Source organism: Caballeronia sp. EK (assembly GCF_014384845.1).
In the GTDB taxonomy this organism is placed as follows: Bacteria; Pseudomonadota; Gammaproteobacteria; order Burkholderiales; family Burkholderiaceae; genus Caballeronia; species Caballeronia jiangsuensis.
Genome location: NZ_JACSUE010000015.1, coordinates 109,473 through 152,375 on the forward strand (window position 1 = coordinate 109,473; position 42,903 = coordinate 152,375).

41 protein-coding genes are annotated in these 42,903 nt (G+C 59.3%); 8 read left to right on the forward strand and 33 right to left on the reverse strand.

The features are described from left to right. The first annotated feature begins 14 nt into the window (after nucleotides 1-14). The 3 genes from IAG25_RS33065 (at nucleotide 15) to IAG25_RS33075 (ending at nucleotide 3,297) form a co-directional block, all read left to right on the forward strand. Nucleotides 15-1,043, forward strand: a complete 1,029-nt coding sequence (locus IAG25_RS33065; RefSeq protein WP_187608630.1) for a hypothetical protein — start codon at nucleotides 15-17, stop codon at nucleotides 1,041-1,043. 2 nt (nucleotides 1,044-1,045) lie between these two features. Continuing rightward, on the forward strand, nucleotides 1,046-2,263 hold the full coding sequence (locus tag IAG25_RS33070; protein WP_187608631.1) for a tyrosine-type recombinase/integrase: 1,218 nt from the start codon (nucleotides 1,046-1,048) through the stop codon (nucleotides 2,261-2,263). 701 nt (nucleotides 2,264-2,964) lie between these two features. After that, nucleotides 2,965-3,297, forward strand: a complete 333-nt coding sequence (locus tag IAG25_RS33075) for a hypothetical protein (protein ID WP_187608632.1) — start codon at nucleotides 2,965-2,967, stop codon at nucleotides 3,295-3,297. Between the two features lie 56 nt (nucleotides 3,298-3,353). On the opposite strand, the gene IAG25_RS33080 is transcribed toward IAG25_RS33075, so the two are convergent. Beyond that, nucleotides 3,354-3,545 carry a hypothetical protein gene (locus IAG25_RS33080; protein WP_187608633.1) on the reverse strand — a complete coding sequence of 64 codons (192 nt, stop codon included), beginning with the start codon at nucleotides 3,543-3,545 and terminating at the stop codon, nucleotides 3,354-3,356. A gap of 27 nt (nucleotides 3,546-3,572) precedes the next feature. Beyond that, a complete protein-coding gene (locus IAG25_RS33085; protein ID WP_187608634.1) occupies nucleotides 3,573-4,493 on the reverse strand; it encodes a hypothetical protein in 921 nt (306 codons plus the stop codon). An 824-nt stretch (nucleotides 4,494-5,317) separates the two neighbouring features. Here IAG25_RS33085 and IAG25_RS33090 point away from each other — a divergent pair. Genes IAG25_RS33090 through IAG25_RS33105 form a run of 4 tightly spaced genes read left to right on the forward strand, consistent with a single transcriptional unit; the run spans nucleotide 5,318 to nucleotide 7,372 of the window. Beyond that, nucleotides 5,318-5,992, forward strand: coding sequence for a single-stranded DNA-binding protein (locus IAG25_RS33090; RefSeq protein WP_187608635.1), 675 nt, complete (start codon nucleotides 5,318-5,320; stop codon nucleotides 5,990-5,992). A gap of 2 nt (nucleotides 5,993-5,994) precedes the next feature. Continuing rightward, nucleotides 5,995-6,336, forward strand: a complete 342-nt coding sequence (locus IAG25_RS33095; protein ID WP_187608636.1) for a hypothetical protein — start codon at nucleotides 5,995-5,997, stop codon at nucleotides 6,334-6,336. A 21-nt stretch (nucleotides 6,337-6,357) separates the two neighbouring features. Then, entirely contained in the window at nucleotides 6,358-6,651 is a 294-nt protein-coding gene (locus tag IAG25_RS33100) for a hypothetical protein (RefSeq protein WP_187608637.1), read from the forward strand. Between the two features lies 1 nt (nucleotide 6,652). After that, a complete protein-coding gene (locus IAG25_RS33105; RefSeq protein WP_187608638.1) occupies nucleotides 6,653-7,372 on the forward strand; it encodes a hypothetical protein in 720 nt (239 codons plus the stop codon). Between the two features lie 332 nt (nucleotides 7,373-7,704). On the opposite strand, the gene IAG25_RS33110 is transcribed toward IAG25_RS33105, so the two are convergent. The 15 genes from IAG25_RS33110 to IAG25_RS33180 all read right to left on the reverse strand — a co-directional run bounded on the left by IAG25_RS33110 (nucleotide 7,705) and on the right by IAG25_RS33180 (nucleotide 26,281). Then, complete coding sequence (locus IAG25_RS33110; protein WP_187608639.1) at nucleotides 7,705-8,790, reverse strand: IS630 family transposase; 1,086 nt, start codon at nucleotides 8,788-8,790, stop codon at nucleotides 7,705-7,707. A gap of 202 nt (nucleotides 8,791-8,992) precedes the next feature. Beyond that, complete coding sequence (locus tag IAG25_RS33115) at nucleotides 8,993-9,907, reverse strand: zeta toxin family protein (RefSeq protein WP_187608640.1); 915 nt, start codon at nucleotides 9,905-9,907, stop codon at nucleotides 8,993-8,995. After that, nucleotides 9,904-10,125 carry a hypothetical protein gene (locus IAG25_RS33120; protein WP_187608641.1) on the reverse strand — a complete coding sequence of 74 codons (222 nt, stop codon included), beginning with the start codon at nucleotides 10,123-10,125 and terminating at the stop codon, nucleotides 9,904-9,906. The genes IAG25_RS33115 and IAG25_RS33120 overlap by 4 nt, the downstream gene beginning before the upstream one ends. A gap of 122 nt (nucleotides 10,126-10,247) precedes the next feature. Continuing rightward, on the reverse strand, nucleotides 10,248-10,607 hold the full coding sequence (locus tag IAG25_RS33125; protein WP_187608642.1) for a hypothetical protein: 360 nt from the start codon (nucleotides 10,605-10,607) through the stop codon (nucleotides 10,248-10,250). Further along, on the reverse strand, nucleotides 10,576-11,550 hold the full coding sequence (locus IAG25_RS33130; protein WP_187608643.1) for a hypothetical protein: 975 nt from the start codon (nucleotides 11,548-11,550) through the stop codon (nucleotides 10,576-10,578). Before IAG25_RS33130 ends, IAG25_RS33125 begins: the two co-directional genes overlap by 32 nt. A 15-nt stretch (nucleotides 11,551-11,565) precedes the next feature. After that, a complete protein-coding gene (locus IAG25_RS33135) occupies nucleotides 11,566-12,999 on the reverse strand; it encodes a DNA topoisomerase (protein ID WP_187608644.1) in 1,434 nt (477 codons plus the stop codon). A gap of 11 nt (nucleotides 13,000-13,010) precedes the next feature. Beyond that, a complete protein-coding gene (locus IAG25_RS33140; protein WP_187608645.1) occupies nucleotides 13,011-14,825 on the reverse strand; it encodes a DNA cytosine methyltransferase in 1,815 nt (604 codons plus the stop codon). Nucleotides 14,826-14,922: 97 nt separating this feature from the next. Continuing rightward, nucleotides 14,923-15,393: a hypothetical protein gene (locus tag IAG25_RS33145; RefSeq protein WP_187608646.1), complete on the reverse strand. Its 471-nt coding sequence runs from the start codon at nucleotides 15,391-15,393 to the stop codon at nucleotides 14,923-14,925. 20 nt (nucleotides 15,394-15,413) lie between these two features. Then, nucleotides 15,414-16,352, reverse strand: coding sequence for a hypothetical protein (locus IAG25_RS33150; RefSeq protein WP_187608647.1), 939 nt, complete (start codon nucleotides 16,350-16,352; stop codon nucleotides 15,414-15,416). 8 nt (nucleotides 16,353-16,360) lie between these two features. Further along, nucleotides 16,361-16,603, reverse strand: coding sequence for a hypothetical protein (locus tag IAG25_RS33155; RefSeq protein ID WP_187608648.1), 243 nt, complete (start codon nucleotides 16,601-16,603; stop codon nucleotides 16,361-16,363). Between the two features lie 63 nt (nucleotides 16,604-16,666). After that, nucleotides 16,667-17,626, reverse strand: coding sequence for a hypothetical protein (locus tag IAG25_RS33160; protein WP_187608649.1), 960 nt, complete (start codon nucleotides 17,624-17,626; stop codon nucleotides 16,667-16,669). Further along, the gene (locus tag IAG25_RS33165; protein WP_187608650.1) at nucleotides 17,623-17,946 is read right to left on the reverse strand and encodes a hypothetical protein; all 324 of its coding nucleotides are present in this window, start codon (nucleotides 17,944-17,946) and stop codon (nucleotides 17,623-17,625) included. The genes IAG25_RS33160 and IAG25_RS33165 overlap by 4 nt, the downstream gene beginning before the upstream one ends. A gap of 65 nt (nucleotides 17,947-18,011) precedes the next feature. Further along, nucleotides 18,012-18,764, reverse strand: coding sequence for a ParB N-terminal domain-containing protein (locus IAG25_RS33170; RefSeq protein ID WP_187608651.1), 753 nt, complete (start codon nucleotides 18,762-18,764; stop codon nucleotides 18,012-18,014). Nucleotides 18,765-18,778: 14 nt separating this feature from the next. Continuing rightward, nucleotides 18,779-24,988: a strawberry notch C-terminal domain-containing protein gene (locus IAG25_RS33175; RefSeq protein WP_187608652.1), complete on the reverse strand. Its 6,210-nt coding sequence runs from the start codon at nucleotides 24,986-24,988 to the stop codon at nucleotides 18,779-18,781. A gap of 72 nt (nucleotides 24,989-25,060) precedes the next feature. After that, nucleotides 25,061-26,281: a hypothetical protein gene (locus IAG25_RS33180; RefSeq protein ID WP_187608653.1), complete on the reverse strand. Its 1,221-nt coding sequence runs from the start codon at nucleotides 26,279-26,281 to the stop codon at nucleotides 25,061-25,063. A gap of 340 nt (nucleotides 26,282-26,621) precedes the next feature. Here IAG25_RS33180 and IAG25_RS33185 point away from each other — a divergent pair, with 340 nt between their 5' ends. After that, nucleotides 26,622-26,903 (forward strand): helix-turn-helix domain-containing protein, encoded by a 282-nt coding sequence (locus IAG25_RS33185; RefSeq protein ID WP_187608654.1) that lies wholly within the window; start codon nucleotides 26,622-26,624, stop codon nucleotides 26,901-26,903. A 53-nt stretch (nucleotides 26,904-26,956) separates the two neighbouring features. Here IAG25_RS33185 and IAG25_RS33190 read toward each other — a convergent pair whose 3' ends face one another. From IAG25_RS33190 to IAG25_RS33265, 16 genes are all read right to left on the reverse strand, one after another. After that, entirely contained in the window at nucleotides 26,957-27,247 is a 291-nt protein-coding gene (locus IAG25_RS33190; protein ID WP_187608655.1) for a hypothetical protein, read from the reverse strand. A gap of 9 nt (nucleotides 27,248-27,256) precedes the next feature. Beyond that, on the reverse strand, nucleotides 27,257-27,481 hold the full coding sequence (locus IAG25_RS33195) for a hypothetical protein (RefSeq protein WP_187608656.1): 225 nt from the start codon (nucleotides 27,479-27,481) through the stop codon (nucleotides 27,257-27,259). 259 nt (nucleotides 27,482-27,740) lie between these two features. After that, nucleotides 27,741-28,007 (reverse strand): hypothetical protein, encoded by a 267-nt coding sequence (locus IAG25_RS33200; protein ID WP_187608657.1) that lies wholly within the window; start codon nucleotides 28,005-28,007, stop codon nucleotides 27,741-27,743. Nucleotides 28,008-28,766: 759 nt separating this feature from the next. Beyond that, nucleotides 28,767-30,332: a hypothetical protein gene (locus tag IAG25_RS33205; RefSeq protein ID WP_187608658.1), complete on the reverse strand. Its 1,566-nt coding sequence runs from the start codon at nucleotides 30,330-30,332 to the stop codon at nucleotides 28,767-28,769. Nucleotides 30,333-30,446: 114 nt separating this feature from the next. After that, on the reverse strand, nucleotides 30,447-31,457 hold the full coding sequence (locus IAG25_RS33210; protein ID WP_187608659.1) for an ATPase, T2SS/T4P/T4SS family: 1,011 nt from the start codon (nucleotides 31,455-31,457) through the stop codon (nucleotides 30,447-30,449). A 12-nt stretch (nucleotides 31,458-31,469) separates the two neighbouring features. Beyond that, nucleotides 31,470-32,024: a type 4 pilus major pilin gene (locus IAG25_RS33215; RefSeq protein WP_187608677.1), complete on the reverse strand. Its 555-nt coding sequence runs from the start codon at nucleotides 32,022-32,024 to the stop codon at nucleotides 31,470-31,472. Nucleotides 32,025-32,146: 122 nt separating this feature from the next. After that, a complete protein-coding gene (locus tag IAG25_RS33220) occupies nucleotides 32,147-33,295 on the reverse strand; it encodes a type II secretion system F family protein (RefSeq protein ID WP_187608660.1) in 1,149 nt (382 codons plus the stop codon). A gap of 3 nt (nucleotides 33,296-33,298) precedes the next feature. Continuing rightward, nucleotides 33,299-35,095, reverse strand: a complete 1,797-nt coding sequence (locus tag IAG25_RS33225; RefSeq protein ID WP_187608661.1) for an ATPase, T2SS/T4P/T4SS family — start codon at nucleotides 35,093-35,095, stop codon at nucleotides 33,299-33,301. A gap of 24 nt (nucleotides 35,096-35,119) precedes the next feature. Continuing rightward, the gene (locus IAG25_RS33230; RefSeq protein ID WP_187608662.1) at nucleotides 35,120-35,758 is read right to left on the reverse strand and encodes a hypothetical protein; all 639 of its coding nucleotides are present in this window, start codon (nucleotides 35,756-35,758) and stop codon (nucleotides 35,120-35,122) included. Beyond that, nucleotides 35,745-36,995 carry a type 4b pilus protein PilO2 gene (locus IAG25_RS33235; RefSeq protein WP_187608663.1) on the reverse strand — a complete coding sequence of 417 codons (1,251 nt, stop codon included), beginning with the start codon at nucleotides 36,993-36,995 and terminating at the stop codon, nucleotides 35,745-35,747. The genes IAG25_RS33230 and IAG25_RS33235 overlap by 14 nt, the downstream gene beginning before the upstream one ends. Nucleotides 36,996-37,010: 15 nt before the next feature. Continuing rightward, nucleotides 37,011-38,774, reverse strand: a complete 1,764-nt coding sequence (gene pilN, locus IAG25_RS33240; RefSeq protein WP_187608664.1) for a PilN family type IVB pilus formation outer membrane protein — start codon at nucleotides 38,772-38,774, stop codon at nucleotides 37,011-37,013. Further along, nucleotides 38,762-39,619 (reverse strand): toxin co-regulated pilus biosynthesis Q family protein, encoded by an 858-nt coding sequence (locus tag IAG25_RS33245; RefSeq protein ID WP_187608665.1) that lies wholly within the window; start codon nucleotides 39,617-39,619, stop codon nucleotides 38,762-38,764. Before IAG25_RS33245 ends, pilN begins: the two co-directional genes overlap by 13 nt. Continuing rightward, entirely contained in the window at nucleotides 39,616-39,885 is a 270-nt protein-coding gene (gene icmT, locus IAG25_RS33250; RefSeq protein WP_255504126.1) for an IcmT/TraK family protein, read from the reverse strand. Before icmT ends, IAG25_RS33245 begins: the two co-directional genes overlap by 4 nt. After that, nucleotides 39,882-41,003: a type IV pilus twitching motility protein PilT gene (locus IAG25_RS33255; protein WP_187608667.1), complete on the reverse strand. Its 1,122-nt coding sequence runs from the start codon at nucleotides 41,001-41,003 to the stop codon at nucleotides 39,882-39,884. Before IAG25_RS33255 ends, icmT begins: the two co-directional genes overlap by 4 nt. Next, a complete protein-coding gene (locus IAG25_RS33260) occupies nucleotides 41,000-41,851 on the reverse strand; it encodes a type IV secretory system conjugative DNA transfer family protein (RefSeq protein ID WP_222946760.1) in 852 nt (283 codons plus the stop codon). Before IAG25_RS33260 ends, IAG25_RS33255 begins: the two co-directional genes overlap by 4 nt. Further along, the gene (locus IAG25_RS33265; RefSeq protein ID WP_222946761.1) at nucleotides 41,820-42,173 is read right to left on the reverse strand and encodes a DotD/TraH family lipoprotein; all 354 of its coding nucleotides are present in this window, start codon (nucleotides 42,171-42,173) and stop codon (nucleotides 41,820-41,822) included. The genes IAG25_RS33260 and IAG25_RS33265 overlap by 32 nt, the downstream gene beginning before the upstream one ends. Between the last annotated feature and the right edge of the window lie 730 nt (nucleotides 42,174-42,903).

Sequence of the window (42,903 nt, forward strand, 5' to 3'; positions counted from 1 at the left end):
CTTAGGGGCTAAGCATGGCGATGGCATTGAACTCGCTCCGCGCGATCGCGGACCAGAAGACGCTCGGCGTCGGCAAGGACAACATCTTCAAAATCGATCCGCGCGTCATCAAGATCGAGCAAGGGTTCAACATTCGCTTCGAGACACCCCGCCGACGTGCGTACATCGACGATATGAAAGTGGCTTTCCGCGCCGGAGCGACCTTCCCTCCGCTGCGCGTGCGCGCTGAGGACGGCGAGGTCATCCTGGTGGACGGTCACAACCGACTCCAGATGTATCAGGAACTGATCGAGGAAGGCGCAGAGATCCTTTTCGTGCTGTGCTTGGAATTCCGCGGCAACGAGGCGGAACGTGTTTCGCACATGACGGCGACGGGCAAGCAAGGTCTTCAGATCCTCGCGCTGGAAGCTGGTCACGGCTATCGCCGCCTGACGAATTGGGGCTGGCCGGTCCAGCAGATCGCGACGCGGGACGGCGTTTCCGACACTTACGTCGAGCAGTGCATCATGCTTGCCGAAGCGCCGATCGCCATCCAACAGATGATCGTCCGCGAGGAAGTCGCGTGCCACGTGGTCGTTGACGTCTTGCGAAAGCACGGCAAGCGGGCACATGAAGTTCTCGTCGCTGGCCTCGAACGCGCCAAAGCGACGGGCGGGAAAAAGGTCACGACCAAGACGCTGAACGGGCCGGCGATTCCGCGTCTGGTGGTCGATAAGGTCGTATCGTCTCTCGACACCTTCTACTCGCGGCTGTCGGAGACGGATCGCGAACAGCTTCAAACAGTGTTGGACGGCAACGACTCGGAACTGGAAGGCCGATCGATTACGCTGTCGGCGGCAAGCCTGAAGGCGCTATTGGACGCACGTGCGGAAGTCCAGAACGTCTACGCAAAGGCCGACCAGCGCAACCAGAAGCGGGCGGCTCGCGCGGCGAAGGAAGCGGCGGGCGCCGACGGTGCCACGGAGTCTGACGACTCGAACGAGCCCGACGAGGAATTCAGTATCGACAGCGCTGTCGCGGATCACTTCACTCAAGCCGCGTGACAATGCGGGATCTCACGACCACACCCAATCAGGCGTTTGCGCTCGCTCGCAGCGCGACCCTGCCGCCGTCGCTCGACGGTAGCCAGGGTGACAACCGTGGCACCGGCCGACAGCAAATCGCGGCCGGCACCGATTGGGATGCCATACGCGTCTGGCTCGGACAGTACCGCGATCAGGAAAAGACCTACGCGGCATACGAAAAGGAAGTCGTGCGCTTCTACGTATGGGTCATCGCGACATTGAGCAAACCTCTGTCATCCGTGGTCTTCGAGGATTGGGAGTTGTACACGGCTTTTCTCGGCGACCCACAACCGGCGTCACTCTGGATCGGGACAAAACGCGGGCGGCTGACGAAAGACGGATCGCTCTCAAAGGAATATCGCCCGTTCGCCGGGCCGCTCTCGGCGAACAGCATCCGGTATGCGCAAGGCGTGATTTGGTCGATGTTCGAGTGGCTGCGAAGTGTCGGATATCTAGCGGGCAACCCGATCATCATCGCTCGCGGCCGTCGCAAGCGCGCTGCGCGATCGCCATCGCGCTTCCTCACCGAGGATCAGTGGCGCGCGGTCCTCGAGGCGATCGAAGAGTTGCCGCGTGGGACGGTCGCGGAGCAACGCGTATATGCGCGTTGGCGATGGATCGCGACGCTGTTCTACATAACGGGCGTTCGTACGGCCGAGGCAATCGACGCGACTATGGGCGGCTTCTCTGCCGTTCGGGACCGCGAGCAAGGTAGGAACCGCTATTTCCTTACTGTCATCGGCAAGGGTGACAAGGAGCGGTCGATCCCCTTACCGGATTCCTTTTTGCCCGAGATCACGCGGTACAGGCGTGCATTCGGCATGTCGGACTGGCCTGCGGCGGGGGAAGCCACGCCGCTCGTGTTTTCACTGCGTACGAAGTCGGGCTTTCGGCGACTGACGCGCCAGTCGATGTGGGCGTTGTTCAAAGAGCTTTTCGAGCACGCCCACGCGGTATTGTCGCGGCGCGACCCGGAAGGCGCGGCCAACCTTCTCGCTGCATCGACGCACTGGATGCGCCATACAGCGGCCACCGACATGCTGAACAGCGGAGCGGACTTGCGCACCGTTCAAGCGATTCTTGGACACGAAAGCATCGCGACGACGTCGATCTACTCCCACGCCGAGGACATCAAGCTCCACCGAGATATTGATGGCAAACATGGCATCGACTGGTCGGGCAAGTCAGACGGCATGTGAGCGACCCTCGCCACGTGTTGCTTGTTTTTGTCTAACAGGCGGCCTACAACCGATGGAAAGCATCTGCGTGGCGAGAGGGGATCATGGCGCTCACGGCGGTACGTCTGACGAAACTGCGAAACTTGTTTGCCGTGGCGTTCGTGCTCTTCGCGTTAATCACGGCTCTCCTGCTTGGGACCGAATCGCTAACGGAGAGATCTAATCCTCCAAGCAAAAACAATGAAGTCGTACCCAAGGCGAAGCCCGACGCTACGCAAAGTGAGACGCCCCTCAAGACCATTGCGCCACTATGTCTTCAACTAGTGCAAAAGTTGGAAGCAAGCAGCCCGGCCAGTGTCCAATTGGAAACTTATCAGCAGTGCATCGACCTAGCAGTTGGAAACGTGCCCCCCTCATCAAATACCGCCGAGAGTCCGTCTACGCCTCCTGTCGGTCCCGTGATTTCAGGTGCGTCCGCACTCATCGCCGCCCTTTGCACCGGGGTGACGACGTTAATGGCGTGGCGCAAAGGGCGGCATGAACTCGAAACAATGCGGTTAGAAAACGAAAAGCTTCGACGCAAACTAAATGCAGACGCGTCGGCCGAAGAATCTAAAGTGACACCGCTTATCAGGCGACGCAATCGACGCGGCTAACCGACAAGCGGTTACCGCGGTATCGCGCTAAAGAAGGGTTATCGATAGCCGACCGGAGGGCCAAAAATGTCGACACTTAGACGCCGCATCGAAGTCGCTCGCCAAACGCTACTTTGGCTTGCCGTAGCAACGGCGATCTTCGGCAGCGGCCTGCGAAGTGTCACATTATCCAACAACCTCGGTGCTATTGATCCCGGAACTGTGGCGCTCGTCACATCGGCAACGACGTTTCTAGGATTCGTCATAACCACGGTGATTGCCCTTCGTAAAGAAAGGCGCGAGTCCGCGCGCGCAGACGCCGAACTGGAGAAAGTACGGCTGGAAAACGAGAAGCTACGCGCAGAGCTTGAGTCAAGAAAAGACGAGCCCGCGCGCCGACGCGTCAAGCGCCCTTTGTGAGTCAGGCTGCGAGGGGTGGCCCAAGCCACGACAGCGCCGTCTCAAGCTCCTCGATCTCACGCTTGAAGAATCGCGAGCCGGATATCTTGCGACGCAAGAAGCGCGTATTGAGCGTGAACAGCACGAGCCGGACCGTTCCGGTAGGCCGGTCCCATAAGGGCATCGGACAGGCCGAGCGCCAGGCGCGAGCGAGCATCAATTCGAGATCGTGTATCCGCAGGCTTGCGCGTTGCGCGAATTTTTTTCATAGTTTGGTCGTTAATACTTTCGATTCGTCAATGTGGCTCAGTGGATTCAAGCACTTCCCTCGGTAGAACTTGGCCCCTAGGAACGGTGATGTCCATCTGAGTATCAGTGTGAATTTTAGAAGAAAAACCCAAGGCGCTGCAAACCTCGTTGATTGCATTAAACGCGCTATCGTCAGCACTTTCAAAGGTGGTCGAGTTGAAGGATTCACTCGGCCGAAGGGCTCTGATAATCTCTTTTCCGCATTCTCTTGTTCTATGGATTAGATCTTGTATTTTAGTGTGATTCCATTCAACATATTCGGAACGGATAGTGTCATTCCCGGTGTGTATTACGGCAGTAACATCAGAAGCGTACGGCGACTGGCATGGACCATTATTCTTTTTCGAATGGGTTTTAAAGATCAAATACATGGATCTAAGACAACCGTTTGTCTCAGCAACCGAAGAATTGAAACGCACCATACCGGTGAACGAGATCACGAGAAAATTTACCGTTCGTTCTTTTGCCCTGTCGTTGATTGGCCTGCCATACTGGCTAAGGGCTCGACTCAACTGTTCGGTCGACGCGTAGATTGTAATATAGGCTTTAATGTATTCGTCCATGGCCTTCTCAATCTGCTCGGATGAAAGGCCGTTTGATATGACGTCGTCAATATTCGAAGCACGGACTTCCCAGGAAGATAAGTTTGCTTCATAAAGATCCAGTGAAGCTCTGAAATGCTCCGCGATCCCGGCCCGGTGCGCCGCCGCCTCATCACTGCTTTGTTTAATGTACGAGATCCCACTACCAACAACGCCTGTCAAAAGGAAACCGATGACAAGGAGCGTCAGTGGGTGGCGAGTGAGAGCGTTAATCCGTGCGAAGCGGGAGGTTTGCGATCGTTGGAAGCGCCGCATGTTCAGCTTTCGCTTAACGATCTTGTTTTCTCGGCCAAAAAGTAATCTCATAGGGCAGTCTCCAAGATCAACGGTCGCCGTCGCGGATGTGCAGCGATATCATGGAGCGCCTGCTCCATTTTTCGAGATCTAGCGCTACTGCAATATCACTTGCAGTGGGAAAACAAAACAATCCGACATAGAACGTAGTCGTGAACGCAGGTGCACATTTTGTTGACAATGCGCGGCGTGTCTAGCAACCAGGGTGTCTTCCAGATTAGATGCCGGAGCGCTATTCTGCGACTGCTGTGAAGTCGCAGTCGCTTCGATCATGAATCTTTCGCCTAACGGCAAAATGAATAGCAAGCTGCGGCTCTCCGCGTCTGTCGCGAACAGCGTTTGTGTCAAGGAGCATCTATGCGCCCCATTGATCTGGACGCCACTATCGGCACTTGGGCGATCGGCGCTTTACGCTGAAGTCTTCGTCGCCGGCTTGGCCGCCGCTACAAACGCCTGGGCGGGAGCGACAGGCTCACCAGCTCGCGAAGTCTTGAACACGTCCATAGCGCCGCGCAACTGCGCGGCCTGCTCTGAGCAAGCGGCGGCGGCGGCTGCATCGGACGAGCGCCGCATTTGTTAAGCGTTGTCGCCCGACTGCGCAAATAGCAGGCGCTGACCGGCCCACGTGAGCGGTATTTGGCATAACAGAGGGCGACCGGTGACTGTGCGATGGGTCGCGCGCTCGCAAGGCGACTCGTCGCAACACGGATACCCCAACATTCTTCGCAACGCGACATTCACATGAAACTAAAATCCTGCCCCAATGTCGTTGGCCTAAGCCATCGTTTGGCTTCGAGTGCCGAGGCATCGAACAGGTGAATAAGGCTATCGGCCAAATGGACGAGGTGACGCAGACTTGCCGCGAAGCGCTGATGCCCAGCACGCTGCGCGACTGCGTCAGCCAACCGACAGGGTCGATTTGTTCACTTCATATGCGCCCTTGGTCTCTCGCGGCGTCTATGCGGCTCGTCGCACGCCCCGCCAGCCGCCACCGCCTAACGATAACGAACGGCCATCACATTGCCAACGCCGGGATTTTAACGTATGGTTGCAATCATACACATCTGCACAAAGCCAAGATGCCCTACATTAACAAAGTAATCCTGGTCGGCGAACTGTCGGCCGACGCTGAAGGCCGCTCGCGGCCGAACAGCACCGAGGTGATCGCAAACCTGCGCGTGCAGACCCGTGAGCGCTTTCCCGATCGCGCGACCGGAGAAACGCGCGAAGTGAGCGACTATCACCGCGTCGTGGTTTTCGGCCGTCTCGCCGAACAAGCACGCTCCCTCAAGAAGGGCACGTTTGTGAGCGTCGAGGGCCGCATTCGGACGCGCAAGTATCAGGTCGATGGTCAGGACCGGTACATCACCGAAGTCAACGCGGACAAGCTGGACTTCGACCTGCCGGCCACCGGCAATGACGTTTCTCGAAGCGGCGACGATTCGAATGATTCCGGCCATACCGGCAACGAGCCGCCGCTCGACGACGATCCTCTTGGCCCCCCGTTCTGATCGTGGCGACTCACCCTGATAGCGGCCGGACCCCGGTCGCTTACTTCCATATCGTCGGCGCGTCCGGGAAAGATCTTGGATGGGTAGGCTTCTGCGAAGCAATCAACCAGGCGATGGTGCCGGTCGTTCTTCACCCTGGTGGTCTTGACGCGGCCGAAAAGCGGGCCCTGACGGACCCGCCGAAGGTAGTGAGCGTCTACAACGGTGATGGCTATGTTCCGCATGACTGGATGCGTCGTGCAATGACCGCTGAGCGCGATCTGTTCGTCATCGATGCAATGCGTCTCGCTGCCGAGAAGGCGAAGACGTCGGACACTCAATCCGGCAGTGGCGATAATCCCTGATTGCCCCTCACGAAAAGAAACATGATGAAGAAGGTCAAATCGTCCGCTCTCGCAATCGCCATGTTCGGTGTGGCGCTAGCCGCGCCTGTTGCCCATAGCGGCGAATCGCACGAGAAGGCGTACTACGCACATCACCTCGATGAGGCCGAGAAGCGCAGCATTTGGTGCAACCACGTGATGTTGACTCGCGGCGTCCTCTCCACGTCGGAAATCGCCGATTGCAAAGCGGCGGAAAAAGCCGTGCACGAGCGCAACTTTCCGGAGTACGTGCCCGGCAAAGGCAAAGCGTGGTCGAGCGCAGGGGGTACGAACTAACATGTCGTTTGATCCCCGCGTCACCTTGAATGAGATCGCTCGGACAGGCTTACTTGGCCGTTTGACGGCCGAGGAAGACGGATTCCTTACGTTCGAGCGTGCGCCTTTACTGCTGTCAACGAAAGAAGAAGCCACCGCGCGCGCTGGTCGGGCCATATGGCTGGATGAGCCGGCCGGTTGGTTCGCGGCGAGCGGCTCTGACATTAACTCGCTTGCGGGTTGGATACCAGACTGCATTGCCGCTCGTCCTTTCCTCGCAACAAGCTCGGCGTCCTGCTGGAAATGCGGGGACTCGACCCCGGTGCACTGTCTCGCGTTACCGCAAGGCCATCTGTCGCTTGAATTCCGAGATGGCGATGAGGACGACGGCGAAACCGAGGGTGCCGTGGAATGGAGGCTTGCCGATTGCGGAACATTCATCAGTAACCTGACGCTCGTCAACGGAAGCGTTCAGCGATACCTGAAGGCAGCGTGCCCGAGCTATTACCTTGACTTCAGCAAGAAGGCTGAGGGCAACTACTTCATGAACCACTGCAAGCACTGCGGTGCCAAGCTCGGCGACTTTTTCATGCATAACGAGCCTGGCGGCGCATTCTTTCCCACGACGGAGGGGGAGGCGAGAAGCATCACGCTGCGCTCGATTGACGCTACATTACTAGCCTGCGGAGGCACTTCCGTCCAGTCTCCCGACTACATGCCGTGCTGCACCGTTCAGCGCTGACGGTCGTTCTTGTCCAGCAGATCGAGCCGCTTGTTCGACTCTTGGACAAACGACAGAGCATCATCCAACGCTTGGTTAGCCCTCCCTGTTGACGCTTGCACGCGCTCTAACGCTTCCATCAAATCCGCCCGCGATCGATGGCGCGGTGATGCAGCTTCAGCAACGAACACTTCTCCGCGTTCGACGTCGAACGTGACAAGCTCTCGACGTCCGTCCGGATACTCTTTTAGGCACATACGCTCGGGTGTGTCCGCTTCCGTGTAATAGATCGGATTCCCTGCGGCCAGGTGCGCCTTTGCAGCAGCACCATCGTCGTCTGCTAGTGGTCCGCGTCAAACGGATTGCATCTTATTAAGCTTGGCCCTGGCACGCGTGACTTTCGCGAGGATGTCAGAGGCCTTTGCTGTCCAGATGAACGGTTTCGGATGGCGGTTATGTTGCTGCACGTACTGCTCAATCGTGCCGATCAATTCGGGGACCGAGCGGAACGCCGAACGTCGCAACTGGTTCACTGACAAGTCACGAAAGAAGCGTTCAACCATGTTGAGCCATGAGGCACTGGTGGGCGTGAAATGCATGTGAAATCGTGGGTGTTTGGCAAGCCATGCTTGTACCTCCGGGTGCTTATGGGTTGCATAGTTATCAGCGATCAAATGCAGTTCCTTGTTCTTAGCCGTGTCACGATCGATCTTGCGCAAGAAGCTTAGCCACTCCTGGTGACGATGTTTGGTCTTGCACTCGCTAATGACACTCCCATCGAGCGTGTTCATCGCGGCAAAAAGCGTCGTCACTCCATTGCGTTTGTAATCGTGCGTCATCGTTTGCCCGCGACCTCGCTTAAGCGGCAATCCCGGCTGGGTCCGGTCAAGCGCCTGGATCTGGCACTTCTCATCGCAGCACAGGACCAAGGCGTGCTCCGGGGGATCGAGATACAGCCCGACGATGTCCTCGAGTTTCTCGGCGAAGTGCTTGTCGTTCGATACCTTGAAGCTCTCTAACCGATGCGGCTTGAGGCCGTGCGCTTGCCAAATGCGACGCACGCTCGCCGCACTTACACCGGCCACCGCTGCCATGCTGCGTGTGCTCCAATGCGTGGCGTTGTCCGGACGCTGCTGTGTCGTCAGCGCCACCACGGACTTAACCTTGCGCGCGGAGATCTTCGGCTTGCGCCCGGGTCGAGTCTCATCCCGCTCGATCCCCGTCACCCCGTCAGCGATAAAGCGGCCGCGCCAGCGCGCTACCGTGCCGCGCCAGATGGTCAGTTCCGCACCGATCTCTTTGTCTGTTTTGCCCTGTGCTGCGAGCAAAATCATCTTGGCGCGCTCCGCGAGTCGAACCGGGATCGTCCGGCCAGTAGCCCACATCTCTAACTGTTTGCGTTGTGCTTCGCTTAACTCAACTTTAGCCGCGATTCTCATGAGTTCTCCCTCCATGAAACCAGAGACTCATAAATCTCGATTAAGTTGCATTATTTATGACGCACTACACTAGCTGGCGCTCGAACGCGTCCCAATCGGCGTCGCTTGGGTTTTCGAAGTTCATGCCTTTTCTCCAATTTCGCGGGCATGCACGCCCGCGATTTCGCTACCTTCGGCACCGCCAACTCCGAGTCAAATGCCGTTACTTGGGTGCCGGTCCGTTGGCGTGACTCTTCGGGGTTTCATCGACCGGCTCAATCTTGCCGTGTTTATAGCGATAGCTGATCGCCTGTTCCTGCCCCTCGCGGAACGCGGCGTTCGCCGTCAATTGGCGATCGTGCAGAACGAGTTGCCCGGCGACCTCCTGCAAGACATGCCAATCAGTGACGCGCAGAACCGTACCCACGTAGTCTTTTCCGTGCACCGCCTCCGCGGTTTGGACAGTGCGGCCGTCTGACACAACACCCGAAAGCAGCTTGCGGGACCACAGTCGGCGCATATATGGGTCTGTCAGCTTTTCAGCCACCCACGGCACCAGTGCGTCCTCGACGGGAAATTCGACATCATCGTCAGCCTTTGTCGCGACGATCCGCAAATTGCCCGGCTCTTCCGAGTTGTCGAGCACAGTCGCCTGATCGGCGTGCTCGAAAGCGGCCGGCAAAAGATCCATCGTTGCCGCATAGCGACGTCGGATCGCGTCAGGCTCGACAGCGTGGCCTCCATCAGCCACGCGCCCGGCGACACGCCGCACGTTGATCTCCGGATCTTCCGTCGTGACGAAAAAGAGAGAGACACGATAGCCGAGCGCTTTTGCTTGCGTCATGAGCGCGACCTTCTCCGGCGTTGACATGACCGTTTCGAACGCAAAATCGCGGCCCTCGCGCAACGCCTGAAGGCGACGCTCCTCCGCAATCTGTGCTGCTTTCAGATTGCGCTGAAGATAATCGGGGATCTCGGTTTGGAGGCTGCGGGCGATGTCGTCGGCGTTGATGTATTCGCCCGAGAACTGCTCGGGATCACCGACGACTGCCTCTGTGATGGTGGATTTCCCCGAGCCGTTCGGCCCGGCAAAAATGATGACTGCGGGAATTCCTTTTTCTTCGTCGTTCGTGGTCATGCGACTTTGAGAGGTTTACGCTTCGCGCTTGACGCGCCGACGCTCACCTTGACGACCTCCCCGGACACTTCGGTCGCAGCCTCTTTCGGCTCGCGTACGACGTAGGCCGGCTGGATGCCCTTCTCTTCAAGGCTGCGAACGGCCTTCTTTACGGCCGCATTGGCGCGCGACAGAAACGCTTCGCTGGTCATATAACGGCCGAGTTTGTCAGCAGGCATGATCCACTCCGTTTGAGCACCTTGTTGACATTATACGCCCCGGCATGCTATTCGCGCATGTAGAAAAAGCGCGCAAAGCCCACGTTTGTGGGGGAGCCGTCACACGGACGGCTCCACTGCGGCTATGGTCGCATGCTCATTGCGGAGACATGTGGCAACGGCTCCGTCACGGTCGGCACCACGTCGCCAGAATCGACGTCGATCATCCAGGGCGACTTTTCCATGACTTGAGTGATCCGCTCGTGCAGATCGACCGTGTGAGGCTGATCCTGGCCCATGGCGAATGCTCTCTCCAGCCCTTGAACCCGGTCATCGAGAGCGCGATAGTCGGCACGAGTGAGATCGTCAGTGCCGATATCTCGCCAGGCGTACGGCAACTCCTGATCGGTCGCTACCACTACCTGCGAGATGTCGATCTGCGCATCGGGATCAAAGCTCGGATCGGTGCCGTCATGCCACCGGAAGGGATAGTTGATAACCACACGTCCACCCGACAGTAGAAGTCCCTTGGCCGAGCATTCGATCGAAACACGACGCATGCGATGCGACAACCGTGACGGGGATTGGCATCGGCCCATGAGTTGCCTCCAACCGGCTCTCGCGCAACGAGTACAGCGAGCTTTCTATGTCCGCCCGACGATTCGCGTCCAGCGAGGTCCCAACAAGAGGCGACTTCGGTGCGCTTAACATGTACTCGCACCATGCGATCTCGGCGTCGATTTCACTGATCGTTTCCGGATAGTTGTCCGCTCCCAAGCGCGCGCTGTCGCGAACGCGCAGCGAAGACAAATCCAGGTCGCGCTCGATGATGGCCGTACGGTCGAGCGACGACGGTTCCACGCATACATGAAAACTGCCTGCTTCGTGGTCGTATCCGGCCAACTTGAAACCCATCGACGTCAGCATTTCCGCTTCGTCACTACTAGCCGGGATACGGCCAAAAAGCTGATTTCCCTTCTTCACGAGCAATAGCTCGGCGAGAGCACGCATCTTGTCCGGACTATGATCAGCAAGGGTCACGAGGCGCATCATCGCCGACTTTGCAGGGAACCTTTCCCTGCCGCCCGTCAGGGTAAAAAGCGTATCGGGCACGGCATCAAGTGGACGCTCGCTTGTCCACTGCACGCGTTTCTCGTCCGGAAGACGGTCGAGAGATAGGAATTGCACACTCTCCTTTTCGTCGCGGTATTCCCACGCCTTTGCCGTCGCAATCTGCGACGCGATAGCGGCCTGAAGGTCTGCATCTGCGACCCATCGAATGAGATGTTCGCGGCCACGCTCCGCCACTCTCAACTTCACGAGTGAGCCATCGCGCGCGATCGGCTCAACGAGACAGTTCACCGTGTGTCCGTTGTATCCATCTGGCAAGCAGACGATCAAAGACGCTATGTGTTCGTCTGCTGTCTTCTGATTCAAGTTTTCCATTTTGCGTTCCTATGTCTACTTGTTTCGCATGCGCATCGCTTGCGTTTCCGCCATCTGCTCGGCGTCCTTCACGTCCTCGTCCGCTTGCTCATCGACCGCCTTCCATCCCTCGACCACAGTCTTGCGTGACGTCGATTTGAAGACGTCTTCGCCGTACTGCGCTTCGAGCTTCGTTTCCAGGTATTTGTGCTTCGGGTAGAACTGCGCCATGTATCGGCGCGCAACGGCGTCGTACACGAGTTGCTCATCGCGGGTGAGCCCGCTCGCGAGTTCACCCGTCGGGATAATCGCGTGGTGAGCCGAGACCTTCTTGTCATTCCAGCAGGAATACTGATATTTCGGGTTAGCTCCGCTGGCGACCTTCATGAACTTTCCTGCGATGCCCTGAAGCACCTTCGGCGCTTCGGCATGCATGGACTGCGGTAGGTACTGACAATCGGTGCCGATGTAGGAAACCATCTTGTGCGTCTGATACAGCCCTTGCGTTGCCTTCGACGTTTGCTTGGCCGATAGACCGTGACGCGCAGACATTTCCGATTGCAGCTTCGCCAAGTTGAAGGGTAGCGGCGGCTCCTGCTCGCGCTGCACTTGGGCGAAGTCCGTCACCGTGCCTTCCAAACCGGCGTTGATGCGGCTGACGATCGCTTCGGCGAGTCGCCGATCGGTAATGCGTCCTTCGTCATCAACGCCACGTGCATCGGCGCCGTCGATCCGGCCGGACCACGTCAAGACGCAACCATCAGGAAGGTGAATTTCCGGGACAAAATAAGCCACCGGCTTGAAATTGCGGATCTCCATCTCGCGCCGCACGACCAGCCCGAGGGTCGGGGTCTGCACACGCCCAACTGACAGAGCATTTTCGAGCCGCACGGCGATCGCAGCAGAGAGCGCTCGCGACCCGTTCATACCGATCAACCAGTCGGCCTCGCCGCGCGCAAGCCCCGCTTCACCCTGCCGGATCGCCTCCGGTTCGCCATTGCGGAGTCGGTTCTTCATGTCGAACGCGGTACGCAAAGACGCATCGTCGTATGCACGAACGATCACACGTTCCACCGGCTTGGCTTTCCCGGAAGGGTCGATTCCAGCGAAAGCGATTGTGCTGTTCGAGATGGCCTGCCCTTCGCGGTCCGGATCGCCCGCGTTGACGATGATGTCCGCCTTCTTCAACAGATCGAGTACGACGTTCAACTGTTCACGCTTGTCGGGATCCGGAAAGAAGCGGAACCGATCGGGCAGAATCGGGAGCGCTTGAAAGCCGCGCGCCGCTTTTTGCGCCTCGGACATATAGTCCTCGGGCTTGCCGATATGGAGCAGGTGTCCAATGTTGTTGGTGACGTAGTCACCGTTGTTCAGCAGGTAGGCGCCCTTCAGTCGTTTGGCGACGCCCAAGAACTCCGCGACGTGCTTCGCCGCATCCGGTTTCTCGCTGATATATACGCGTACTGGCATGGTCTCGCTTCTCACGCGGGACGGTAGCGGCGCACCGGGGCTTCCGGCTCGTCGTTATCCGCGAGGTTGTAATCGCCAGGCATCCCGCTCGCTGCGTTCTCAGTCAGGAAACGCGCTTTCGCGGCTTTCGCCAAAGGGGAATCTGCGTCCGATATGCTCGGCAACGTCATTGCAGATTCCATGGCGAGTGCGATCCCGTTCTCATACTGAATGTCCATATGACGGCCGAGCGCGGGCGGCTTGTCGAATTCACTTGCCTCGTGCACGACGCCCGAACCGTCGGCCAGGCGCTGAATGATCGCGCCGTGTCCGACAGCGACAATTTGGCCTGCATGCACGCGAGGATCGCCAGGCACAGGTTTGGACAGCGTCGTAACCACTTCTGATGCCAATGCGGCAGCAGCGGCCGACATACCGAGAGCTTCGGAGAAGTCGGCTGCTACACGATTTTTCAAGGCGATCTCCGGCCGTCCAGCGACGCGATTAAGCGAATTTCCAGCGTGATGCCCGACGTCAACGAACGTCTTGTAGATGACCGATTGGCCCGCGATCTCGTGCTGAATCGTGTCGGACGCGCCGCGCAGTAAGTGCGGTGGGATTGTCTTCATGCGCGCATGCTCGGCAGTCGTGAACTGGCGCAGAAGATCCGGATCTGTAGGGTGACGCAGCTTCGGGTCAGTACTGCGTACGCGCGAATAGCCCTTCGTGATGGTTCCGACTGAGGTGTCGGACTCATCGTAGATCTGCATCTTGAAATTCTTGCCGCTTGCTTTGTCCCGCTCCTGCTTGTCCTTCAAGCCTTGCATCGCCGACCATCGCGGATCATCTGCGGCGATCGGATCAAGCACTTCCGCGATTTCGCGCGTAAAGGCTTTTGGCGGCATCAACTGATCGAAATCGAAGTCAATGCCTTGCGTGACGGCGATCATGCACCAGCGTTCTCGATTCTCGATCGCGCCCCACTCTTTGCCGCTCATGACACGCTCGTGCGTCACGAAGCCGAGATCGCGCAACTGATTGCGCAAAATGCTTGCCGATGCCGAATTCGCGTACCCAACGACGTTCTCGATGAGCACCACGGCAGGCGCAGCCTTGTTCAACAAGACGAGCGCCGCGACGACCAGGTGACCAACTTCGGGATGGTCTTCGGGATGCTTCAAACCGCGCTTGGCAACGCCAGCACGACTCGCGCCGCTGCACGGGATACCAGCTTCAAGGATCTCGACCTTCGGCAAGTGCGCCAGACCGCGATCGTCGAAGGCAAGTTCCTGCATCGGCGCGGCGAGGGGCAAGGTGTCATCGGTCCATGCGTCGTTGTTCTCGGCCGCGTGCTCCAGAAGCTCGGGACGGATCTCGTTGGCGAAGGCCAGCTTCGACTCGATGCCGGCGCGACGCAGGCCTTCGTGAACCGCATGAGTCAGGATGCCACCACCATGGGACAAACTGCCGATGAGCAGCGGATCGCCGCTTTCGAGCTTGCTGCGCAGGCGCTGAAACCGCTCCTGCTTCTTCAGTTCTGAAGCCAGCGGAAGGATGTAGATCTGGCCGTCTTTCGGCACAACGCGCACAGCCGCCATGCCATCGAAAATCGCCAGCATGACCTTGCTGTTCAAGTCGATGACCGGCATCGTTCGGTCGCGGACCTTTTTCGGCGACACGACGCGCGAGCCATCGTTCTTCAGGGTGATGACGATCGACCGCCCTTTGACGTCAACCTCGTAGCTCGTGCCCGGCGCGAAACCCGCGCGTTCGAGTTCCAGACCTTGCAGCCACACTCGCGGAGCGCCACGATTGCTGCCAATGTTGCGGATGAAGTAGCCATCCATGTATCACCCCGTCCATGTGGAGTTCTTCTTAGGTTCGTATGACCTAAATCATACGTATTTCTCACCGCAATCATGCTCGCCTGTGTCTGCCGAGCCTTTAGAAGCGCGTGCGCGGAGCCGACGCAGGCGCGTCAGCATCGGCGCTGTCGGAGTTGACTGCGGTGGCGGCGAAAAACCGTTCCTTCGCTGCGCGCACCGCCGTCGAATCATCAGGCGACACGGCCGGCAAGCCGGCTTGTTCCGCCGCTTTGACTCGCGTCTTCAGCGCCTCGTCATACGGAAACTGCGCGTTGTAGCTACGCAGTGCTGCGGCGATTGGCTTGTACAGCGCCTCGGAATTTGCATATCCGTCTCGTGTCGTGCGCCCGACGTCCGCGAAAAAGTGAGGACCGGCGCCGGCCGGGTCGAAGTCGGGATGATTGCGGATCGCATTGAATTCCTCGACGTTCGCCGCCTGTGCAGCGACCTCGATCGGCCGCATGCCAAATGAGTTACGGGCGTTGATCTGGAACGCTTGCGCATCCCATCCGGTGGTTGTGTCTTTATCGAACAGCGCATATTCACGCATGGTGGCATCTTCCTTTTGCTTTAGAACCGCATGCGCGGAGCCGTAGAAGGCGTATCAGCATGCGTCACGCTCGACGCAATCTCGTGCGTCGGCGGCGTATCCGTCACGCCGAAAAGATCGTTCAGTTGCGCGTCGAGCGCCTTGCGCTGCGCATCGGTCCATACCTGCGATTCCGTCCTCGCCACCATCGTGTCAACGAAACGCTCGGGATCATCCTGAAAGACCTTGCCATCGCGCACATACAACGTGTCCGGGTCCAAGCTCTTGTCGTGCGCGAGTGCGTGAATCGCGAGCGCGTCCTGCTTCGTCTCCTGCCAGAATCGGGAATCTACAGTCGTAAGGATGCGGCGCTCGTCCGCGCGACCAATCATCACGTTGTCGCCGCTGAGCGTGAGCGACTTCACGTCGATGCGGTACGAACGAGCCAGACGTTGCAGCATCTCGACCGCGCCTATTTCCTGCGAGCGGAAACGCTCGGGCGTGGGAGCATTGACCGGCCTCGCGTCTTCGACTGGCGCGGCTGCCTGCGCGGGGAGCAGCGCGACCGCGCGTTGCTGCGCCTCCTTTGCGACACCCGCAAGCGACTCCTTCAACCGCGTGAACCCGCGCGCGAGCACAACCGACGCTGCCGAGATCACTGGTGCCGCTGCCATGAGCGCAAAACCCCTCGCCTGCATGTCACCGCCGAACGACTGAAGTCGCCCGCTGAATCCCTGCGAGATCCACGCGGCGATCGGCAGATCGGCCGCAGCCAGCGCGTCTTTGTACGCGTGGAGCGCCGTGAGGCCGCTCTGATGCAGCAACGCAGTCTGACCGTTCATCTCCATGACCACACCGCCCAATACAGTCACGAGACCGACCGCTGCCGGGATTGCTACAGCGGCCCGCAGATCGACCTTCGCAAGGCGCTCGGCAAAGCGCGTGAAAATACCTTGTGCCTTCTCTTGGAGTTGGGACATATCGGCGTTCAGTTGACCGTTTGATATTCGGATTCGACCAGCGTGCAGAATTCGTCCGCCAACCCGACCATGTCTGCGATGTTGGGATCTGCCGTATCGAGCCTGCCGGCCCCAAGATCGGTCAGAAACGCTGCGTACATCACGGCGTGCTGTTTCACCACACTGCTATCACCAATGCGGTCGATACAGGCGTCGAGGCGAACAGAAAGGTGCTTCGCGCGCTGCTGCTGCGCGATCGCGACTAAAGACATTTCGGCTCCTTTACATTCGTACCCTGGTAATCATACGGAATGATACAGCGAAATAGGGAAACGCTAGTTGCGCGGGCGCTGCACTGAAGGTTTCGTCTCCGGATTTTCATCGCAGTGCTCAGACAGAAAGCGCTGCTTGGCCAGGCGCACAGCGTCCGAGTCGCTCGGTGCTGGCACGGGCTTGGGCGGGATGAGGATGGCACTATCCAAAGCTGCTCGCACGTCGTAAGTCGCCTCGGTCAGTTTCGCGAATGCCGCGTCGTGCGCGGCGAGACCGGCTGGCGAGTATCCGTGAAAATCAACGCCGGACGGCAACACAGTTGGAGGTTCGTCTTTGCTGCGTTCCATCGCCGCCGCGAGGATCAGCGGCACGGAAAGACCTTGTCCGCGATAGCGCTCATCCAACCACAAGCACGAGCCCTCGTAGAAGCCGATCGTGTCATCTCGATGCATGAGCACGAGGCTCGACGATTCCGAATAGTCATCGACTGCAATCGAGTAGGTTCCGCTCGACCAGATTTGACGGCGATCATCGATACTGCGCAGGACGTCCAAGATATCCTGCGCTTCATCGTCGGACACGGCGTAGACCGGCGACGGCATTTCGGCACCGCCGCCGAGGAACGTGGCGCGCGCGGCTGCGCGATCCTCTTCCGGGGTCGTCCAACGCTCTCCGGCATTGAACCGGTCAGCAAGGGTTTGATACTTTTCCTTCGCCCGTTCAATTGCGTTCGCGGTCTTGAAGTAGTACTGCCACGTCACGTCGCTCGCGACCAAGCCCCACCGACCGTCTTGAAGCTTGCCCGTGAACACGCCCGCGCCCATGCGCCCGAAAATCGGGCGCATGCCTTCCTCGGGCGGAATTTCCCATTTCCACGGCTCGACCTCGACCTTGCGGGTTGCCTTCCGCGAGCGTCCGGAGCGCTTCGGGTTGTCCTGTGTGGCAATGAACTTCCCGCCTTCGTACCACTCGCCGTTGGCGCCGGTCTCGCCACCCGGCTTGGCTCGACGCTGCGTGCTCACGCCAGCACCGCTTCGGGATCTTCCTCCCGGACCATCATGCGAATGGTCTCCGCAAAGCGCTCGAACAAGTTTTCGTCGCGATCATCGAGAAAGCGGACGTCGCCCGACGGCTTAATAGAGGCACGTCCCGTAACGTAGAGCGTCTCGCCGTCGAGGGTTTCGTACACGCCGAACTCGTACTGTTCGGCGTTGCCATCGACGATCGCGTCAAGGCGCGCGGACGCTGTCACCGGACCAGTCGGATTCATGGTCCAGCGGACGACGGACATGTCGTCATCGGGAACCAGGTCGAGCGCTGCAAAGAATTCATTCTTCGTCATGATTGTTTTCCTAGTCTTTTGCTAGCCTACGATAGCATTTGGTAGCATCAATACGCATCCACGATTTATCGCATACGCTGCCGTGCGGGCACAGCCGTCGGGGCGTCTTCAGCACCGTCGGCTGGCCTGATTTCGGTCACTTGGCGGAAAAACGAATTGTCCTGAAACATCGTCTCGGCCTTACCGTAGTAGCGAATGTCGGCGGCGATGACTTTCCAGCCGCTTTGAATCGCGGCCTGCAAACGATGGTTTCCTTCGAAGATCGTGATCGGTTCGTCGAGATCGATATTGATCGTGATCGGCTCATTCATGCCGTCTCGATTGATTGCTTCCTTGAACGCCTGCCAGTCGGACTCGGCGAAGTTGCCAAAATAGCGCTTGCCGTCGCCGGTCTCGTGATAGTCACGCTTTTCGCCGCGAGCGCCCGAAAGCTGCGCGACCGCCGCCACCGGGATAAGGACGAGTTCGCGGCGCGTCCTGTGACGCTTGTTGCCGCGCTCGCCGTCGTAATCAGCCTCTGTGAGGCATACGGGCGCCTCGTAGCCCCGCACGCCGCTTCCATCCTCTTTCACAGTCGATTGCTCCCGGAAATCGGCATCCTTCACCTTCACGAGCCATGCCGGCCCGAGGTTATTGCGGATCTGCTGGAGGGGGCCGGGAAACGCCGCGCGCATCCAGCCCTGCAACAATTGGTGCTTCCAGCGCCGGCCGTGCTCTTGTCGGAACTGGATGATGGCTTCCCGCTGTTGCGGGTCAAGCGCCGAAAGTGCGCCGCCATTGCGCGGCACGTTGTCTTGCTTAGCTGAATCGATCGTCATTTTATGCCTCGCATTTACGCTGCAAACCGGGGGCGCTGCTGGCCCGCCGAGTCGTCGGAATCGTCGTCGTGGTCATCGTTCGTGTCGTCCTCCACCGCTCCGCCCAATTCCGGCAGAAGCCGATTTGCCGACTCGACATCGATGTAGAAAGATTGATTGCATCGGCTCACGAGGCAATTCATCACCGCCTCCATGCGGCTGAAATCGACCGTAGCGCTCATCGTGGCGCGGCTACCCGCGAAATCGCCCGTGATCGCGGTCAGATCCTTGTTCGCGAAAACAACACCACCTGCCGCCTTGGATCCCGTTGTGGTGATAGTCAGCGACGCCGGCCGGCTACGATCGAAGATGACCGCGCATTCCTTATCGCTGAGCGTGGCTGAGGCGACCAAGCGCACGGAGTAGCCTTGTAGATAGGCTTGCTCCAGCACCTTCGAGATCGAGCTGCGATTCAACGCGACAGGCATCTTCATGACGTCGTCCTGCGTGACGCGCGAGTAGAGAACGACCGCGCGATGGCGCGCACCGGAGTCGTCAGTAAAGATCGCGGCCGAGCCCAAGCCGTGCTCCGCAACAAACTGAGAGGCAGAGAACATGTTGCCCATCAGCACGTTGCGCGAGAACGTAACGATGCCGGGCTTGGCCACATCAAACGCCTTCAGCGGATCGCGGTAGTCGTTACCGAGAAAGTGTTCGTGCGAAAAGAGCGGATCGTTCAATAGTTGATTCAGCGTGAATTCCTGCGTCTTGTCCGTGCCCGGCACGATGACCCGGACCGAGTACTGTCCGAGCAAGTGAGCCTCGTGTCGCCTTTCCTTGTCAGGCGTGAAAAGCGACAGGATGACGCCCTTTTCCGCTACGTCTTCGCGACCGGTGAAGCCGATGATCGAACCCGGCATCAGCGACGGCAAGTGACGCTGCATCCAGTCGTGCCGCATGGCAGACGCTTTGATCGGGTTCGCTTCGGCTGCGGCGACAGCCTCGTGGACGTCCTTGAACTGCGGAAGCGATTTGAGGGCGCGGTTTTGCACTTGGCGGAAAGCATCCGCAACATCCTTCAACATCCCCTCGGCTTTGACTTGAACCTTGTCGTGCTTGCCGACGCTGTACTGCCGCTCGACCAGCGAAAAACGGGGGTCGTTGGTCGTAAGCATCTTCCGGCCGCGCTCGATGCCTTGCAACACGTCCTCGGACGAGTACGGCACCACCTCCTCATCCCATTCAGCGCGAGCGAGATAGACCGGCTCATCGAACACGGAGCCGGTGCGCTTGCCTGCTCGGAAAACCTTCTTATTGATGATCCGGGCCTTCCAATCCCAAACCGAGGTCTGGAACGGGTTGACGCCCTTCGCTTCCATCTCCTTGACCGTCTCATTGAACACGCGCGAGAGTTCGGCATACGCCTCTTTCTGCTTCGCAACCGGAAGCAACGCGATGCGGCCCGTGAGCTTGTTGGCGAAATACGCGTCGTCGTCGCTTGCGACCGACTCTTCCGGATCGATGCCAAGCAAGGCAGCGATGTCCGGATTCTCTTCAAGGTATCGACGGCAGATTTCGTCGCCCACGGGATTAAGAATGTCAGGGACGTCGCGCATTTCCGCCTGATTGTTGCGGTTCGACTGCGTGTTGGCCGACAGCTTGCGCAGCTTGGCGTTCTGCATCGCGAGCACGCGCTTTTCCGACGGCAGTGGAGTGACGACCGTTGTGATGCGCGGCGAGTTCACCTGGCCGCGACGATTCACGCGGCCGAAGAACTGCACACGCTCGGCAACGTTGTTGGCAATCTGCGCCTCGATCATTTCCCGCTGGCGACGATCGCCGAATTTCGAACTGGAGTGCGCCGACAGCCCGGTAGAACCTGCGCGCGTCAGGGTCACCGCATCGACGCTGCCGTTGTTGAAGGCGGCCAGCGTCTGGATGCGCTGGTCCGGACGAATGGTCACGAGGATGCGGCTCGGATCGTCGGGCACGGGTTCCGTCTGGAACGATCGACCAGAGATTTCCCCATTCGAGAAACCAGCCTGAGACAGCTTGTAGCGCAACGTGTCGAGCGGCGAGACGGGAATGTCCGGCAACTGCGCGATCTTCTCTGCAATGTCCTTGATGGACTCTTCGATCGCTTCCGCCTCGTCCTGATTCTTCGCTTGCGCTTTGACGTGCTCGTAATGACCGTTGCCGTAGTCATCTCGAACGTAGATGTATTCCAGCTTCTTCGCGACGCGGCGCATGACGTCACGGAAGGTCAGCACGTCCACCGTCCGGCCGTTCATCGACGTCGCGACGTTCTCGGAAACCTGCTCGGCGATCGACGTTTCCTCTTCGTCGTGTCGAACCGCGTCCGAAAGCGCCTCTTTCAAAAGCGCTTCGAAGGTCTGTTCGAGCACGATCACCGGCTTGCGGCCGTTTTGCAGCGCGACGACTGCCTGATCGGCTACCTTGTCGATCTTCAGCGAAAGCGAAAACTGACGAAGAATGTTGTACAGGCGCGAGCCAAAGCCCTGATAAGACACGCCCATGCGATTGCCCTTGCGCGCCTCCTCCGGCATATTGTCGAGCTTCTTCTTGATCTCCTTGTCCATTCGCTTCATGACGCGCGTTGCATCGCCCGAAAGGAATGACATTGCGCGCAATGCAGCGCTCAGCGAATCAGCCCATTCTTCGTCCCGCTCGCGCGTGTCCTCGGTCGAAACGGTTTCGAATTCCAGCTTCGACAGGTCGTGCTCGCGCCGAACAAAGACACCCTCTTCGGCCAGCATCGCCGACAAGATCTCCTGCAAAGGCTCGCCACCGGCAACCAGCGTATCGGCGAGCGATTCGACCGACACGCTCTCAGGAAACACCTTCGCATACGCGCGCATGTTGCGTGCGTTCTTGGCGAAGGTCGCGCTCGAATAAACGCACGAGTCCGCCATCTCGACGGCGAGTCCCATGTTGTCGGCCGTATTCGACTCACCAGCCGCAACGTGCGACTCGTCCACCAGCAGCATCGCACCAGTGGCAGCGGCCGGGAGCCATGCCGACTTTTTGCTCGCAGAGCGCTCGCGATTGAACTGCGAGTACGTGCTGAACATCAGGTTGTAGCCCGCGTCGGCAATCGACATGTCCTTGTCGATCAGTCCGGTAATGACACTCTTCTTGGTCGCCGGGATCTCGATCTTGTTCGTGTCCATGTTGCGGATCGGCTCACCGTCGTTGAGGATCAGCGGGCGGAACAGCTTGTGCGAGTCGATATCCTTCAGGTCACGCCAGAAGTCGGAGAAGAGGTTTGCTTTCTCCGTGAAGAACACGACCGGCTTGTTGTTCAGCGCGGCATATCGGGCCAGTGCCGCGAGCACTCGACCTTTCCCTTGCCCCGTCTGATCGCCATTGATGAAACCACGCCCTTCCTCTGATCGCTTGATAGCGAGGGCGATAGCATCGACTTGCTCGGCCGAAAAGGCGAGTTCCATCTCATCGACAGTTAGTTGCAGCTTGTCGGCCACATACTGATCGACATCCATGCCGATCTCCTCCACCAGACGAGCTAGCGCTCGGCGCACCGGCTCTTCCAGATTCCGGGGAATCATGGCCGACGGTTCATTGAGCTTCGAGGCCGGCATGTACGGCGCCTGATAGTCGTTGTATTCGACTGGTTGCACGTCTTGCGGGGCTTCTACAGGAGCGACAGGCGTCTCGGCGGGCTCGACCGATGGTGCAGTGGCTTCGGGCTGTGCGACGGCTGCTGCCGGCGCAGATGCCAGTTCGCCAGTCTCGACAGCAGGCGCCATGGCGTCGCTGATCTTCGTGATGTCTGCCGCTTCCGGCTTGCCGAACAGTTCGTTTTCGACGTCGTCAAACAGATCGTGATTAACGTCCGCCCGTAGTGCAGCATCACGCTTCGCGATCAGGTAAACGGCATAGTCAATCCCGGTCCCAGTAAGCGCCGACTGACTCATGAATGTGCCGTCGGCAGCGACCAACGCACGCTCACCGTGGATCGGCTCGAACGTGCGACCCTCGTTGACGAGCGTACGCACAACGTCTTTGATCGACTTAACTTCGCCACGGAACCGGCGCTGCGAGTTCAGAACCGAGACGGCTCTGCCGCGCATCATCGGGTTCATATCGTCACCGAAGCCGTCGATATCCTCAGCAATTGCCTTCTGCTCTGCGGCCTTCGCATCATCTTCGACGATCCGTTTAAGCCTTTCCTCGTATTCCGCTGCAACACGCTCATCCAGCGTGATGTGATCTTCGAGACTCGCGCGTGGGACGATCGGCGATCCGCCGACCTTGCCATCGAGCGTGGTGATGTACTTGTCGGTGCCGTTGCCCCAATAGCCTACGATCTGCACTTCGCCATCGCGGCTCTTCCATTTGCGTCCGAGGTTGGGGTCGGCCTGCTGAGCCTTGGCGACCATCCGGCCGAATTTCTGCTCTTCCGAGCCATCGATGATGAGATCGAGCGCCGGGCCGTCGGTGATTTGCGAGACGATGATGCTGTGCTCATCGGTGGCGCTTGCGAAGAAGCCCGCACCCTTCAACCAGGTCACGAGAGCATCGCGCCCTTCCTTCGTGAACCCCTTGCCGACGAGGGGAACGATGTAGGTGGAATTGCGGCGCTGCGTAATGCGATAGTCGAGCGTCGGCGGTGCCGGTATGTCGAACTGCTTCGGCGACGGATGGTCAGAATCGGTCCGCGCTACGGGTACATTGGAAGCCGTTTGCGCGGTCGCTTCCACGGTAGCGGCCTGTCCCGTCTTCAGCTTGTGCGCGAGGGCAACGGTGTGCTCCCAAAGCGCATCCCACGTGTGGATGACGGGCAGGCGCTCACCCAAACGATATGCTTTGGTCGCGAGCGCTTCCTGCGCTTCTTCGGCCGCACGACGGCGACCGACGGTCACCATACGGACCGGATACTCTGCACCTTGCTTGCGATACAACGCGCCATCGAGTTCGACTGCATCCTCGACCACGTAGTGATCGGTCAGCCACGCAAAGAAGCTCTTGCTGCCGCCCGCGACCTTGCCCTGTTCGATCAGGCTCTCCCGGTCTGCGGCGATGATGAAGACGGCGCGGCCGTCGTCCTTACGCTGCTTCAGCGCTTTTAGCGCGATCAAATGATCGATGCGGTTGCACCGCAGGTCTTCGAACTGGACGGGCGATCCCAAACCGCCGAATGGCGGGTTGGCCGCAACGAAGTCGAAGTCCGAGGGGAGCGTACCGACCAGGCCGAGCACGTCGCCCGTGATGACCTTGATATCACCACGCAGCACGCCCACCTGTGCCGAGCGCGCCGGATCAATTTCGACCCCGGTTATGTTGGTTCCGATGGGCAGTGCGGTCACGAGACTGCCGTTGCCGATCGTGGGTTCGAGCACCCTGCCGCGCGAGGTATCGCCGAGAATGTGCTGAACCGCGATCGACATGGGAAGCGGCGTCGAATACTGCTGGTTCTCGACCGACGTTGATGTACGAAAGGAGAACGTGGGTTGCCGCTCCACCAGATTGACGGCGAGGCGATATGCCGCGTCGTCGGCTACCCGATAGCGGCTCGAAAGCGCACGCTGCATCGCGGCTTCGACCGCCTCCTGCACCGCGCGCAGCCGCGTGTCTGAGACGTCGAGTGCACGGGGCTCGTCGTAGATGATTCCGCCGAAGTGCCGTAGATCGCCAGAATCCATGTTTTTCCCGGCGAGCATCTCATCGACGAACGTATCAGCGCAAAGCGCAAGCGCCGCCTTCGACGTCACGCGCAAATAAGACGCTGCGAGTGCGGCAGAAGCCGCGTCGTCGCCGGACATCGCGCCCGGTTCGAGGTCTCGCTCGCGAGAAACCTGACCATCGGTGAACGTCACGTATCGCGTGCCGTCCTTGTCCGCCCGGACAACGTAACCGAGAGGGTTCCGCCCGAGTACCGTTCTGTCTACGGGTCGTTTGGCAACGACGCTTGCCGCTTGCCCGGTCACGCGCATCCAGACTTCGGACAGTTCCATGTCGCGGACGCGATTCTTCGGAAAGATCTTGCGCAGCGCGCCCGTTTGAACGTCCGTACCGGCGCGGACCAATGTGCGTCCGGATCGCGCTGGTTCGAAACCAAGCGTCTGGACTGCCATCCATTCGACCGAGCCGGGCACGATGCCGCTCAGAACCAGATTGACGGTGGTGTCCGTCATTTGAAACAGCCGGAGCTTGACGCCGTGAGCCGTGAGATCGAGCCACTTCATTCGTTCGGGCGCTGCCATAGTCCTTCTTTCCCCTATTGAAAAGACCGCCTAACGGCGGTCTTGACGTTTTCCTTGTTGTCTGCAATGGCGTTATGCGCGCATGCGGGGTGCCGACGGGGCCATTGCTTCGGCCGGAATGTGGTTGCCGATCGCGTCGTCGATCGAGAATTCCTCGTCGTCGTCCGTCGCCATGCTGCCGGTTTGCGTCTCGGCATGAGCCGCGACCGGAACGTCGCGGATCTCAGCCACAGCGGCAGGTTTGCCGTCGAGATGCTTCGTCGAGATATCGCGCGAGTGGAACAGCGCGGGCTTGTTCGACAGCGGTTCAGCCGTCGAGAAGACTTGCGCATCGCCGACGTCGTGGAGCACGACATACGACGGCGTGAAGCCCGTTTCGCTTTGATCGGCCTTCGTGAAGCGATACAGACGGTTCACCTGTTCGAGACCGTTCGCTCCCTGCTCGAACGATGCTTTTGCCTGGCTGCCGAGCGAGATACGCGCGCCCGGAATCACTTCGATCGTCAGGTCCGGGTCGCCCGCCAGTTGCGCGGTCGCCTTGCCCGAGTCGGTGCCGAGGAAAACCTTCATGGCTTGTCGCGGCGTTGCCTTGATGAACTCGCCATCCTCGTTCCGCTTGACGGGCAGCGGGAATTCGATCGCTTTGCTTTCGCCACCGTCGTTGAGGCGGATGAGCGCGAGCGGTCGCGCATTGACACCCGGCAAACCAGTGAAGGCCGCTTCGAGCGCCGCGTTGAGTTCTTCCGCCGACGTCACGAGTTGCGAGCGCTCCGGTGCGATGGCGGTCGCGGCGGACGAACTGACTTGAACGCCGTTGCGCTCGGCGTAAGCGACCGGATCGACGCGAAGCATCACGTTGCCGAGAACTGCGGAGTGTTCCGGGTATTTCGCCGCCGACTGGAGCCATCCAGCGTTCACGATGCCCGTGCTCGGCTCGACATATGCACGCTGCACGAGGATCGAGCCGCCCGGCTCCGTCTTCGCCTTCATGCCCTTCAGAACCTGCTTGCGCATTTCGTCACTCGGAAGATTGCGCATCAGATTCGAAATCTCGCCATCCTGCGCGATGAAATCCTTCACCTCCGCGCGCGGCGACTTGAGCGGCTTGTCGCCCTTGTAGGGGCGCAGCACGACGGTCACGTCTTCGCCCGTGTCCATACGCAAACCCGTGATCGCGTCGCGACCCTTCTCGTCCTGCGTGTAGCCGGTGACTTGCAGCACGAAGTTTTCGGTAGCCGGCAGTTCGCGCTTCGAGCCGGGAACACTTTCATTGATTGCAGCCAGTTTCGACATCTTCAGATCCTCTGGTTCGTGAAAGCCCGCGTTTCGCCGGCTAAGTCGTTGAAACGGAAAGATTCCGTATCGTCGTAATGATACACAACGCGTACGGCACGACAAGAGTTCTCTGGAGAAACGGTGAGAGGGTGCGATTCGGCGCATGGTCGTGCGCTATACCGCACGCTTACGGGCGGCCTTCCGTTGCTTTTTGGTCGCGAGGAGCGGCCAAAAAGCACGGTTTCGGCGAAAAGGGACAAGGAACGAACGTGAACGGCCTACAATTCCGACAATAGTCGGATGCGCTTCACAGGGGTGGTAGTGACAATTTCTGGCGCCACGGGGAACAAGCCAGAGAATGAAACCACAGGACCGCGCCCATAACAGAGCGTTCGGACAGACGTTGCGCGAGTTACGGAAGCGACAGGGACTATCGCAGGACGCACTCGCGGCTCGCGCTCACCTAGACCGCACGTTTATCTCGCTATTGGAGCTTGGTCAGCGCTCCCCGACACTCGACACGATAATCGCAGTGATCGCTGCGCTCGACACCTCGCCGGCGGAGTTCTTCGCGGCGTTTTGCGACAAGCTTGGGACCGGTGGTCCGTCCGTGCCTCCGGCCGGAGACGTGCCACATTAGCGAATAAGCCGTCGCTGCGTGGCGATGGAGCCCGACTGGCCAATGTCACGCGTTCATGGCAACACCCCACGATCGACCAGAGCACTTATCTGCTGGCCTAAAAAGGTGTGGAACGGCTTATCCGCGCCGACCAGCGCGAAGCCTGAGAGCGCGTAGAGAAGCCAGTTGACCCCGCCGAGGGCGCGGTCCCATGCTTCCTGACTGTCCTCTAAGTGGACAAGCAGCTCGTCGATAGCGGCAATAAGTCTGTCGATGTACGGCTCACAACCGGCGCTGTCGAATTCGTTGTGCCGCCAATGATGGAACTTGCGCCGGACGTCGTACAGTACGGCGGAATCGCGCACGGCCACAGATCAGCTACCCGCCAACCGGAGCTTATCTTTTAGCCGCTGCTCATCGGTTTCTTCTCGATGCATGAACGTGACGGCCATCCATCCCATAAGCACCCCGGCTGCGTATTTCTGAATGTGCACACGTTCCTCGAACTTCGCCGTCGTGCGAGCTTCTGCCATGAGCGCATCAATCTCTTTTTCGGCGACCTGCGTCAGTTCACCATAAGTCCACACCTTCTCTACCATCCCGTCGATCCTCGCTTTATTAATCGGGCTTTCGTCGCGACTTCTCGTCCAAGACAATCTCGATCTCGTCGTGCGGCGTTAGCGGAATCAAACGCGCTCGTTTCACCGCACGCTCGACCCTGTAGGCATGCTCTCGCATCTCCGACGTCGGTTCGGTGCTTGTTCGGGTTGTTGCCATCATAATCGTCTAGGCGACGCTGCGCTGCTGCCAAGGCAGCGCGCGCCTTCTCCAGATCCCCAACGTTATACATTCGGTTTCCTATGCTTTTTGCACGTCGGATATTACCGTAAAGCTTCCGCTGCCAGCCTCGAATTCAATGCGCGGAACTTTGCCCTGAGCGATAAACGCCTTCACTTGGCTAGGGATCTGCGAGTGCAGTTCTCCACGTTCGGCGCGCGTATTCGCTCCCCTTCCGATCTCGAATTCGCCGGCGCAGTTAGGGCAGGAGTATCGGTAGCCGTTCAGGGATTCCAATGTGTAGCGGCTCGCATTGGCCCCGCAGAGTGGGCAAGAACTGTCTTGCATGGGGCTCTCCTATCTTTCGCGGCGATATTCGTACCGGTACGCGTACACCATGTAGTGACCACAGGTGCACTGGAAAGACTCGCCTTCGAGCAAATCATCGTATCGCTCGTGAATCATAGTGCGGTCGTAGCCCTCGCGTGGACCGCTGCAAGAGTAATGTTACAGATAGCGTGCGACGGCAGTTCGCGCAATCGATAGTCGAGGGTCGTTTCCGTGCTTTCATTTTCGGTCTAGCAGATCGACGAGTGTGCAGGATCCAAAGTGTAGATCGGCCGGTCGCATGAAGCGAGCACACGCCGTTTGCAAACTGCACGTCGCATTCCGAAACGATCGCCCGTCCGCCTCGGCCTCGATCTGAACCTGGATACCCTGCGCGCGGCATTGCATCGCGCCGACCAACTGTCTCCAGTTGGCGTGGTTTCTATCATTTGACACTGTCATGGCTCCTGGATTTGAAAGCGGGCGAGAACGTTAGCATTTGTGTGCCATCTCGCAAAGAAAACCCCCGGCTCGCATCAAGGGGTTTGGTCCGTCTTCCGATTTACTTCGGGACCTTCCCGTCATTCGTGCTTGTGCCAGCGCGCGGGTCTGTGGCGAACGCCCCGCAATCGCGGGCGCTGCGCCCCCGAGAAGCGCGAACTGATGGGCGAAGAGGACCATCAGTTCGCGACGATCTGGAGGAAGTCGAAATTATTACGACGACTGCTCGCAGTTCAAATCCTAGACAACGCACCGGAATGCTATCAGGGCTCGCCGTGCCTAGTTCATGTCCATACACATGATCTCGGTGCCGTAGTTCCCACCCTGACAGCCCGACCCGGTATTACAGGTGCTCATGTTCCAGTGGTATTTGCCCGCGCCGTCCGGACCGCTCACCACGTACACTTCCGGCACAGTCTTTTGGTATGTGTCGTATTTCGAAATCGCGCAGTAGTTGTGCACGCCAATGTCCCATGTCCCATCAACACCACCGGGCATGCCATAGGTAGCAACTGATGTACTACCGCCAAGCCCTTTCCAGACGCCGTTCTGGCAGAACAGCGGGCCGGACCCGGAATTTCCGATAAGGCCATTCGGAGAGCAGCCGCCACCCTGCGCCGCCCATCCGCCAACCTGAACATACTCGTTCGCGAAAGTCCGACCTGCGACGACAAGTTGGCCGCTGCCACCACCGCCCCCAACGATCGTCTGCGTGCCTGACCAAGGATTCAGATAGAGCGTGCCTCCCGAGGCGTTCACGGTCAGTTGACCCGGCGAATCGATCCGAGATCCACCTCCAGCGAGGTACAGCGCACCCGTGTTACTGACGAGCGTGTTGTTAGCAGTCACATTTCCTGCCGCCCAAACATTGCTATTCGCATTGACATTGCGGTTGGCATTGACATCGTACGCTGCCGTGACGGAGCCGTTCGATGCGCTGACGTTACCCCAATTTGACACAACGCTGGAATTAGCAACGACGTTCCCTTGCGCGGTGACATCGTGGTCAGAGATCACGCTACCGTTCCACGTCGAGATGTTCTGCGCCTGAAAATCTGTCGCTCGCGCCCACGTCGGATCGCGGGTGTACAGCGTGCCATTGCTCTGGATGACGGCATTCGTTCCGTCACCGTACATCGCGGTCTTTCCACCGCCAAGTGTCACAATGCCCGAGCCACCATTATTTACGACCGCGCTCTGCGCGTTCAACGCGTTCACGTTGTTGATGTTGTGTTTAACGCTGTTCGTGCCGGCGAGATTGAAGTCGCCTTCCATGCCGATAGAGCCATCTTTACGCACGAACTGCGACCACCCGCTCGTGTTGTAGCCGACTTGCATGCACAGCGTGCCGGCGACGCTTCCAATTGGATTCGCAAGGCTCAGCGAGCCATTGCGGCCCCACAGCGTACCGGGCGACATAGGGTCCGAAGCCATGCCATCAGCGCCTACACCAGCGACCGCGTCCCCGAGCGGCTGCGGATTGCCCGTCGTTGGGTCAGTAATCGCACCGTTCACGCAAACGAGCCCTGTTATGTTACAGGCACCTCCCGTGCAACCAGCCGGAACCTTCTGCAACTGCGCGATATACGGCAGGCCGTTGATGAGGCTCGTCGATTGGTAGCTCGCGGGCAAATCGCCCGTCGTTTGGAGGTTCGAAATCGTGGGACTCATCGGACTCGCTACACCGGACACTACCGGCGTTGCCGCAGTCAGCCCCTGGTAGTGGTTGACGATATAGCTGTTGTACCCGTTGCCGATATCGAAAAGCATCTGGCCCTGAGCTTTCCGCAGATCTGACAGCATGTCCTGCCGTTGCCCCCACAAGGCCGCGCCCGCCATCATCATGCTGATGGTCGCCGTCAGTGCAAGTCCGACAAGGGAGATTTCACCGCGTTGGCGCCAACGATTAGAGCGGTTTGCGCGCGCCGCGCGAGCTATGAGTGGCATAACGAGGCCCGCTTAGAACGTCATTCGAGGTTGTGCTGCCGCTGTCGAGCGCAACGCAGTGGCAGCAGCAGAGCGACTTTGCTGGTCGATCGCCGTTCGAAGCTGCGACAACGGCACCTTCGAATCAGAAATGACATTGCGCATCTGCTCAGTGACCTTGAAGTACTGAACGACCGGACGTCCCTTCTGGATCTTCTGATGGACGACTGCCTTCAACCCCGACGCGAGAAGTTCGCGCGCGTACGTCTCACCGCCGCGCTCAGCGAGAGCGACAAGCATGCGGATACCATCTTCGGGCGATTTCGCGTGAATCGTCGTGAAAACGAGGTTCCCACGCGGCACGAGTCGAGCAAGCTCCGCAGCAGCGTCTTCACCGAGCACCTCACCGAAATAGAACATGCTGCGTGTAGCCGCTGGAAACTTCCGCATCGCGGTTTCGACTTCATACGCATAGCCCGTGTTTGTGGCGTCGATCTGCTCGACATAGCCGTCGCCGTGAAATCCTTCGAAGTCCACTTCGATCGGCGCTTCCACGGTCTGACAGTAACCACCGTACTTCTTCAGCCTTTCGACAATGGCGGAGCGCGCCGTCGTCGATTTTCCTGCGCCGTGTTCGCCACAGATCAGAACCAGACCGCCCGAACGAAACTCGGGATCGAGCAGGACTTGCTCGCAACCCGAGCCGAGTCCGAGTCCAGACAGTGGATCGACTTTCGAGCGGGACCGACGCAAGGCGTAGCGGCCCGGCCGCATGCGCTGGCCCCGAAAGCGCATGTCGCCGAGATCGAACGCGAACGCAGGATGGTCGCCTCCGTCGCGATGGGCCGTCAGCGTGTCGATGATGTGGGCGAGCACAGGCTTGAGCGCGTCGGGCACGCGCATCGGCTTAGCTTCGGCCAGGTCCACGCCCGCGTCGTTCTGCGACGCGAACACCACGGAGGATTCGGGTTTGTTGATATCGACGTGCCAGTCCGTGAACTTAGCGGCCGAAAGCAACAGCATATCGTCAAGTTGCGCAGTCATGCGGCCCCCGGCTTACTTGCTGATCGTGTAGATCACGTCGTTGTTTGCGCTCGCGCTGCAAGCAGTGGTGAGCGCCGCAAGATCCGTCGGGTTCCGGTCGGCCTTGACGGAGGTGCCATTCACCGTCACGACGCGTACTACATTGTCGAGCTGCGGAATGATGTTGTTGCACTCCGCGCTTGGAACCCCTGTAGTTTCGTATGTGAGCGCGTTATTCGTGCCGCCAGCAATCGAGGTGACGCCGATCGTAACCGCTCCGCCCCAACGATTCGTTACGTTCGTCGATCCGGACGTCGTCATGGAAGTCGGGAACGCGTTGGCGTTGACAAAGATCGCTTGCGTCGCGCCGGCAAATGACGCGCGTTGTCCATACACCTTCTGCATGTTGGTGAAGATCTTCGGCAGATCGCCGACCTCGTCCGTACTGCGCGAGTCCGACATGGCACCCGTCACGCCCTTGATGCCCACCGCCACGATGATTAGACCGATGGCAATCGCGATCATCGTCTCAACCAGCGTCATGCCCCTTTGCCGACGTGCGCGGCGGTCCAAAGTCAGCTTTTTCATATTTCCCCGGTGTTTCATCCTGAACCCCTACGTTCAATGTACGTATCCTGCCAATTATACGGAATATGCTTCGTGTCTAGGAAGCAATTTCGCGCGCCCGTCAGAGGCGCACGACACTCGCTCTAGCGTTTGATTGTCGGCGACATCAGTTCGCTTCTCATCGCATTGCTCAGACCTTGAGACGTCAGCGTTGCGCCGATCATGAGAAAACCGACGACGACTCCCATGACAACGAGCAGGCTAATGTTGAGCACCTTGGCCGACTTTTGCACCCGCTTGCGTGCGTCCTCGACACCCTTGATACCCAACTTCTGGATGACGTCCGCAAAGTTGGCGGTGCGGCGGCTGTAGTCGATGATGCGGTTCGATAGCTGACGATCGAAAACGCCTGTATCGAAAGCCTGACCATAATTCGCGCTCTGCGAGGACTGTGCTAGAAGCCGGGTCAGAATCTTGTGGATATGCCAGGCTAGCCACGGTGACGACCGTTTTTTGAGCCGCTCCAGCGAACGAACCAATGGCTCGCCAGTCGCCAGCAGGGACGCAAGAGCCGTCAGGAAGATCGACGAATAATAGTCGCGGAACAATCGATACGGCGTGTACCGGTCGAGCACCAAACGGTACGGACCGGTCCAGTTCGGAATCGACCACGCGAAGCGCCACCCGAGCCCCACGAGCGCAAGTAGCAAGAGCACCCCATATCGGGTCATGACGTACGAGATGGCATACAGGATCTTGCCGACGGTGTCCCACTTTTCCGGAGGCGCGATCTGCTCGAAAACCGGGATCACGAAGAACGACATGATGGCGAGGAACACGAACGTCATCACGATCAGCAGTGCAGGCATCGCGAGCGCCCCGATCATCGTTGCGCGCATTTCTGACTGGCTCTCCACAACCTTCGCGAGAAAGCGCAATCCCTTGTCTACGTCGCTCTGCTCTTCGATTGCGGAGATCACCATCACATCGCTGTCCGGAACCATGCCTTGCAGCATGCGCGAGTAGCTACCGCCCTTCTCGCTGTAGCGCCGCAGCATTTCCTTGTACACCCCAAGGAAAGGGTCATTCTGCTTTATGCCGCGTGCGATACGGATGGAGAGAAATTGCGCCACGCCTTCTGAGTCCTCGATCGCTTGCGCAAGGTCTTCGTAGAAGGCAACCCGTTGCCTGCGGAAGCCCCGCACTCCGCGTTTGAACAGCTTGCGGTCTTCGTCCCGTTTCGACGTGGCATTTTTCAGTGCGGTGACCACGCCCTCAAATGACAGATTCATGTTTTAGCCAGCCTGATTGATGATTTCGTAGTGCTCAATCAACTCGATCGATTCCAACGTCTGGATATCGATCGTTCCGCAGTACGCCTTGTATAAAGCATGTTCAAAAACCGTCTTACCCGTCATATCAGGCGAATCGTAACGACCATCGCTCGTACCACGCCATTCAAGCTCGGCTGCATAGTCATCGCCGTTGCGCAGATGCTGCAAGAACAGGCGCGTCGGACGGTAGATCTCGGCGGCTACCGTCATGCCTTTGACGCCGCGATGGTTGCACAAGGCGCATCCGCCCTGTCGGCGAGTTTTCATGTTTGCGGTGTCGATCCGGAAGCGTTCACGGATGAACGCGGTCATTTCAGGCATCGTCTCGTCAGCGGACTCTGCACAGACCGAGCAGACCTTGGCGAGCAGCGCCTGATAGACCATCAGCGACCAAAATTTCGGCTGCGTGATCGTGTGCATCGAAAAGCCGATTTCGCTGCTGGTCATGCGGCTCGCAATGCCCATGATTCCTTCGGTGTGGAGCGTCCCGAGAACCTGATGGCCTGTCTGCAATAAGGTCTGTGCGCAAACACCAGACGCCTCGTCGCGGATCTCACCCTGAAAGATGACGTCCGGATCCGATCGAACGATGATGCCTTGCACTTCCTTGAAACTCATCTTGCCGGCGTCGGCGTTGAGCGAGCGTTGCAACGAGATTTGCAAGCTCGCTGCGTTGATGACCTTCTCGACGGGATCTTCTACTGTGATGACGTTGAGCCGGTCTACGCCAGGCATGGTTTCAACGTAGAACGTCAGCGTCGTAGACTTACCAGAACCTGTGATCCCTGCGATCAGCACCAAGCCCTTGCGGTTCACCGCAGCGCGAGCGAACATGCCGGCTTGATCGTCGGAGTAGCCGAGATCTTGAAAGCGCGTCGCCGAAACCGAGTTGTCGCTGTCGATAAAGCGGATGTACACCGTGAAAGCGCCTCCGCCGTCGTCGGCGAAGCCTCGACTCGACTGATAGCGAAGATTCACCAGCTTCTGGTTCTTCCAGTACGGGATCATGCAAGACTGCGCAACTTCGATGTTGAACGCCGAGTGAGAATTCGTTTTGATGCCCATTAGCCGGTTATAGCCGTACGCGATAGCGCCGCGAAGCTGCTCCCGCGTAAAGACGCCGCCATGCGCGCCTTTCATCGGCTCTAACTCGGTGTCGATGCGGTACTTCACCACAGCGCTTTGGCCTTTCACAACGAAGTGCACATCAGTTGCGCCATTCTCGAGCCCATAGCGAATGAACTGATCGAAAAGCTTCGCCTCTTCGCTGTTCTCCCCACCTTCCGCACCTGCCTCGCGAACCTCCGTTCGATACAACGACGCGATTAGATCTTTCGGCGCGAAAGCAGTTTTCAAGATCGACACGTCGCCGTTGCGCAGCTTCGCGCGCAACGCGTCGAGGTGCACCATGTTCTGGTGATACGCCGCGGGGTCGATAAGGATCGTTGCGCTGCGGGCATCTTCGCCGACCGCAATCAATGCGGCGCGGACAGCGTCAGGTTGCTCATAGAGCGCGCCTTTGGCCGTGTGAATACACCGTACAGAAGGAAGCCCGGCGACCGACTCGATCTTCTTCAAATCCGGCAACTGCCGCTGTGCTTGTCCGCCCTTCTGCGGAGGTTGGCCACCACTTCCGACGCTCTGCGGACGCTGCGTCGCGCCCTGCGTCTTGCGTGGCAGCGCCTGCGGCGCGCGTGCGCGTTCCGCAGTTGCCGTGTCGCGTCCCATGAAGGGAAGCAGGCCAAGGAAGTTATTCATCGCCGCCACGGTAGACCTCGAAAATTAGTTTGATTGGCTGACAGGCGGACGCGTCGGCCCAATCGGCGGGAGGCTCATCGGGGTGGGAAACATGGGCTGCTGAGAAGCCGCAGTCGCGACCACCGTCGGCGCCGCTGCGCTGACCGTAGGCTGCGCCATGTACACCACCTTTTTCGCCCCATTCTTTCCGTGCTGAAATGTCACCGACGCCTCCGAAATGTCGGCGAGTGACCAGCCTTCGATGGAGCGTCCTTTGGTTAGCGGAAACGATGCGCTGTTGCCAACGGAGACGTCAACAGTGACAACACCGCGCGCGTCGCTGTAAATGCCGTTCACGCGAATGTCATCGACCGGGTTCCTTGGCTTCGATTCTTTCGGCGTCTTCGCTTCCGTGATAGCAGGCGCGACGGCAATGGGAACGGGAAGCGCGCTCGTCGCTGGTGCAGTAGCTGCTGTCTTGTCACCCTTCGCATCAGCGATCTTCTTAGCCATCTCCGCGCGCATTACCTCGCGTTGCGCTGCGACAAGCTCTTCAATCGTCGCGGCCTGCGCTGCATGCGAGAGCAGCCCGATGCCAAATGCTGCCAAAGTGATTGCCAACACGCGCCGCGCACTGGCGCTAAGGTGTCGCGAGTTCAACGCGGTAGGGTCAGTCTTTGACATAGTAGCTTCCTCTTAATTCGAATACGGGATCGATGCCAGTGATCGTCAGATCCATGGAATCAAGCGTTACGCTGTCCGGCAGATGCCGCAGCACGTCGTCAAACACCGCTGCCTTGCCGGTCACTTTGAAATCGCCCGAGCGGATAGCACCATGGAGCTTGTTCAGGTCTATGGCGCTCGGATTGTCGGCTCCGAACAGCTTGGTATCCCCGAACTGAAAGCTCACGTTGAGCAGCGACAAGTCCTGCGCGAACGAGCCTTGGGTCCGGCGAAACTCCGCAGTCGATGGCAGCCGGTCGCTACTCAGCGGCGTTTGTGGCGCGGGCTGATTCTCTAGGGTCACTAGCGCTTGTTGACCATCTGGACTGAACATGATGTTTCGAGTGCCAAGCGCTCGTTCGAGCGCTGCGCCGTCCCCACCAACAATGTTCCAGGCGTAGGAACACTGAGCGATCGAACACGAAACCTTCGTGAGGAACCAGCCTGCTTGAAGTGTCTCCTTGCTCCAGTCGCCATGAATGAACCTTGCAGCGACGGGCGCCACGGTTCCAGCCATAGCGAGGCGGCTAGGCAACTGCTGCAGATACTGTTTGGTTGCATCAACCTTCTCGACCTTTTTAGGCGGATGAACGAATCGCCAAACGTCTCCGCCGTACTGCCACGCAGCCAAAGCCAGCGCGACAGCACCGATGACGAGCATTCGCTTGTCCGTGCTCCGACTTGCCTTGACCAACGTTGCAACTTCAGAGCTTCCCTCGTCGCAAAGCTCGGCCAACGAAATCGGCACGCTGCTTTCGTAGACCTCCGAATAATTTCCGTAGAACGTGAAGGAAATCCCGCTATCCGCCTCGATGTGACGGATACGGTCATCGGCTTCCATCACGCTGCCGTAGAAATCGCCCAACGGCAGCGGAAGACCATCGCGAAGCGCAGCCATCTTCGCGGTCTGCCCATCGACTTCAATCCAGATAGCATTCGCTGCTACGTCGGGAAACGAGGCGAGCAATGCTGCCGCGGACTTGAATTTCGGGTTCTTGACGTCGTCTGGAACATCCGCTTTCGCGAGGAAGCCAAACAGGATTGCGTGGTCAGCAGCGCAACGCACTTGGTACGCTGCCTTGTTGCTTTTTACAATCTGAACGACTTCGTCCTTCTCCGAGCCGTCTCCGGACAACGGCACCCAATCAAGTCCGAACACGACTTGCGTACCGTTGACCTCGACTATGCGTGCCGACATATGTGCTCCGCCGACTTAGATCGAACCTTCAGTGACGACGGGCGTCACGAGGATCACCACCGCTTCGCGGTCGTCGTTGCCGTTGAAGCTGCCGCCCGCGATGATTGGGGCTCCCGGCGTAAGCGTGCGCTTGTCGAACTGGCGGCTGTCGCGCTCGTAGCCCGAAAGGACGAGCGTTTGTCCCGGCTTCATCGACACTTTCTGCAAGAAGTCAGTGCTCGATACCGTCGGCGTCTGGATGCTGTTTTGAGTCGCTCCCGTACCCGACGTCTGGCGCACCAGCGCGTCGAGCGACGAAATGCCCACGGACACCTGAAGCTGAATGTTGTTGCTGTCCAGCACCGTGGGAAGCAGGTTAAGCATGAAGCCAGTCGTGACCGTGCCGGGCGTCAGACCGGGCGTGCCACCAGCGCTGCCCGAGGCACCGGCCGGTGCCGGCGTCACTTCCGCCAGGTAGCCAGTTTGCTGAGTGATTGCCACCGGGACCGGCTGACGGTTGATCGTCATGGCGTTGGCGGTAGTGAGAACCTTGGCGCGGCCGTAGTCATTAAGTGCAGACACGAATGCCTGTGAGCCTGTCCACGTGCCGGCCGAGCCGTCCGTGGGCGCGAGGACCGAAGCGCTCAGATTCCCTGCCGTCGTCGCGCTAACCAGCGAAGCCGGCCCCGTGTAAGACAGAGCCCAAGGCACCATGTGCGTGACCTTTTGGAAGACAGCGGTCCAATCGACACCGTACTGATTGTTGCCCGTGAGCTTCACCGAGATCACTTCGACCCGCATCGCGACCTGTCGCGTCAGGGTCGCGTTTTCGTGCTCGATAATTCGGCCGATTTCGTCCACGGCCCCACGCGTGTCGGTCACCGTGATCGTTCCGGTAGCTTCTGAAATTGCGTATCGGCCAACGGGCGTCTTGATTGCCTGAATAGACTTATCAAGCGAGGACCACACGCTGAACGTGCTGTTCATCTCGACCTTGCCGGTCGTCGTGTAACCACCGGTCGTGACCGACTGCGACGCCGTGCTGCTGCTCTGCGTACCGGTTTGGGTTTGACCATCGCGGCCCATGCCAGCCTGAAGGCCGGACGAGCCCGGCAGTGCTTTCAGCACGAAGGTCTTGGTCACGAGGCGGCGCAGCGTGATAACGCCGTCGTGGTAGTCCCACGAAATGCCAGCTTGCGCGCATAACAGTTCGAGGTAGCCTGCGAGCGTTCCGATGTAGCGCATCTCGTACAAGGCTTGCGACGCCGGTCCAGCCATGGTGGCTGATGTACCAGCAGCCAGGGCACCGCCCGCAGCCGGACTTGGCAGCGGCGGCAAAGTCGTCACCGACCCCGGCGTCGTCGGTGCGGCCGGCGCTGCGCTCTTGTCCTCGGTCGAGATAGATGTTCCGTTGATGTTCATGAACGCGCTCATCGGCATGAGAACGTCGGGCTGCACGCGCACCGGGATACCGGTGTTCTTTTGCAGCCGTTCCGCGACCGTCAGCATGGTTCCCTTGTCCGGGAAAATAAAGCGCCATCCTTCGCGACGGAAGATCTCCGGCAGTGCGGAATCTGCCTGCATAGGCACCGCGTGACCGCCGAGCCAAGCGCCCGACACGCGTTGCACGACCGCGACGTTAGACGTCACATTCATCGTCGTGACTCGCGCCCGATAGTCGGTGACCTGTTGGGCCGCGTCATCCGTCTGCCGCGCGATGTCGCGCTGCATAGAGCCGCACGCCGCGAGGACGATCGGCAGCGCGATCGCTGCCACCGTGCGTTGACTTACTTGTCGCATTCTTTCTTATCCCCGTAGTGAAGCACGCGGACCACATGGTTCGCTTCGTAGAGGCACGCGAGTGCCGGATAGTCGCTGTAACGAAGCGACGACATGAATTGAGTAACCGCGTCTTCGAACGAGCCAGCAAACGAGCCTTCCAATTGCACCGGATAGTCGTAGGCGATCTCCCACGACACCTGCCAGCCCGCGTCCTTGGCCCATCGCAGGAGCGCTTGACGAAGCGTCACATCGCTCGCGCGCACGTCCCAACGCATTGCGACCGCTTGTGGCGCGGCCGGACGCATCGCGACGCTGCTCGTGACAGGCGCCATGCCCACGCGACGCACCGACACCAGCTTTTGATTCCAGTCGATCGTTGCCTCGGTGCCGTAAGCGTTGGCGAGGGAAGCGTTCAGCACCGTGTCCCACGGCTGACCACCACTCCACGAAATCGGCTGCTGAGCGTCGGCCGCGTGCGTATCGATACGGAAGTCGCGCGGTACGATTGCGGGCAGTACGTCGCCGAGGGCAATGTTGTTTCCCATCCCGCGCGGGACGGATACGTTGGACGGACGCAAGCCAATTTGCGTGACCTTGCGGCCAGTCGCGTCGGGCAGCGCAACCGGAGCGGCGGGAGCGGCCGGCATTGCGGTCGTCGAAGGGGCTGCATTGAGCGCGTGTTGCGCAACTTCAGGCGTCGGTGCCGCGCCAGACTGGACCGGCGCTACTGCGGACGCCGGCGCGGGCGCCGGTGCCGCTTGGTTCACGAAACCGGCGCGCGCTGCGGTCGCGCACGTCAGCGTCACCCCGGCAGCGGCCAGCACCGCAGCGATTGTTTTTCTGTGCATGTCGCACCCTTTCATTCGTAGTTTCTGCGGTGATGCCACCAGGCACGCGCATGGATAATCGACCCGCGCATCTTGTGACGGATCAGTCGGATGAGAACCGGCAGCGTGTAGCCCTTTTTCTCCATAACGAAAAACGCCACGATCGCGACAATGGCAAGCGCGAACGACCACTTGGCGGGCCGATACAAAGCGATGAGCAGCGGGAAGAACGCGCGGGCATCGATGCCGAAAAAGCGCATCGTCAGGCCGAATTCGCGCCAATAAGAACGGACGGCTCTCATTCATCGGCCTCGCCTGCATAGCGACGGAACGTCTTCATGTCGATCAAGCCCTTATCGAGCAAAGCCCGAAGACCTGTCGTCATATCCTGTCCCTTAGCTGCTACGACCTGCCGCAGGTAAGCGCCCCACTGCGTGTACGGCATTTCGCTCATGGCGAGCTTGATATCGCGATCGAAATAAAGCCATTCGCGAACGGCAGCACGCTTGCCGTCAAGCGTCGGCACCAGAATCTGCACCACGATCAGACGGAGCGCACCGAGCAGCTTCGACGCGATCGCCGAATGCTGATCGCCCGGAAATACCTGAATCGCGCGCGACGTCGTCTCGGGAACGCTTTCAGTGTGCATCGTGCCGTAGGCACCATGCCCCGTCAGAGAGGCTTCGACCATCGCACCGATCGTCTCAGCGTCACGTGCTTCCCCAATTCCGATTAGGGTCGGCTTGCGGCGCATTGCGTTGCGAATGCCGCGTGCGAAACTCGGGATGTGTCGGCCGACTTGCATCTGCGAGATCTTCGGACCGACGTTCTTGACCTTCGTGAACAAAAACTCGATCGGATCCTCGTACAGCAGGATCTTTACGTCAGGATCGGTCGCCGAAACGTCCGCATAGAACGCAGACATGAGCGTCGTCTTACCCGAGCCAGTCGGTCCGCACACGAGAACGAGGCCGCGCGGCTGGTAAAGGTTGTTCTGGATGCCGGGCGGCAGTTGCAGCGCATTAAGCGGCGGCGGAACTTCCGGAATCGTCCGCATCGTGATCGATACGCCGTCGTCGGCGTCGCCCACTTGAGCACCCGAGATATTGACGCGGTAACGACGCGTGTCGCGCTCGACAACGAAGCGATACGCACGGTCAGCATCGGTGCCGGACTTGATGACTCCGATCACTTCGCTGCCGAAGGCGTTGGACAGCAGCGTTTTGATCTCGCCGTCCTTGATCGTGCGCGCCGTCAACGGCACTTGTCGGCCGCGAACTTCGCCCCATACACGATCGCCCGTCTGGAATACGACGTCCGATACGTCCTGAGCCGCGCAGTAGTTCATGAACTCGCGAAGCTGATGCTCGCCGAAGTTCGGCACCAGTTGAAACGGATCGACATGCACGAGCGCGCTCATTGCGACGCTCCTGCGGGCGCGCTTGCGCCCTGCTCGACCGTCGGTTGCCACTTCTTGGCGTCCGTGACGAATCCGCCGTGGTCCGTTACGCGGTAGAGCGTGTCGCCGACATTGATCTGATTCCGGTCACCAGAGACAACGGCAGGCGCGACAGCCACCATCGGTTCGGAAACCATGCCCTTGTTCAACAGTTCCGAATAACGCAGCATTCCCATGTAGTCGCGATCGAGACGCGCGCGATTGCTGCTCAGAATTTCGTCGGCGAGCTTCTTGCCGTACTCGTAGCCAAGCATCACCTGCTCCTTCCAATAGGCGCGCTCAGCGTCGTTCTTGGGAAGGAGAGCCGCTGCGGGCATTTCATTGCCCTGCGTGAGGCGAAGGCCAACAAAGAGATAGTCCCGCCAGGATGGCGGCGTCGTAATGAGGCGCGAGCGGGTCACGATCCGGTACATGCGATCGGCGACGCGCAGTTGGTCTGAGGTCGCTTCAACTGCATCACGAGCCTCGGTAATCACCGGAGGGAGAACACCGTTCTTGGTCACCAACGCGCCGAATCGGTACAGCTTGTCCAGTCGATCGCCGCGAGCTTCCAGTTCGGAGACGAGGACAGCGGAGCGATCGGCAGTACCTTTGCGGCTTCCGAGCGCCATCGCTGCCTCTTTGAGGATCGATGCGCGGGCAGGCGTGATTGCGGGCTTCTGAACAGAGTCAGCCGACAAGTTCGCAAGATCGTCGAGCGACATGTCGCCAGCCCATGCCGGAATCGTGCTCAGCGAGCACGCCACCGCGAGGGCCATTGAAGACAGGACGTGGTGCTTAGACGCCACGGTAGTGAATTTCCAACGCATCGTTTTTCAGGACGACGTCCGCGCGGCCACCACATTGCGTGCCGACGTTTTCCAGCACGTCCACGAAGCGAGTATCGACGGCCGACAGCGAAACCGGGATCGGAACCGCGCGACCCATCGCAGCGAAGCGGAGACCCTTGGCCTCCGCCAGCTTGCGCAGTACCTCGTGCGCATCACCCTGCCACTGAACGGTAACGAGATCGCCGCTGACCGTGACTTTTCCCGTGCGGGGCGCAACGGAAGAGATACCGCCAGCGCGCGCCACATCGACCATCATCCGGTCGATCTTCTGTGCCGATTCGCTGAATTGAGCGTCCAGCATCCGCCCCGTGGTGTCCACGGCAGGCGGCTGTTGCGTGGCGCAGCCTGCGGCTCCGCACACTAAGACAGTCATGACAACGCGTGTAAATCGCATGTTCTTGGCTCTTACCTATTCAACGGCCACCGGCCGACGTTTTCCGTATGAACTATAGCATACGTAAAAAGCGCCAACAATGACTTGTTGCGTATGAAGCAATGGATACGTACTCCCCTTCCGTCAAACGCTTTCTCGTCATCGCGAGACGTATCTATATAGTTGGTAGCCTTCGAGGCCGTACGCCGCTCCCCACTCATGAGCGGTATCGCCAAAACTGCCGCTCGGCCGGGAAGCACACGAAACGACGCTTCCGCGCGTCGTTGCCTCAACCCGGCCATCTTTTCCAAACGACGCGCGGCGGCGTCGTTCCGGCGTCGTTTGGCCTGCCGCTGGAGGCAACGACGCCTCGCGGCGTCGTTGCGGCGTCGTTGTATCCCCTCAGTCCTATTTCACGAGATCGCTCAGCGTCATTCCGGCGTCGTTGCGGCGTCGTTTTACTTCAGCAACACCATAAGCTCAACAGTTTCTATTGCGTATCCTTGCCACGATACGTAAAATGCAACGCAATGACGCCGCTCGGCGTCGTTTGTTCGGCAAACGACGCCTGCAAGCGTCGTTTTCAACTTCCGCCCTGAGACGAGGCATCAATGAGCAAAGCTAAAGCAGTTCGCGCCGTAGACGTCGGCTACGGCAA

Bases quoted from the DNA above. Each gene is read 5' to 3' on its own strand.
- IAG25_RS33065 (WP_187608630.1), top strand. From the start codon at position 15: ATGGCGATGGCATTGAACTCGCTCCGCGCGATCGCGGACCAGAAGACG.
- IAG25_RS33070 (WP_187608631.1), top strand. From the start codon at position 1,046: ATGCGGGATCTCACGACCACACCCAATCAGGCGTTTGCGCTCGCTCGC.
- IAG25_RS33075 (WP_187608632.1), top strand. From the start codon at position 2,965: ATGTCGACACTTAGACGCCGCATCGAAGTCGCTCGCCAAACGCTACTT.
- IAG25_RS33080 (WP_187608633.1), bottom strand. From the start codon at position 3,545: ATGAAAAAAATTCGCGCAACGCGCAAGCCTGCGGATACACGATCTCGA.
- IAG25_RS33085 (WP_187608634.1), bottom strand. From the start codon at position 4,493: ATGAGATTACTTTTTGGCCGAGAAAACAAGATCGTTAAGCGAAAGCTG.
- IAG25_RS33090 (WP_187608635.1), top strand. From the start codon at position 5,318: ATGGACGAGGTGACGCAGACTTGCCGCGAAGCGCTGATGCCCAGCACG.
- IAG25_RS33100 (WP_187608637.1), top strand. From the start codon at position 6,358: ATGATGAAGAAGGTCAAATCGTCCGCTCTCGCAATCGCCATGTTCGGT.
- IAG25_RS33105 (WP_187608638.1), top strand. From the start codon at position 6,653: ATGTCGTTTGATCCCCGCGTCACCTTGAATGAGATCGCTCGGACAGGC.
- IAG25_RS33110 (WP_187608639.1), bottom strand. From the start codon at position 8,790: ATGAGAATCGCGGCTAAAGTTGAGTTAAGCGAAGCACAACGCAAACAG.
- IAG25_RS33115 (WP_187608640.1), bottom strand. From the start codon at position 9,907: ATGACCACGAACGACGAAGAAAAAGGAATTCCCGCAGTCATCATTTTT.
- IAG25_RS33120 (WP_187608641.1), bottom strand. From the start codon at position 10,125: ATGCCTGCTGACAAACTCGGCCGTTATATGACCAGCGAAGCGTTTCTG.
- IAG25_RS33130 (WP_187608643.1), bottom strand. From the start codon at position 11,550: ATGGAAAACTTGAATCAGAAGACAGCAGACGAACACATAGCGTCTTTG.
- IAG25_RS33135 (WP_187608644.1), bottom strand. From the start codon at position 12,999: ATGCCAGTACGCGTATATATCAGCGAGAAACCGGATGCGGCGAAGCAC.
- IAG25_RS33140 (WP_187608645.1), bottom strand. From the start codon at position 14,825: ATGGATGGCTACTTCATCCGCAACATTGGCAGCAATCGTGGCGCTCCG.
- IAG25_RS33145 (WP_187608646.1), bottom strand. From the start codon at position 15,393: ATGCGTGAATATGCGCTGTTCGATAAAGACACAACCACCGGATGGGAT.
- IAG25_RS33150 (WP_187608647.1), bottom strand. From the start codon at position 16,352: ATGTCCCAACTCCAAGAGAAGGCACAAGGTATTTTCACGCGCTTTGCC.
- IAG25_RS33155 (WP_187608648.1), bottom strand. From the start codon at position 16,603: ATGTCTTTAGTCGCGATCGCGCAGCAGCAGCGCGCGAAGCACCTTTCT.
- IAG25_RS33165 (WP_187608650.1), bottom strand. From the start codon at position 17,946: ATGACGAAGAATGAATTCTTTGCAGCGCTCGACCTGGTTCCCGATGAC.
- IAG25_RS33170 (WP_187608651.1), bottom strand. From the start codon at position 18,764: ATGACGATCGATTCAGCTAAGCAAGACAACGTGCCGCGCAATGGCGGC.
- IAG25_RS33175 (WP_187608652.1), bottom strand. From the start codon at position 24,988: ATGGCAGCGCCCGAACGAATGAAGTGGCTCGATCTCACGGCTCACGGC.
- IAG25_RS33180 (WP_187608653.1), bottom strand. From the start codon at position 26,281: ATGTCGAAACTGGCTGCAATCAATGAAAGTGTTCCCGGCTCGAAGCGC.
- IAG25_RS33185 (WP_187608654.1), top strand. From the start codon at position 26,622: ATGAAACCACAGGACCGCGCCCATAACAGAGCGTTCGGACAGACGTTG.
- IAG25_RS33195 (WP_187608656.1), bottom strand. From the start codon at position 27,481: ATGGTAGAGAAGGTGTGGACTTATGGTGAACTGACGCAGGTCGCCGAA.
- IAG25_RS33200 (WP_187608657.1), bottom strand. From the start codon at position 28,007: ATGCAAGACAGTTCTTGCCCACTCTGCGGGGCCAATGCGAGCCGCTAC.
- IAG25_RS33205 (WP_187608658.1), bottom strand. From the start codon at position 30,332: ATGATGATGGCGGGCGCGGCCTTGTGGGGGCAACGGCAGGACATGCTG.
- IAG25_RS33210 (WP_187608659.1), bottom strand. From the start codon at position 31,457: ATGACTGCGCAACTTGACGATATGCTGTTGCTTTCGGCCGCTAAGTTC.
- IAG25_RS33215 (WP_187608677.1), bottom strand. From the start codon at position 32,024: ATGAAAAAGCTGACTTTGGACCGCCGCGCACGTCGGCAAAGGGGCATG.
- IAG25_RS33220 (WP_187608660.1), bottom strand. From the start codon at position 33,295: ATGAATCTGTCATTTGAGGGCGTGGTCACCGCACTGAAAAATGCCACG.
- IAG25_RS33225 (WP_187608661.1), bottom strand. From the start codon at position 35,095: ATGAATAACTTCCTTGGCCTGCTTCCCTTCATGGGACGCGACACGGCA.
- IAG25_RS33230 (WP_187608662.1), bottom strand. From the start codon at position 35,758: ATGTCAAAGACTGACCCTACCGCGTTGAACTCGCGACACCTTAGCGCC.
- IAG25_RS33235 (WP_187608663.1), bottom strand. From the start codon at position 36,995: ATGTCGGCACGCATAGTCGAGGTCAACGGTACGCAAGTCGTGTTCGGA.
- pilN (WP_187608664.1), bottom strand. From the start codon at position 38,774: ATGCGACAAGTAAGTCAACGCACGGTGGCAGCGATCGCGCTGCCGATC.
- IAG25_RS33245 (WP_187608665.1), bottom strand. From the start codon at position 39,619: ATGAAAGGGTGCGACATGCACAGAAAAACAATCGCTGCGGTGCTGGCC.
- icmT (WP_255504126.1), bottom strand. From the start codon at position 39,885: ATGAGAGCCGTCCGTTCTTATTGGCGCGAATTCGGCCTGACGATGCGC.
- IAG25_RS33255 (WP_187608667.1), bottom strand. From the start codon at position 41,003: ATGAGCGCGCTCGTGCATGTCGATCCGTTTCAACTGGTGCCGAACTTC.
- IAG25_RS33260 (WP_222946760.1), bottom strand. From the start codon at position 41,851: ATGCGTTGGAAATTCACTACCGTGGCGTCTAAGCACCACGTCCTGTCT.
- IAG25_RS33265 (WP_222946761.1), bottom strand. From the start codon at position 42,173: ATGCTGGACGCTCAATTCAGCGAATCGGCACAGAAGATCGACCGGATG.